This is a genomic window from Butyrivibrio sp. LB2008, assembly GCF_000621565.1.
In the GTDB taxonomy this organism is placed as follows: domain Bacteria; phylum Bacillota; class Clostridia; order Lachnospirales; family Lachnospiraceae; genus Butyrivibrio.
Map to the genome: position 1 here is coordinate 1 of NZ_KK211305.1, position 57,671 is coordinate 57,671.

The window sequence follows — 57,671 nt, forward strand, 5'->3', positions numbered from 1 at the left end:
CTGATGTGTACTAATAGGTCGAGGGCTTATCCATAAAGTGGTATAGAAGAATCTGGAGAAAGATAGTTCAGTGTTCGGTTTTGAAGGTACAAAAGAGAGTCGTAAAACGGCTCTTTATTTTTAGAAGTACCGATAATCCTCCTTAGCTCAGTCGGTAGAGCATTCGGCTGTTAACCGAAGTGTCGTTGGTTCGAGTCCGACAGGGGGAGCTAAGATACTAAGTGAGATCTTAGTATGAATGAAGACTGTAGCTACGGTCTGTAATATGGCTCCGTGGTCAAGCGGTCAAGACATCGCCCTTTCACGGCGGTAACACGAGTTCGATTCTCGTCGGAGTCACTTGTAATATCTTCTTTAAATTAGTTTAACTACATTATTTGGTGACATAGCCAAGCGGTAAGGCATAGGTCTGCAACACCTTGAGCGGCGGTTCAAATCCGCCTGTCACCTCTAAAAGTCTGTGAATATTGAATATTCACAGACTTTTTTGTGCTATAATCATAGAGACTAATTTATTGGGAGGTCGTGATATGGCAGAAGAAACAATGAAAGATTATACTCAGGAGATTGAGAATTCTTTTAGAAAGATTAAGGAAGGAGATATTATAGACGGAACTGTTATCGGTGTGACCGATACAGAAGTTATTTTGGATATAAAATATTACACTCAGGGAATCATAAGGATTGAAGAGCTTAGTGATGATTCGAAGTTTTCGATTCACAGAGATATAAATGTCGGTGATGAAGTGTCGGCTACTGTTATTTCAACAGATGACGGAGAGGGAAATATTCTTTTGTCCAAGAGAAAAGCAAATGAAGTTCTTGCTTGGGATAAATTAAAGGCACTTCTTGAATCGGGAGAATATGTTGATGTTACAATTTCTGAGGCAGTAAAGGGGGGAGCGGTTGCTTTCCTTGAAGGAATAAGAGGGTTTATTCCTGCATCCAAGCTTGACCTTTCATATGTTGAAGAAGATAACATAAAGGATTATGTTGGAAAAACAGTAAAAGCAAAAGTTATTACTTCTGATGAAGAGAATGGAAAACTTGTACTTTCTGCGAAGGATTACCTTAAAGAGCAGGCTGATATTAAGAGAAAAGAGATGATCTCAAATGTTGAAGTAGGTCTTGTTACGGAAGGAACAGTTGAAAGCTTGCAGAACTACGGAGCTTTTGTTGATCTTGGAAAAGGAATGAGCGGACTTGTACATATTTCTCAGATTTGTAACAACAAGATTGCCCATCCTTCAGCGGTTCTTAAAGTAGGCCAGAAGGTAAAAGTTAAAGTTATTTCAATCAAAGACGGAAAGCTAAGTCTTAGTATGAAGGCTCTTGAAGATGTAGCAGCAACAGAGATTACTGAAGAAAAGATTGATTATAAGAGCGACGGTGATGCAACAACATCACTTGCTGATCTTCTTAAAAAAGCAGGTTTTTGATAACCGTACACAAATTATAAGGGGGATAATATGGACGAGGCTGTAAAAGAATTAAAGGAATTGATTGACGGTTCTAATAATATTGTCTTTTTTGGCGGTGCAGGAGTATCGACAGAGAGCGGTGTTCCTGATTTCAGGAGTGAAGACGGTCTTTATCATCAGCAATATAAATATCCTCCTGAACAGATTTTAAGCCATACCTTTTATATGAGAATGCCGGAGGAGTTCTTCAGATTTTATAAGGATAAACTTCTTATCACCGGCGTTAAGCCGAATAAGGCTCATTTAAAACTTGCCGAACTTGAGAAAAAAGGTAAGTTAAAAGCCGTAATAACTCAAAATATTGATGGCCTTCACCAGGCTGCCGGAAGCAAAGAGGTTCTTGAGCTTCATGGAAGTGTTCATAGGAATTACTGTGAAGAATGTGGCAAATTCTATGATTTTGATTTCATGGCTCAGGCAGATGGTGTTCCCAGATGCAGCTGCGGCGGAAGAATAAAGCCCGATGTGGTTTTGTATGAAGAAGGCCTGGATATGGGAATTATGCAGAAAGCTGTGGATTATATAAGTAATGCGGATGTTCTGATAATAGGCGGAACATCGCTTGCAGTATATCCGGCTGCGGGTCTTATTGATTATTATAGAGGAAATAAGCTTGTACTTATCAATAAATCAGCCACTCCGAGGGACAGACAGGCTGATTTGGTTGTACAGGGCGCTATAGGAGAGATTTTAGATCAGGTTTAATGGATATTCAGGTTGGCAATATAATAAAACTTAAGAAACAACATCCTTGCGGAAGCTATGAATGGGAAGTTTTGCGTGTTGGCGCGGACTTTCGAATCAAATGCCTTGGCTGTGGTCATCAGATAATGATTTCCAGGAAAAATGTAGAAAAGAGCATCAAAGGGATACGATAAAATGCTTGCATTTGACACATATATATGTTAGCATATTATTCTGTGATAAATTCCTTGCTGCTTGACTGATACAAGTAGCCAGAGACCAAAAGGAGGTAACAAATAGCATGAACAAATACGAATTAGCCGTTGTTGTTAGTGCAAAGATCGAAGACGATGCCAGAACAGCAGTCATCGAGAAGGTTAAGAAGACTATCGAGAAGCATGGTGGTCAGATTACCAACATTGATGAGTGGGGAAAGAAGAAGCTTGCTTATGAAATCGAGAAGATGACAGAAGGCTTCTACTATTTCATCCAGTTCGATGGCGAAGCAACAACTCCTGCAGAGATTGAAGCTCGCATGCGTATTATGGACGGCGTCATCAGATATTTATGCGTTAAGAACGAGGCTTAAATAGAAGAGGACGAAAATATGAACAAAGTTATACTAATGGGACGTTTAACAAGGGACCCCGATGTAAGATATTCACAGGGGAATGAACCTATGGCTGTGGCAAGATACACTCTTGCTGTTGACAGAAGATTTGCAAGAAGAGATCAACAGGATTCTCAGACTGCAGACTTTATCGGAATTGTAGCTTTTGGTAAAGCCGGAGAATTCGCTGAAAAGTATTTTAAGAAGGGCACCAAGGTTATCGTAACAGGACGTATCCAGACCGGTAGTTACACCAATAAGGATGGCGTTAAGGTATACACAACTGATGTAGTTGCAGAGGATCAGGAATTCGCTGAGTCCAAGAATGCAGCATCCTCCAACGGAGGATCATTTGGAGGCGTTGCTCCCCAAGGAGAGCCCGCACCTTCTGCAGCCGGCGACGGCTTCATGAATATTCCCGATGGAATTGACGAGGAGCTGCCGTTCAATTAATTGAAGGAGGAATATTATAATGGCTTTCACAAAGTCTGATAAATCCGATGCTCCTATGAGGAGAAAGGGCGGAATGCACAGAAGAAAGAAAGTTTGTGTATTTTGCGGAAAAGATAATGTAATTGATTATAAGGATACAGCTAAGCTTAAGAAGTTCGTTTCTGAGAGCGGAAAGATTCTTCCCAGAAGAATCACAGGAAACTGCGCTAAGCACCAGAGAGAGCTTACTTCTGCTATCAAGAGAGCAAGACACCTTGCACTTATGCCTTACGTAGCTGAGTAATCAGTTTATAAGTAAATTATTGAAGACACTTTTTAGAAGAGATTCTAAGAAGTGTCTTTTTTAAAGAAGTATTCAACCTTGAAAATTATCCATATACAGGAAAAAGACATTATTACACCAAAGAACTGAATCAGTGAGGCTATGTTGAAACTATGAATAAAATCATTTTTCTAGACGTAGACGGCGTTCTCAATTCCAAATTCTGGGATAATGATCATCAGCGCGAAATCAGTGAAGGCAAACATGTAGACCTTGAAGCTGTAAAGCTCCTTGGAACCTTAGTTAAAAGAACTAATGCAAAGCTTATTCTCCATTCAGGATGGAGGTTTTGGTTTGATGAATCTATTAAACCCCTTAGACCAGAAGCAGAGCTTTTTGCAAATGCGCTAGCAAAAGAAGGAATGAGCATTTACGGAGTTACGCCAGATCTTACTACAGAAGAAATAAGAAAAAACAAGAAATTTAGTCTTGTTAAGGCTGATGAGATACTTAAGTGGCTGGATGACAACAGCTCTTTTACCAAGTGGGTGGTACTAGATGACCTAGATCTACATAACGAGGAAGTGGCAAGACATCAGGTGAAGACTGATCCAGAGATAGGACTTACAGAAAAAGACGTAGAAAAGGCAATAGAGATACTTAAATAATGAGACCTCTATCTCGAAAAAGGATAGAGGTCTCGTTTTATGATCATCCAAAAATTGTTTTTTCATCATATATACTAACCTCATTATATCTTTATATATCTTACTCGAAAAAAATCTTCTTACAATAGGGACATAAGTAAAAATATCCTTTTATAATTACGAATGGGTGAATGAGTATTTAAAAGAATAGAGTTGCCTCGAGTTGATTAAAGCAATGATGACTAAATAAAAATTTAATACATATTCATTAAAACGTTTATAGTTGCATGCTACCATATTACTGAAGCTTGGATGGAAATAAGCCTTATATGTATTTATTGAGTTAATGTTTTAAGTGAAGTCAGTGAGGCATAGATTTATGAAATATCTGGCAAAGCTTTTATATGTAATATTGGGAATAATAATAGCTGTGTGCGTTTTCATTCTTATCTGCGGACTTAATCCAAACATTAGCCTTAGCTTAAAGGGTGTGGTGGATGATGTTGCAGAGAAGAAGAGAATTATGGCGGAACAGAAAGCTATTGAGAATAGTTCGACGGATGCTCAGGCAGAGATACCTTTGGAAGTTGAATCCGTAGAAAAGGATGGAGAAGATGCAGCGTTAGTGGCAGAGCCTGAGTATAATAATGACCTTACATATCAGGATTATGTGGATATGTGGGATGATAGTGTTGTGAACCGGAATTATATTAATAATCCGGATTATCAGGAGTTTATTGATGCGTTTGTAAGTCCTTACGAAGACAGTGATGATGATTATCCTGCCGATAGATCCGATATGCAGTTACCTCAGCCTCAGATAATAGATATTGAAGATGAGGAAAAAGCTAAGGAGATAATAGACGAACTTGACTATGGTAATACGGGTGAAGGACTGGAGTTTGATCAGCTTTTTTACCCATATTATCATATGCTGAATAATAGAGGACAGGCTTTATACAGGCAGATCTATGCCAATGCATTGGCACAGAAACAGAGGTTTGCTCCTGTACTGGCCGATGCCAAAAATAATGAGATCAAAAGTGCATTTTGTTGTGTCCTTGATGATCATCCGGAGATCTTCTGGGTAGATATTTCTTTTTACACACAATATGATTATCAGGGAAATGTAATAGAATTTGATTTTAGATTCTATAGGAATTTTAATGACATACAATTTGCCAGGGTTCGTTTTGACAAGATGGCGAACAATCTGATTGAAGGTGCTAAGGACTTAAAAACAGATTATGAAAAAGAACTGTATGTTCATGATGTGATCGTGGATAAACTCAGTTATCAGCATAATTCCCTGGATCAGAGTGCATATAGTTCGGTTGTTGAAGACTATACGGTATGTGCAGGATATGCAAGATGTTTCCAGTATCTTATGCAACTTCTTGGGGTACCGGCGTATAATTGCTGCGGCTGGGGCGGTGGTGAACCGCATGCATGGAATATAGTGAAATTGGAAGATGGATTTCATAACGTCGATTGTACTTGGGATGATTCCAATTCAAACTACAATTATTTTAATTTAAGCGATGCGGAAAATAAGAATCACAGAAGAATGGATTTTTCCGTATATCTTCCCAAATGTGTATCGTCAAAGCATAAGCCTTCATTTAAAACGGAAGAGGCAGGTGTTCCGGGAATAGATGATGGTACAGGTCCGGAAGCTAAGTATTATGTAACAATTACAGAGTCAGATGTCAGGCCATATTATTATATTATTGATTTTGATGGAAATGTAACCAAAGCGAACAATTAGTGTTACAAATTTATTAAATAAAGGAATATGCCTTAAAAGACACTTTTTTATGAGAGTTTTCATCTCATTTAAGAAGTGTCTTTTTCATATACAATTAAATAAAAAGAGAGTTTATCGATAAAGAGTTCAGAAAAATACTAATATATAATCCTTTCAAAATTGTAAATAAGATGTTACAATGTATGTAATGTTTCATAAGCTATAAGATGAATCTATTTGATCAGTCATATCCCAATGCGGGGGAGTATGGGGGATTACTCGGATGATTGTAATTATGAAACAAAATGAAGGAGGTTAAGATAGATGAAAAACGTTTTTAAAATGGCGCTGCTCTCTGTTGCGTTGTGTGCACAACTTTTGGCCCCTGCACTTAAAGTTAATGCTGCATCAACGATCTATGATAATAAAACAGGCACGCAGGACGGTTATGACTATGAGCTGTGGAAAGATAGCGGCAATACTAGCATGACGCTAAACGAAGGGGGAGCATTTAACTGCCAGTGGAGCAATATTGGAAATGCACTTTTCAGGAAAGGAAAGAAGTTCGACAGCACAAAGACATATCAGCAGATAGGCAATATTTCTTTTGACTATGGTTGTGACTACAAGCCGAACGGTAATTCATATCTTTGTGTATATGGATGGACAAAAGACCCTATGATCGAGTATTACATCGTAGACAGTTGGGGCTCATGGCGTCCACCCGGAGGATCACCTAAGGGACAGATTCAGGTAGATGGCGGAACATATGATGTATATGAGGCAACTCGTGTAAATCAGCCGTCAATCGAAGGTAACAAGACATTCAAACAGTATTTCAGCGTGCGTACCGAGAAGAGAACAAGCGGAACCATCAGCGTTACTGAGCATTTCAAGGCTTGGGAAAAGATGGGAATGAAACTCGGAAAGATTTACGAGGCTGCACTTAATGTTGAAGGCTATCAGAGTAGCGGTTCTGCTAATGTTTATAAGAACAACATGACTGTTGGAGGATCTTCTTCCAATAATAACAACGGCAACACCGGCAATAACAATGGTGGCAACAAGAACAACGGAAATAATAGCGGAAATAACAACGCTAATAACAATAATAACAATAGCAATAACAACAATAACAATAACAACAACAATAACAACAATAACAATGGCTGGAACTGGGGTAACTGGTGGGGCAATTGGAATAACAACAATAATAACAATAGCAATAATAACAATGGCAATAACGGCGGCGGAAGCGCTCAGAGTTCAGCAACAGTTCAGTGCGAGTCTATGAGCAAGAGCGGCCAGTACGCAGGCAACATTTCATCACCGTTTAACGGAGTTGCATTGTATGCAAACAATGATAAAGTAAGCTTTACACAGAATTTCTCAAGTGACACAAGTGATTTTACTCTTCGCGGATGCTCAAATAACAGCCAGATGGCAAGAGTTGACCTTAAGATCGGTGGACAGACTAAGGGAACATTCTATTATGGCGGATCTTATCCTGCAGAATATACAATCAAGAATGTAAAGCACGGAACAGGTAATCAGACAGTAGAACTTGTTTTGACAGCAGATAATGGTCAGTGGGATGCTTACATTGATTATCTTAAGTTTAATGGTGGAAGCGGAAACGCAAGTGCCAACAACGTTGAAAAGAAGAACACAAATAACAACAATAACGCAAACAACAATAACAAGAATAACAACGCAAATAATAACCAGGCTAACAATGCAAGTCAGCCAAAGAATAACAATAATACAGCAAATCAGAAGATTATCGCTCTGACATTTGATGATGGACCGACAAGCACAACAAACGAAGTTCTTGATGTGCTTCAGAAGTACAATGTTAAGGCTACATTCTTCCTTATCGGTCAGAATATTAACCAGAACACTATCAATACAATGAAGAGACAGGTGAACATGGGATGTGAGCTTGCAAGCCATTCTTATACACATGAAGATATGTCAAGAATGAATGCACAGCAGGTTAAGGATCAGCAGCAGCGTACTGCAAAAGCTATCAAAGATGCAGTAGGAGTTGATGTAAAGTTCTTTAGACCTCCTTATATCTCAATCAGTAACACAATGTACCAGAATATTGATGTTCCTTTCATTCAGGGAACTATGCACAATGACTGGATGGACAACACATCTGCTTCTCAGCGCGCTCAGTCAGTATTGAACGGAGCAAGAGACGGACAGATCGTCCTTCTTCATGACTTCCAGGGCAATTCCAAGACAGTCCAGGCTCTTCCTCAGATCATCGAGGGACTTCAGAAGCAGGGCTACACTTTCGTTACAGTAAGTGAATTGTTCCAGATGAAGGGCGTTAATCCTAACGTAGAATACAAGATCTGGTCAGCAACATATTAATTAACTGAATTTTTAAAGACACTTTTCGGTAAAAACTGAAAAGTGTCTTTTACTTGCATATCATTAGCATAAGAGATAATAATTAATCTTATAGAGAGGGAAATTGAGATGAAATATATAGATAGTAGAATAGAGGGTAACTGGATCAGACTCAGATATCATACTACGTGGCATTTGTCGTGGAATGTATTGATGGATATCATGCAGGTTTTTCTTGATGATATAAGTGAAAATGTTCAGCTGGCAGATTATATTTATATTGCGGGAGAGGAATCTACACCTATAGGAACTATTCCTATGGGATATTTACATAAAGCGGAAAATCTTAAGGATGAAAAAGGTGGGATTTCACTGGCGGGCATTTCCAGGGTTATGGATATGCCTATAAGGCTAACATTATATAATCAGTTGAATATTGCAGATTTGCAAGTTCGGCTGGAGAATGAAAAAATCTCAAAAGAATTTGCGGATAATCCGAGAGTTTTGGATACGTACTTGGACTCTATTGAAATTAATGGATATGGAAGAAATTCAAAAAGATTGGGAATGAAACTTGTTCAGCAGTTTGCCGGAAGTGTTGAAAACAGAAATGCAGAAAATCATGGACAGATTGCGTTTGAGTATTTTGATACCTGCGAATCGCTTAATATCGAACCGAACTTTTATGAAGCAAAGTGATGATGCTTGGATAAAAAAGATGTTGGGATAAATCTCTTTTTTCCCAACATCTTTTTTATATCAAGTAATACTAAAATTTATGCAAGATCGCCGGCGATATCGATGTTCTCGCCTGTGATTCCAACCCATGCGCCGTTTGCAGCTTCAGAAGCTTCTGCGTGAGCAAGGAGCCACTTGTTTGTTGCAGTGAGCATGCGGTCTTCCTGGTTGCGAGCCTCGAACTCGGGCTTGCCAACGTTGGTTCCCTTAGGAAGTCCTACAAGAACCTGGAATCCTGAATCTTTGCTTGCCTGGCAGGGAGCATAGTGAAGCGCTGTAGCGTAAACTTCGATCATTGTGCCTGCGGGGCAAAGGAATGCTTTAACTTTGCTTGAGTCAATCTTGTAGTCAACAATCTCTTCTCTTTTTGCAAGTAAAAGAATGAAGTCTGTTGAGCCAAGGTTGATCTCTGATGAACGGTGATACTCAAGGCAGTTGAGCTTGGTGTTGTGTCCGTTGCACCAACCGAACTGCATATCTGATCCTCCAAAGAGGCTGTTTGTGATTGATGTTGCGGCAGCAAGAGACTGAAGTGCCGGCTCCTCAGCAACATAATCTGTTCCTTCGGGAACGGGAGTGCTTGATTTAAGAGCCTCTACAATTGCCTTCTTTTCCTCTTCATAACCCTCGATGATCCTACCGTAATTTGTGAATTCAGGATCGTTTACATTATATATTTTCATAACCTTCTCCTTTCAAGATGATTAATTGATAATAATAATCATATTGCTATTTTACAGAGAAATCTTATCATTTGGTAGCGATTTCTTTTCAAAAGTTGCTTTTGGTGTCAGATAAGTGATAAATCTTTACTTTCGAAGCGGCTGTGTGCTAAAGTGTGAAAAAGATTTGTGGCAGAGGAGGAAAAAGATGAAGTACAAAAATCTATTATTCGATCTTGACGGAACGCTGACTGATTCATCGGAAGGAATCATAAAAAGCGCATTATATACATTTGACAAAATGCAGCTGACACCACCGGAGGAGAGTTCTCTTTATACATTTATAGGTCCTCCGCTCGGTGACAGCTTCCTGAAACACGGAGTTGAGGAAAAAGATAAGGATAGGGCGGTAGCAATATATAGAGAGCGATATACCAAAATCGGAAAGTTTGAGAATGCACCGTATCCCGGAATGATAGATCTTTTGAAGAAGCTTAAATCCGAAGACTTCAAGCTATATGTTGCGACATCGAAGCTTGAGCCGATAGCGGTAGAAGTACTTGAACATTTTAACATGACAGAATATTTCGATGAGATCGCAGGAGCCACAGCAGACGGCAGCAGGGAAAAGAAGGAAGATGTCATTAAGTATCTTCTTGATAAAATAGGCGAAAATGAGACTGATACGGTAATGGTCGGCGATACAAATTTTGATGTTCTTGGGGCTGCAGAACTTGGAATCCCTTGCATTGCAGTGACATGGGGATTTGGCAATCCGGATGAGATGAAAAAAGCCGGTGCTGCCGCAATTGTCAGTAGCATGGATGAGCTGTACGATGCGGTGAACAAATGATGGCAATCATTGCACATTGATATAAAAAAGCATTTGAGGATATGATTAAAAAAGGAGATGAGCAAAGTGGAAACATGGTTTTATGTTGTGGAAAGTATTGACGGCGATTACGCCAATCTTAGAAGAACGGATATCGAGTCGAGTGATCTTAAACTTGTTGCAAGAGCTCTTTTACCCGATGCAATTTCAGAGGGAACGAAACTTAAGTATGAACTTATGCAGTATTCAATAGTAGAATAAGGGCATGTAAAACATTTTTGACATTCAAAAATATTAATGTAAAAGCTTTTTGATGGCACCAAAATCAATATCTCGATATTCTATGGTGGAAAGAGAGACAACGACGTATGGAACTTGGAAACAGGATAAAGGAATTGAGGAAAGCACAAAATATTAATCAGGACGATCTTGCAGAGAAACTTTTTGTATCAAGACAGACTATATCGAACTGGGAAAATGATAAAAGCTATCCGGACATTCAAAGTGTTTTGTTACTAAGTGAAATATTCAGTGTCTCGATTGACAATCTGTTGAAAGGAGATGTTGAAAAGATGGAAGAGGTTATTACGGAAGATACGGAGATGGACATCAGGAAGATGAATTTCTATTCCGGATTAATGCTGATTTTTTATGCGGGATTGATTGTAATGACTCCAATCCTGGCTTATTTCATCGGATGGTGGTTCTTGATTCCATGTGGAATATGGAGTGCGATTGGAATGTATTTTGCTATGAAGATTGAAGGAATCAAGAAAAAACATGATGTACAGACCTATAAAGAAATCATCGCATTTACAAAGGGAGATACGCTTTCGACCGATGAAAAAATGATGGAAGGAGCAAAACGTCCCTATCAGAAAGTTTTGATGATGATCGCATCGGCTGTTGTGGCAATTGTTGTAGCCGGTGGAGTGATAGTTATCTTAAAAATATATGCGTAGGCGTTACTATTTTTGCATTTCGAAGTAAAGAAAAAAACAATGACTGATAGATAAAACTGGGGTGCTGGTATTTTTATTGGACATATCAAAGAGCATACTGTATGCATAAAGATAATTTAGAATTTTGAAATGTGATTGGACTGACAATAGTGTTTGGGATAATATTATTCCTGATATTATTTTAGACGGGAGGATTAGGGCAATGCTTAGGGCAATAATTATCATATCCTTTTTTCTGAATAAAGGATTTGATGCGCTTATCAGACATCTTAATGACAGGCATATGAGGGAGGAACTTCCTGAGAATGTAAGAGATGTTTATGATGAAGAAGAGTACGCGAATTGGAAAAATTATAAAGCGGAGAGCAGGAAATTATATACCGTATGGAATTTGGCTGACATGTTATTTTTGGCGCTTTTGCTAATATCAAATGCGTATGCATGGGGATTTAAATTGCTTGAAGGATGTAATGTTTACGTTCAGTATTTCATCTTTACACTGGTACTTACTGCATTGACTGAATTGGTCAATGAACCGTTTAAGTATTATGATACTTTTGTTATAGAAGAAAAATATGGACTTAATAAGTCTACGAAGAAGACGTTTTTTATGGATAACATAAAGAATATAATTCTTGGAAGTGTAATATCATTTCTGCTTATAGCATTGATAATGTTTGTTTTTGAGACTTTTGGTAATATGGCAATTCTGATAGGAACTGTTGCGATGATGGTTATCATGCTTGTTCTAAATCTGATAATAGTTCCGATCATGAGAATATATAACAAATTTACTCCGCTTGAAGAGGGTGAATTAAAGAATAAACTTCTTGCGCTTTGTGGAAAATATGGAATAAGAGTCAGAAAAATTGTAGTGAGAGATGCGAGCAGACGTACTACAACATCAAATGCTTTTTGTGCAGGATTTGGAAAATTAAAAACAATATCTTTGGATGACAACCTTGTCAATAACTTTACCGATGATGAGATTGTGGCTGTGTTTGCACATGAATTTGCGCATGCGAAATATAAGCATGCCCTGAAGTCACTTCCGTTCTCTATGGTAAGGGTGCTGCTTATCTTTGTCACCATGTGGATTGTGCTTAATGTTCCGGAATTCTATACAGCTTTTGGCTTTGACGGAATTAATTATTTCTTTGCACAGATGTTGATAACGCTTGTAACATGGCCTGTTTCATACGGGCTTGATACTGTATCAGCCTATATTTCAAGGAAGCATGAATATCAGGCAGACGCTTTTGCGGCTAAAGAGGGGTATGGGCAGAATCTTATTGCTTCGCTTAAGAGACTTCATAAAGAGGCGCTGTCGGATATTAATCCGCATCCTTTAAAGGTGCTTCTGCAGTATTCGCATCCGACGTTGTCTCAGAGGATTACAGCAATCGAAAGCGTAGAAAAAGGAGGGTGACGCTTATGCTTTTTGGAAAGAGTGATAAAGATGTGAGACTTACGGACAGACAATACAAGGATCTTGTGGGAAACATGAGTAAGCGGGAGCGAAAAGAGTTTGACCGCAAGCAAAAACAGCTTCAAAGAGAGAAGGATGATGATTGGCTTTTAGGGATGCTGTTTATGACAGATGAGCTTGATGATATGTAATTTTATATGAGTTTCAGTCTGAGTAAACGTGGTTGTGATATTCGCAATCACGTTTATTAAATATCTATAAAATAACGAAAAGCCCTCTGAAAATATGGTAAAATAAGGCGAATTCCGTATGAGGAGGTATACGTTGTGCCGAAGGGAGCCAAACAGAAACTTAAGCTGTATTATCTTGGCAAGATTATGATTGAGAAGACTGATGATGAACATTTTCTCACGATGCCGGAGATACAGAAAGCTCTTGAAGGATATGGCGTTACTGCTGATAGGAAAAGTCTTTATGATGATCTCGAGACTCTTGAACATCTCGGAATAGAGGTGATAGGTGAGAAGAGTGGGCGCAGTTATAATTATCATGTTGGAAAGAAGCAATTTGAGATAGCTGAGCTTAAGCTCTTGGTAGATGCAATCCAGTCCTCGAAGTTTATTACTGAGAAGAAGTCAAATGCCCTGATAAAGAAATTGACGGGATTTGCCAGCGAATATGAGGCTGCGCAGCTGAAAAGACAGGTGGTGGTTCAGGGACGGATCAAGACGATGAATGAGAGTATTTATTACATCGTCGATGATATCTATAATGCCATCAGTAAAAACAAGAAGATTCGTTTTGAATATTATAAGTGGAATATAAATAAAGAGATGGAGCGCAGACGCGATAAGGTCTATGAGGTAAGCCCGTGGGCGCTCACATGGGATGATGAGAATTATTATCTTATCGCTTTTGATGCGAAAGACGAAAAGATCAAGCACTATCGCGTTGATAAGATGCGCAACATCGAAATGTCCGATGAAAAACGTGAAGGAAAGGCGTTTTTCGGGAAGTTTGACATGGCATCGTATTCCCGAATGAATTTTAGTATGTTTGGCGGAAAAGAGGTCAGGGTCAAAATCCTTTTTGAGAATGAACTTGTAGGCGTAATGCTGGACCGCTTCGGAAAAGAGATTCCTATACACGATTCTGATAAGGTCGGATGGTCTGAGACAAGTGTTGATGTGGCATTAAGCGATCAGTTTCTCGGATGGGTTTTTTCGCTTGGAACGCATGTGAAGATTATTGAACCGAAGGATGTGGTTAACAGATTTCGCGATGAGATCAAAAACTTAGACAGGTTATATGATTGAAAAATGCAAGAAGCATTATTTGCGTTTTCACGATTGCTATTTTATTAACGGAGCGCACAACCATGCGGGTTTCAAGAGACAACAATACGACATTTTTTTCACAATAGCAATAATTGATAAAGATTTAGCAATAATAATATAGTAAATGTTGCTCAAATAGCTTATCTTACAATAGAAATATCAACGACCACGAGATTTTATAAAGAGATATACAGAGGTTGGATATGGCAAACTGTATCGGTGCTTTTTGCAGCCGATATGTAATCAATAAAAAGGGAGAGGAATAATATGAATCACATGGAAATTACTGATGAGTATTTAGGAAAAATGGACGCCTACTGGCGTGCAACTAATTACCTCGCAGCAGCACAGTTGTACCTTCTTGAGAACCCACTTCTTCGTGAACCACTTAAGAAGGAGCATATCAAAAAGAAGATCGTAGGACACTGGGGAACAGTTCCCGGACAGAACTTCATCTACGTTCATCTTAACAGAGTAATCAACAAGTACGATCAGGATATGATCCTTATCTCAGGTCCCGGCCACGGCGGAAACTTCTTCGTAGCCAACACATACCTTGAGGGATCATACAGTGAAGTATATCCTAACGTAAGCCGCGATATGGATGGTTTACAGAAGCTTTGCAAGCAGTTCTCATTCCCCGGCGGTATCTCAAGCCACGTTGCTCCTGAGACTCCCGGTTCTATCCATGAGGGTGGTGAGCTTGGTTATTCAATCGCACACGCATTTGGTGCTGTATTTGATAACCCGGATCTTATCGCTGCTTGTGTAGTTGGTGACGGTGAAGCTGAGACAGGACCTCTCGCTACATCATGGCAGTCAAATAAATTCCTTAACCCCGTTTCTGATGGAGCAGTTCTTCCTATCCTTCATCTTAACGGATTTAAGATTTCTAATCCTACAATTCTCTCTCGTCTTTCACACGAGGAACTTGAGGCATTCTTCAAGGGTAACGGCTGGAAGCCTTACTTCGTTGAAGGAACAGATCCTAAGGAAATGCATCGCAAGATGGCTGAGACTCTCGATGTTGTTATGGATGAGATCAAGGCTATTCAGAAGAATGCAAGAACAACAGGCGATACAACAAGACCTGTATGGCCTATGATCGTTCTTCGTACTCCTAAGGGATGGACAGGACCTAAGTTCGTAGACGGAAACAAGATTGAGGGATCATTCCAGGCACACCAGGTACCTGTTATGATGGATAAGCCTGAGCATCTTGATATCCTCAAGGAATGGCTTGAGAGCTATCATGCTGAGGAACTCTTCGATGAGAACGGACGCCTTATCCCTGAGCTTGAGGAGCTTGCTCCTAAGGGAGACAGACGTATCGGTGCTAACCCTCATGCTAACGGCGGTAAGCTTCTTCACGACCTCAGACTTCCTGATTTCCGTGATTATGCTATCGATGTTCCCGCTCCCGGTTCTGTTGAGAAGCAGGATATGATCGAGCTTGGCGGATACATCAGAGACGTATTCAAGCTTAATGACGAGCACAAGAACTTCCGTATCTTTGGACCTGACGAGACAATGTCTAACCGTCTTAACAAGGTATTCGAAGTTACTAACCGTGATTGGAACAACCCTATCGACAACGATACAGACCAGTTCCTTGCATCAGACGGACGTGTAATGGATTCAATGCTTTCAGAGCATATGTGTGAAGGATGGCTCGAGGGATACCTTCTTACAGGTAGACACGGATTCTTCGCAAGTTACGAAGCATTCATCCGTATTATAGATTCAATGGCAGCTCAGCACGCTAAGTGGCTTAAGGTTTGCAACGGTCTTTCATGGAGACAGCCTATTGCATCTCTTAACCTCCTTCTTACATCAAACGTATGGCAGCAGGATCACAACGGATTCACACATCAGGATCCCGGATTCCTTGACCATATTTCTAATAAGAAGGCAGACGTTGTAAGACTTTATCTTCCACCCGACGCTAACTGCTTGCTCTCAACAATGGATCACTGCTTGAAGAGCAAGAATTATGTAAATGCTATTGTAGCAAGTAAGCATCCCAGACCACAGTGGCTCACAATGGAGCAGGCTGTTAAGCACTGCACACAGGGTATCGGCATTTGGGATTGGGCTTCGACAGATACAGGTGAAGAGCCTGATATCGTACTTGCATGCTGCGGTGATACACCTACACTCGAGGCTCTTGCTGCAGTTGACATTCTCCACAGAGAGATGCCTGAAGTTAAGGTTCGTTTCGTAAACGTTGTCGATCTTATGAAGATGGAGCCTAAGAACAAGCATCCTCACGGACTTTCAGACGTTGAGTACGATACAATCTTTACAAAGGATAAGCCTATTGTATTTGCATTCCATGGATATCCGACTCTTATCCATGAGCTTACATATACAAGAACAAACAGAAACATCCACGTATACGGATATCATGAGGAAGGAACAATCACAACTCCTTTCGATATGAGAGTACAGAACAAGATTGACCGTTTCGACCTTGTTATCGCTATGCTTAACAACATGCCTCAGTTTGGCAATAAGGGTGCATTCCTCATCCAGAAGATGAAGGATAAGCTCGTTGAGCATAAGACATACATTCACGACATCGGCGTTGATATGCCTGAAGTTGCTGAATGGAAGTGGACAGGTGTGAAGTAATCACATTCTTCTTTATATTCAAATAATAGCAGAGGCGTCTGCGACGTATTGTCGCAGATGCCTTTTATGTTATAATAAAGATTGGAATGTCCAAAGAATTCCGGAAGAGGACCAAAAATATGGCTACTAAAAACAGAATTAAACTAAAAGGCAAATTGGTGACATATCTTAAAGTTTTAGCATACTTGGGAATTATGTTGCTTCTTGTAAATCTTGCGATATTTACCGTGGACTTTTCTTCAGGTCTTATTCTTTTGGTATTTACAGGTTTCTATTTTGTTGCGGTCATGTACCTTAATTTCTACAACAAGCCTATCATAATGAACGAACTTATAAGTTTTGCCACTCAGTATGGGCAGATTCAGAAGAGACTGTTAAAAGATCTCGATCTTGCACATGCAATCCTTGATGATTCGGGAAGAGTTATCTGGGCAAATACGGCTTTTGAAAAAGCGGTTCATATGGAGAAGGGGCTTAGTAAAAAGACGATTTTTTCTCTTTTCCCCGGGATAGCTGCAGATAAGTTTCCTGTTGATAATGAGGAAGTTTCATACAAGATAGATTTTGAGAACAGCAATTATACAATAAAGCTTAAGAGAATCTCTCTTCATGAGATGGCTGTAAACAGTGACATTATTGATGCTGAAGGATATGAAGGAAGTCTTTTGGCTGTATATCTGTATGATGAGACGGCATTAAGACTTGCCATTCAGGAAGTTGATAACCAGTCACTTGCAGCAGGACTTATTTACATAGATAACTATGAAGAGGCTTTGAACAGTGTAGAAGAGGTAAGAAGATCTCTTTTGACCGCTCTTATAGACAGAAAGATCAATAAGTACATAGCATCAAGCAACGGTATTTCCAAAAAGATAGAAAAAGACAAGTACTTTGTCGTTATGCCCAAAAAGTCATGTGAGACGCTTATCAAGCAGAGATTCGATATTCTTGAGGACGTTAAGACGGTTAATATCGGAAATGAGATGGCGGTAACTCTCAGTATAGGACTTGGACTGGACGGCCTTTCTTATGCTCAGAATTATGAGTTTGCCCGCAATGCCATCGATCTGGCACTTGGACGAGGCGGAGACCAGGCGGTAGTTAAGAGCGCAGACAGTACATCCTACTATGGTGGAAAGAGCCAGACTATTGAGAAGAGTACTCGAGTAAAGGCGCGTGTAAAAGCGCATGCTCTTCGTGAGATTATTTCGGGAAAAGATACTGTTATCGTTATGGGACACAGAATGGGCGATGTAGACAGCTTTGGCGCATCTGTAGGTATCTATAGGATAGCAAGAACTTTGGAAAAGAAATGCCACATCGTTCTGAATGATATAACATCATCCATGCAGCCGTTGGTAGATCTTTTTAAGAGCAATCCCGACTATGAAGATGATATGATAATCAACAATCAGCAGGCTATTGATATTGCGGGAAATAACGCGGTAATAGTCGTGGTTGATGTTAATAAGCCGAGTATTACGGAATGTCCCGAGCTTTTGAAATTCTGTAAATCAATTGTTGTTCTCGATCATCACAGAGCGGGAACGGAAGTTATTGAGAATGCAACGCTGTATTATGTTGAACCTTATGCTTCATCAGCATGCGAAATGGTTTCGGAGATTCTTCAGTATATCGGCGAAAACGTCAAGATACACAATGAAGAGGCTGACAGCTTGTATTCCGGAATGATGGTAGATACTAATAACTTTATGAACAAGACAGGTGTCAGAACCTTTGAAGCAGCAGCTTTCCTTAGAAGAAACGGAGCTGATGTCACACGCGTAAGAAAATTGTTCCGTGAAGATGCGAACGAGTACAAGGCAAAAGCTGATGCAGTCAGTCAGGCTGAGATTTATCGCGACAGATATGCGATTTCTGTCATGAAGAGTGATGATATACAGAGCCCTACTATCGTAGGCGCACAGGCAGCAAATGAACTCCTAAATATTAAAGGTGTCAGAGCAAGTTTTGTCTGCACGGATTATCAGAACAAGATATATGTAAGCGCCAGATCCATAGATGAAGTTAATGTTCAGGTCATAATGGAGAGACTTGGCGGCGGTGGTCACATGAGTTCTGCGGGATGCCAGATGGATGATATTCCGGTCGAAGAGGCTGTGGATGCAGTAAAAGATGTGATTGATAAAATGATTGAAGAAGGAGAATTATCATAAATGCAGGTTATATTACTTGAAGATGTAAAGAGTTTAGGAAAAAAAGGCGAGATTGTTAAGGTCAGTGACGGATACGCCAAAAACTTTGTTATTCCCAAAAAGCTTGGAGTAGAAGCAACACAGAAGAACCTCAATGAGCTCAAGAATCAGCAGAAAAGAGATTCAATCCTGGCGCAGCAGCGTCTTGATGAAGCTAAAGCATATGGCGAGAAAATAAGCAAAGAGACAGTGCAGCTTACTATGAAAGCGGGAGAAGGCGGACGAGTATTCGGCTCGGTTTCGACCAAGGAAATAGTTACAGCAGCAAAAGCTCAGTTCGGATTTGATATTGATAAAAAGAAGCTTCAGATGCCGGAACCTATAAAGTCTTTCGGAACTTATGAAATTCCGGTCAAGCTTCATCCTCAGGTTACATCGGTATTGAAAGTGTGCGTAAAGGAACAGTAAGAAATGGCAGAGGAAACTCTATTAAAGCGTGTCGCTCCCAACAGTCTGGAAGCAGAACAATCTGTTGTGGGTGCGATGTTAATGGATAAAGAAGCGATAGAGATAGCGTCTGAGATAGTTAATCCCGACGATTTCTATAACAGACAGCTTGGAACGGTTTTTGAGACTATGGTTGAACTTAACCGCGAAGGAAGTGCTGTCGATTTTGTTACGCTCCAAAACAGATTGAGGGAAAAGAATGTTCCGCCGCAGGTCAGCAGTGCCGAGTTTATCGGAGAACTTGTTTCCGCAGTGCCGACATCTGCAAATGTAAAGTACTATGCTAAGATAGTTGCAGATAAATCTACACTCAGAAAACTTATTCGCGTAAGCGAAGAGACAATAAATACATGTTATTCAAATTCTGAGAATATGGAAGGCATACTCAATGATGTTGAAAAGAGTGTTTTTCAGATTACACAGAAGAGAAATACGGGAGAATTTGTTTCAATCGATCAGGTTGTAATGAATGCCCTTAACCGAATAGAGCAGGCAAGTAAGATGAAAGGAAATGTTACCGGACTTTCTACCGGCTTCCTTGATCTTGATTACAGTACGGCCGGATTTCAGCCTTCAGATCTGATACTTATCGCGGCAAGACCTTCAATGGGAAAAACTGCGTTTGTTCTTAATATAGCAGAGCATATGGCTTTTCATGATAATAAATGCGTTGCGATATTCTCGCTGGAAATGTCAAAGGAGCAGCTTGTAAACAGACTACTTGCAATGGAATCTCATGTTGACTCACAACATATCAGAACCGGTAATATGTCTGATATGGATTGGGAGAATCTTATTGAAAGTGCTGATGTTGTAGGCTCCTCCAAACTTATCATAGATGACACTCCTGGTATCTCTATTCAGGAGTTAAGGTCTAAGTGCAGAAAATATAAGATGGATCATGGCCTTAATATAATAATGATCGACTATTTGCAGCTTATGACCGGTGGTTCGGGACGTGGTTCAGAGTCGCGTCAGCAGGAAATTTCAGATATTTCAAGATCGCTTAAGGCCCTTGCCAGAGAGCTTAATGTGCCTGTTGTTGCACTTTCACAGCTTTCCCGTGCGGTTGAGCAAAGACCGGATCACAGACCCATGCTTTCCGACCTGCGTGAATCAGGAGCTATCGAGCAGGACGCGGATATGGTAATGTTCATATACAGAGATGATTATTATAATAAAGATACCGAGAAAAAGGGCGTTGCGGATATTATTATCGCTAAACAGAGAAACGGCCCGATCGGAACGGTAGATCTTTTGTGGCTTCCTGAATTTACGAAATTTGCGAATTTGGAGAAAGGGCACTGAGACAGATAAAAAGAGTATTGATCTCACAGGGGTAAAGCCAAGCGCGCACTCGGAAATGCGTAGCATTTCCTCGTTCATTTGGCAGCACCAAATAAAGAAAAAAAGAGCGTTTTTCTCAAGAAAACTTGAAAAAACGCTCTTTTTATTATCTTTGCTTGGCTTTAGCCCTGTGTGATCGCACCTACAGGACACTGAGCAGCACAAGATCCGCAGTCGATGCATGTGTTTGCGTCGATAACGAACTGTGAGTCACCCTGTGAAATTGCAGAAACAGGACACTGAGCAGCGCATGAGCCGCAGCTGATGCAGCCATCACTAATAACGTATGCCATAATAATCTCCTTCCATAATCAAATGTCATTGGATTGTTGTAACAAAAAACGACTGGTATTTGCCATTACCAATCTCTATTACGTTTATATAATATAATAAGAACGATGTTTAAGCAATATAGTAAACGAAAACTTTTATCAGTCTATGACGGTAAATGATAAAAAATTAACAGAATATATCGCATAAAAATAAAAATGTAAGCGTTTTCACAAAAATGCGCTGAAGCCTTGTGTTAATTGACATTCATATTGATTTGGTGATATTATATTGTTTGGCAGATAATTAGTGAAAAAAGATTCGTCTCTTTATTTTTAAGAATATTGGTTTGTTGACGGAAAATTTACACTAGTTCTTTTTTTTTAACGCAAATTAATAAACGTGCCAAAAATAATCCAAAATAAAGGTAGGAGGAAACAAAATGGCAAGAAACATGAAAACCATGGACGGCAACGAAGCAGCAGCATATGCTTCATATGCATTTACTGAAGTTGCAGCCATGTACCCTATCACACCTTCATCTGTTATGCCTGAGCATGTAGATGAGTGGGCAACCGCCGGAAAGAAAAACATTTTCGGTCGTACTGTTCAGATTACAGAAATGCAGTCTGAGGCAGGTGCAGCTGGTGCTGTGCACGGATCATTGGTAGTAGGTGCACTTACATCTACATATACCGCTTCACAGGGACTTCTTCTTATGATTCCCGACATCTACAAAGTTGCCGGTGAGAGACTTCCCGGAGTATTCAATGTATCAGCTCGTTGTGTGGCTTCACACGCGCTTAACATCTTTGGCGATCACTCTGACGTATATGCTTGCCGCCAGACAGGTGCCGCAATGCTCTGCGATTCAAGTGTACAGGAAGTTATGGACTTAACACCTGTTGCTTATTGCTCAGCTATCGAAGGACGTATTCCTTTCATCAACTTCTTTGACGGATTCCGTACATCACATGAGATTCAGAAGATTGAAGTGTGGGATTACAAGGATCTCGATGAGATGGTAAATCATGAGGCAATTGATGCATTCAAGGCAAACGCTTTGAATCCTAATCATCCATGCCAGATGGGTTCAGCTCAGAATCCTGACATTTTCTTCCAGACAAGAGAAGCTTGTAACACAGGCTATAATGAACTTCCTGACATCGTTCAGAAGTATATGGACAAAGTTAATGCAAAGATCGGTACAGATTATAAGCTGTTCAACTATTACGGCGATCCTAACGCTGAGGTAGTTATCGTAGCTATGGGTTCTGTAAACGATACTATCGAAGAGACAATCGATTACCTTGAGAAACAGGGCAAAAAAGTCGGCGTAGTAAAAGTAAGACTTTACAGACCTTTCTCAGCAAAAGCTCTTGTAGCTGCTATTCCTGATTCTGTTAAGAGAATCCAGGTTCTCGACAGAACAAAAGAGCCAGGATCATATCGTGAGCCTCTTGCTCTTGATGTTATCGCAGCTCTTAAAGGAACAAAGTTTGAGAGCGTTCCTGTTTTCTGTGGACGTTACGGACTTGGTTCAAAAGATACAACACCTGCACAGATTGTTGCAGTATTCGAGAATACAGAAAAAGAAGAGTTCACTATCGGTATCGAAGATGACGTAACAAACCTTTCACTTAAGGTTGGTGCTCCTCTTGTTACAACTCCCGAGGGAACAACAAACTGTAAGTTCTGGGGACTTGGTGCTGACGGTACTGTTGGTGCAAACAAGAACTCTATCAAGATTATCGGTGACAACACTGACATGTATGCTCAGGCATACTTTGATTATGACTCTAAGAAGTCAGGTGGTGTTACAATGTCTCACCTCAGATTTGGTAAGACTCCCATCAAGTCTACATACCTTATCAAGAAGGCAGACTTCGTAGCATGCCACAATCCTTCATATATCCGCAAGTTCAACATGGTTCAGGAAATTGTGGACGGAGGATCATTCCTTCTTAACTGCCCTTGGAGCGTAGAACAGCTTGAGACTGAGATTCCCGGACAGGTTAAGAAATTCATGTACGATCATAAGATCAACTTCTATATCATGAACGGTTCTAAGATCGGTGTTGAAGTTGGAATGGGACCTACAAGAATCAATACAATCCTTCAGTCAGCATTCTTCAACATTACAAAGATCATTCCTGAAGATGATGCAATTAAGTTCATGAAAGATGCAGCTCAGAAGACATACGGCCGTAAGGGTGAGGATGTCGTTAAGAAGAACTGGGCAGCTATTGATGCCGGAGCAGATCCGAAGAACCTTATCAAGGTTGAGATTCCCGAGTCTTGGAAAGATGCCAAGGATGAAGGTCTTGACTTCAAGAAGGCTGAGGGAAGCAGAAAGGATGTTATCGACTTCGTTAATAATATCCAGACTAAGGTTAATGCTCAGGAAGGTAACAACCTTAAGGTTTCAGATTGTCTTCCTTATGTTGACGGTGCTACACCTTCAGGATCGGCTGCTTACGAGAAGCGTGGTATCGCAGTAAACGTTCCTAAGTGGGATGCAACAAAGTGCGTAGAGTGTGGATTCTGTTCACTTGTATGTCCTCACGCAGCAATCCGTACAGTTGCTCTTACAGACGACGAAGTTGCAAAGGCGCCTGAAGGACTTCAGACTAAGGACGTTAACGGTGTACCCGGATACAAGTTCTCAATCGTTATTTCAGCGCTTGACTGTACAGGATGCGGATCTTGCGCAAATGTATGTCTTGGAAACAAGGCAGGCGAGACACTTAAGATGGGTGCAATCGCAGAGAATAAAGATGAGCAGAAGTACTTCGACTATGCTGTAACTCTTCCTGAGAAGACAGATGTGGTTGAGAAGCTCAAAGCTACAACAATCAGAGGATCTCAGTTCAAGCAGCCTCTCCTTGAGTTCTCGGGAGCATGCGCAGGTTGTGGTGAGACACCTTACGTTAAGCTTGTAACTCAGCTCTTTGGTGACAGAATGTATGTTGCAAACGCAACAGGATGTACTTCAATTTGGGGTAACTCTTCACCTTCAACACCTTATACTGTAAATGCGGAAGGACACGGACCTGCATGGGATAACTCATTGTTCGAGGACAACGCAGAGTTTGGTATGGGTATGGTACTTGCTCAGAACGCACTTCGTGATGCGATAAAAGAGCAGGTTGAGACAATCGTGGCCGATGGCGGAAAAGCTAAGGCTGCAGCTCAGAAGTGGCTTGATACATTCAGCAACGGCGCTGAGAATACAGCAGCTACAAATGAACTTATCGCAGCACTTGACGGTGATAATTCAGATGCAGCTAAATATATTAAGAAGAATAAAGACTTTGCAGCTAAGAAGTCACAGTGGATCTTCGGTGGTGACGGATGGGCATTCGATATCGGATTCGGTGGTCTCGATCACGTACTTGCTTCCGGTAAGGATGTAAACGTTCTCGTTGTTAACACTGAGGTTTACTCAAATACAGGCGGACAGTCATCTAAGGCTACACCTACAGGTGCTGTTGCACAGTTCGCTGCAGGCGGAAAAGAGATCAAGCAGAAGGATCTTGCTTCTATCGCAATGAGCTACGGTTACGTATACGTTGCACAGATTGCTATGGGTGCTGATATGAATCAGACAATCAAGGCAATCTCAGAGGCTGAGGCTTATCCCGGACCTTCACTTATCATTGCATATGCTCCTTGTATCAACCAGGGTCTTAAGGCCGGCATGAACAAGGTTATGGATGAAGAGAAGAAGGCTGTTGCTACAGGATATTGGGATATGTTCAGATTCAATCCTCAGGCAGATAAGAAGTTCACTCTTGATAGCAAGCCTGCTACAGAAGACTTCCAGAGCTTCCTTGACGGAGAGGTCAGATACCTTTCACTTAAGCTCAAGAATCCTGAGAGAGCAGCAGAGCTCAATGCAAAAGCAGCTGAGCATGCTAAGGAGCACAGAGCTTATCTTGAGAAACTGGTTTCTCTGTACGGAGATGAGTAATTCATAAGATAAGATAAAAAGAACGCCGGAGAAAATGATAATTCATTTTCTCCGGCGATTTTTATTAAGTAAGAAAACCGTATTGATATAACAAATCAATTAAATTCTTGCAAGGGTCTGAATTGCGTTACCCTTTAAAACAACGGTGTAGTGTTCGGATAAATACTGTTCTCCGGCACTGCTACCGAATTCTGCTGTTCCGTATTCTGTTAATAAGGAACATATATTGTTGAAGAGATTATCTTCTAGATCACCCTGATGAAGGAGCAGGTAATACTTACCTTTTGCTTCATTTTTATATAATGTATTCTCACCATTAAATTTTTTGCTTACTATAACCGCGAATTTGCTTGCTTCATGCAAAGAATCAAAGGAAAAAATCTGTATGCCTCTTCTTGTAGTCTGACCTTTTTTTCTGATACTTGAAGTCTTTTCCTTAAGTATTTTGGCATCTGATGAAGTGTTTCCTGCAGTAAAGCCCTGATAGTCATCTGAACTGCATTGCTGCAGTCTTTTAAATAGGGACGAAAACTCGGCATCCTCATTCATGTCGTAATCGGCTTCGTCATAATCCTCATAATCTTCATCCTCGCTGTCTTCCTCATGAACAGAAGGGGCAAAATTAGAGAAACGGGTATCCAGTTCCTCGGGATCATCTACTTTAGTGATAACAAGAACGATACATTCGGAATTGATAGGAATAGCTTCTATCATGAGAGGAGTATCCTCTGCGTCAAAACCGAATGCTATATTTGCTTGCTGCATCATATCTTGGAAAAGTTCTTTTGCTTTGTCGGTACCATACGCAAGTTCTGTTATCTTAAGGTCGCGTTTCGCAAGGTCATCTCTGGTAAGCGTGCATCTAATCTGGTGATCGTTGACTTTTTCTATCTTCATGATGCGTTACCTCCTGACTTTGGAATACATAGATACTAATTTATTGAGTTTTCTATGTCAATATATGTATCGACATATTTTAGAAATAAATTCGCATCTACATAAAATCTTAAGAAATTTCGACGGTAAATCTTAAGATTTATCTGTTATGATATTTTTTGTGAGATGCCTTTCGAGGATATAAATCCGGAAAGGAGGCGATCGAGGAATTATTTATCTACTATTCTTTTGTTCTGCGTTTCTTCGCAGAATGTCTTACAGATAGTTTCGAAAATAAATCCCTAAATTTATTACATCACAACAGATTGAGCATAAACAACAGGTATTGTTTACAATATCATTATACCATATAATGACGCAGTATTTGTGCGTACAGACAAGGATTTGTGAAGTGGTATCTCATACAGATTAATATACGTCAAATTATAATCGAAACATAAAAATGGTTTAGCAAGGAATTGTCACATACTTAAGACCTTTTGGTTTGTGTTTCGAGGGAATGTCCCTTAAAACTGCAATAAAAACATCAAATGAATTTTTTATAAAGAGGCACCCCGCCATAACATATACAATAAATAGTTAAATATATTGCTTTAGGGGACATTCATAATGACGTAAAGTTAATAGTCTGTTATAATAGAGGGCGATTGTAAAGGAGCTAGTTTATGACAAAGAGAAGGACAAGACGAAGACCCAGCCCCGGTTCCAGAGGAAGATCAAGATCGGGCTCCAGAGGCAGATCTAGGAGAAGGTCCGGAAGAAGGGCAAGAAGACGGTTCAATCCGGCGATTTTCATAATCGCCCTTATTTTAATTTTAGGAGCAGTATACGCGGTTCAGAGTGGTGAAGATTTAGAATCACTTACGCATTTATTTACATATAGTAATAACAAAGCAGATCTTCAAAGTTATTTTGATATAAAAGGCAAAGATGATGTTGCAATTGTACTTGGTGATAAGTATATAGAACAAAGAGCAAAGCTCTGGGACGGTGAGTATTACGCTGATATTGAAGTTGTTCGTAATAACCTGAATTCAAAGTTTTACTATAGTAAGGAAGACGGAACGTTACAATATACAACGCCTGATACTATTATTACTGCTAATATAGGCGAGAAGGCTTGGACTGATTCACAAGGCGGAGCCGGAGAAGAGAAGTATGTCATTGCTAAAGAAGCAGATGATACTCTTTATGTTGCGCTTGATTATGTAAAGAAATACAGTAATTTTTCATATGAAGGATATACAGAGCCTAATCATATACAGCTTACAGCAAGCTGGGATGAGCAGAATGTTGCTACGATTGCCAGAAAAACTGAGCTGCGAATAAAGGGCGGACCTAAGAGTGACGTACTCAGAAAACTTGATAAAGGCGAGAATGTAGTACTTCTTGAGGAATATGAAAACTGGGTCAAAGTTAAGAGCGAAGATTCATTAATAGGTTATATTGAGAAAAAGAAATTAAAGGATGAAAGAAAAGAAACTCCCGAACCTGTTACGGATTATAAGGAGCCTGAGTATACAAGAATCAAGAAAGATCAGCTGATCAACCTTGGATTCCATAGTATAGGAAGTGAAGCCGGAAACGCTACACTTACAGAATATCTTGCAAATACTAAGGGGCTTAATGTAATAGCACCTCAGTGGCTTTATATAGAAGATGCAGAAGGAACTGTCGGAAGTGTCGGATCGACAGATTATGTAAAAGAAGCACATGCAGCCGGATTGGATGTATGGGTTGTCTTTGACGACAACAGGAATAAAGAAAACTTTAAGCTTATGGATCTCCTTCCGCACGCCGAGAGCAGAGCAAAGATAATAAAAGAGGCATTGGCACAGGTAACTCTTTTGGGAGCGGACGGACTTAATCTCGACTTTGAGAGTATCGATAAACCTGAAAAATCACAGCCGTTCATTGAGTTTGTAAGAGAAATGTCGATTGCCTGCAGAGCACAGGGAATTGTATTCTCTATAGATAACTACTATCCGATTTACAACAAACTTATGAACATAAAGGAACAGGGCGTGGTTGCAGATTACATCATACTTATGGGATATGATGAGCATACAAACAGCAGTCCTGAGCCCGGACCTGTAGCATCTATAGGCTTTGTTGAGCAGGGAATTGATCTGGTACTTAATGACGTCGATCCGTCTAAAGTAATTAATGCGGTTCCTTTCTATTCGAGAGCGTGGTATCCGAATGATGAAGGAAATACGACGTGTGAAGTAGTACATATGAAGAATATAGATAAGTACCTTTCGGATAAAGGAATAACTGTTTCATGGGATGAAGAAACAGGCCAGAATTATGGTTCAAATACAACATCAGACGGCACACAGTATGAAATTTGGGTTGAAGATCCGCAGTCTCTTGCAAAGAAGATTGAGGTAATGAAATCCAAGAATCTTGCGGGTATCGCAGAGTGGGCAATCGGCCAGGAAACAAGTGAAGCCTGGGATGTTATAACTAGTTATATAGAGGGACAATAAATTGGAAACTGAGCTGGTAGTAATAGACGAGAAACATATTAATGCCGAGGCTGAGGAAGCAATAAAACATGCGGGAGAAATAATAAAACAAGGCGGACTAGTCGCTTTTCCCACAGAGACGGTTTATGGTCTGGGCGGAGATGCCCTGAACCCCGAATCATCAAAAAAAATATACGCGGCTAAGGGAAGACCTTCGGACAATCCACTTATAGTGCATATCGCAGATATAGAGGATATTGAGTATATAACGGATGGTGTTTCTGAAGCAGCAAGAAAACTTGCCAAGGCATATTGGCCGGGACCTCTTACAATGATAATGAATAAGAGTGATAAGGTTCCTTTTGAGACGACCGGCGGACTTGGTACAGTTGCTATAAGAATGCCGAATAACAAGATCGCGCTTGAACTTATTAAGGCTTCGGGCGGATATATCGCAGCACCCAGCGCAAATACTTCGGGACGTCCAAGTCCTACGGTTGCAAGATACTGCGTGGAAGATCTTGATGGCAAAATAAATATGATAATAGACGGCGGACAGGTCGGCATAGGACTTGAATCTACGATTGTCGATCTTACGTCCGATGTTCCCATGATCTTAAGACCGGGATATATTACCGCTGATATGATTAAGAAAGTGCTTGGAGAAGTCAGCATAGATAAGACTATCATTGACAGTTCTTCAACACTTAAGCCAAAGGCACCCGGAATGAAGTACAAACACTACGCACCAAAGGGAACGCTCACAATTGTAAGCGGGGCACAGGAAGATGTAGTCAGGTATATCAATTCGGAAACCGAAAAGGCAAGGCTCGAAGGTAAGAGAACGGGAGTAATAGGAACCGATTCTACAGTTTCGCTTTATAAAGCCGACACGGTTAAGAATCTCGGAAAAAGAGATGATGAGAATACAATTGCGCATGAACTGTTCAAAGCGCTTAGAGAATTTGATGATGAAGGCGTTGATATAATGTTTTCCGAATCATTTGATGACAGCGGAATAGGGCAGGCAATCATGAACAGGCTTTTAAAGGCTGCAGGCCACAATGTGGTATTCTTATAATTAGAATTGTTATACAGCAATTTATCAATATGAAAAGAGGAACCTAGCATGATAGCACTTGGAAGTGATCACGGTGGATTCGACCTCAAAGAGGTCGTTAAAGAGCATTTACAGAAAAGAGGATTCGAGGTAAAAGACTTTGGTACCTATGATAAAGAATCCTGCGATTATCCCGATTTTGGCAGAGCCGCTGCTGAAGCTGTAGCAAGCGGTGAATGTGAAAAGGGAATAGTTATCTGTACAACAGGAATAGGTATTTCCATTGTTGCAAATAAAGTTAAAGGAATAAGATGTGCTCTTTGTTCTGAGACAACATCAGCAAGACTTACACGAGAGCACAATGATGCAAATATGCTCGCAATGGGTGGCGGACTCGTTGGAGAACTGCTTGCCCTTGAGATAGTAGATACATTTCTTGATACTGAGTTCTCAGGTCTTGAGAAGCACAGCCGCAGGATTTCCAAGTTAGAACAATAAAAGGGGATATACGTCAAGGAGGAAAGTATGGGAAAAGTAGTTATTATGGATCATCCGTTGATCCAGCATAAGATTGGCTATATCAGAAGAATCGATACAGGAACCAAAGACTTCAGACAGACAATAAGCGAGATAGCAATGCTTATATGTTATGAAGCCACACGTGATCTCCAGTTGCATGATGTTGAGATTGAAACTCCTATTTGTAAGACGACGGTAAAGGAACTTAAGGGTAGAAAGCTCTGTGTAGTTCCTATTTTGCGTGCCGGTCTTGGAATGGTTGACGGAATGCTTGCACTTATACCCGCTGCAAAAGTAGGACATATCGGGCTTTACAGAGATCCCGAGACACTTAAGCCTGTAGAGTATTATTGCAAGATGCCTGCAGATGTTTCAGAGAGAGAAATCTTTGTAGTAGACCCTATGCTTGCTACAGGTGGATCTTCTGTAGCGGCTATAAATATGCTTAAAGAAAAAGGATGCAAAAATATCCATTTCATGTGCATAATTGCAGCACCCGAGGGACTTAAAGCGATGGAAGAAGCGCATCCCGATGTTGATATATATGTAGGATCTTTAGATGAGAAGCTCAACGAACATGGATATATTGTTCCGGGACTTGGAGATGCCGGTGACAGGATCTTCGGAACCAAGTAAGGAGCAGAGATGAAAAGAGACGACTATATATCATGGGATGAGTATTTCATGGGAGTTGCCAAGCTTGCGGCTATGAGATCGAAAGATCCGAATACACAGGTTGGCAGTTGCATAGTCAGCGAAGATAACAATATTCTTTCCATGGGATACAACGGTTTTCCGAAGGGATGCTCGGATGAGGAATTTCCTTGGGAACGTGACGGAGAAGACGAACTATCCACCAAGTATCCTTTTGTTACGCACAGCGAGCTCAACGCCATTTTGAATTACAGAGGCGGAAGTCTTGTAGGTGCAAAGCTTTATGTATCTCTTTTTCCGTGTAATGAATGTGCGAAAGCCATTATTCAGGCGGGAATAAAAACAGTTGTATATGACAGCGATAAATACGAATCTTCCGCAACGACACGAGCATCTAAAAAGATGTTTGACGCAGCAGGCGTAAGATATTACAAGTATGAGCGCAGCGGAAGAAATATAAATATTACTATTTGATCAAGAATGGTATATGAAAAAAGCAGGGGTTAGGGGTAAAGTAACTAAAAAGTTCGGAATGCTCTTTTCTCTTATGACATCATTGATTGCAGCAATCGTGCTGGCTTTTATGATGTCTGTTATTTCGTATGCCACCGAGTCTACAAAGAAACAGCTTCAGGATGCAAAGGACAGAAAAGCCCAAACACAAAATGAATTAGATAATACCAAAGAAAACATTGCGGAGATGAATGAGGAAAAGTCGTCTTTGCAAGGACAGCTTGATACGCTCAACACGCAGCTTGGCGAGGTGAGTAATAATCTCGAACAGATTGAAGAGCAGATTGGAAGTAAGGAAAACGAGATTGAAAATACACTTGCTGAACTTGAAAACGCCAGGCAGACAGAGGAGAAGCAATATGCTTCCATGAAAAAACGCGTGCAGTTTATCTATGAGAATCAGAACGCAATTCTTATGGACATTCTTTTCAGCTCCGGAAGTTTTGCGGATTTTCTGAATAGAAATCAGTATATAGAGCAGATTTCCGCCTATGATAGAAAGAAACTTCTGGAATATATTCAGACAAAAGAGACTATCAGGGAAAAAGAGGAAGCGCTTGAGGCAGAGAAAGCACAGCTCGATGATTATCATACCAAACAACAGGCTGAACAGAGCAGAGTTGCCGGGCTTGTAAGCCAGACATCGGGAACTATCAAACAGTATTCCAATGATATTTTAGATGCGCAGGCAAGAGCGGAAGAAATAGAAGCTCAGATAAAAGCGCAGGATGAAGATATAAAGAAACTTGAAGCAAAGCTTGCTGAAGAGATGAGACTTTCAAAGCTTGCTGCAGCATCGGCATGGCGTGATATTTCAGAAGTGTCTTTTGCGGATGGCGACAGATACCTGCTTGCAAATCTGATATATTGTGAAGCGGGAGCCGAGCCTTACGAGGGTAAGGTTGCGGTCGGCGCAGTTGTTATAAACAGAGTACTCAGTTCTGTTTACCCTGATACGGTTGTTGGTGTAATCTATCAGAATCGGCAGTTTTCGCCGGTGACAAGCGGAAGACTTGCGATTGCACTTGCGGAAGGAAGAGCAACTGCAGCATGTTTCCAGGCAGCGGATGAGGCCATGAAGGGCTACTCAAATGTTGGAAATTGTGTATATTTCAGAACTCCTATCCCCGGTCTTTCGGGTAAGAATATCGGAGGACATGTATTTTACTGATCTTGCTCGGAGATGATTTTTTCAAGGGGCGCAGTCAGGGATGAGATACCGTTTTCGTAAATTTCGGTAAGGAGTCTGTTCAGTGAGAGCAGGCTCTTTTTGAGCAAAGATTCATCAATGAGTCTTTTTTCAAAAGCTTCGGATAACTCGTCGAGATCGTCAATCTTCATTTTGCCGTCGGGATATATTATCACATCTGCAAGAAGGTCGATCACGGTAATTGAATTAGAGTCGGTATCGCGGTCAAAGGTGATAATATCAAGATACCAGCACAGAAGAGAATTGTCGGCTTTGAGAAATTTACTGAGTTTATAGCCCTCATTAAGAAAATAGCAGGAGTAACCGCTATTTATATCGCATCTCTTTTTGAGAGCTTTCCATTTTGTAATTATGACAGAATCATCAATCTTAAGGATCACGTCATCCTTAAGTTCAATACATTCATTTGGTATGAAACGTTTTCGATATAGAACAGGATAAGTCATAGTTTTCCTTTCCATATTGATGATTATATTATGAAAATATTACTATTATTAAAATTGAAAGTCAATTATGCGTGATAATACTATCAAAAAAACAATTATTAAAATTGCATATTTTATTGTTTTGCTTATTACATCAATCTTCGTTATAAGCAAATTGTCCAATGTCGATAATGCGGATATGACTGCTAAGATGCCCTCTGCGACTTTACCGGTAATAACCATGCAAAGCGGAGATATTGAAGTTAACCCGCTTCACGGGTATTTGTCCAAGGTTGATGTCAATTATATAAGAGGGACTGTATGGCCTGTGAATGAAGATCTTACCATGGCTTTCAAGATCAAAACTTATGGGACAAAAATTTCCGATGTCGGATTCGAAGTAAGAAGTATAGACGGAAAGAGACTTATTCAGGACGAGAAACTTGAGGATCTTTCTGAGCACGACGAGAATATTGATTGTAAGATCAGGCTCAAAAATTTTGATATTATTTCCGGCAGAGAATATATGCTGGTTATCAAGATGGAAACTCCCAGCGGAACAGCAAAGTATTATACAAGAGTTGTTTGGACCGAAGACAGTGAAAGATACAATATTGATAAAGAAATTGCTTTTGTTACGGGCTTCTCAGAGGCAACTTTTGATAAGAAAAAGGCAAGCAGTGAGTACCGCAAGTATCTTGAAGTAGACAGAGACAGGGAAGACAATGATACTTTTGCAAAAGTAAATATACACAGTACTCTCGATCAGATTACATGGGGAAATCTCATCGATAAAGAAGATGAGGAAGGCGATGATAATAAAAAGGACGAGAATGCTGTAAAGATTACAAAGCACACCAAGCCTCAGGTCTACGTGACAGATATCCAGCAGCAGTCGGGAAGCTACAAGTTGCAGTACAGAATGACTACCGAAGATGAAACCGGAAGCAAGCTGTATAATGTCACGGAAGTATTCCGAGTTAAGTATAATTCTGAAAGACCGAGTCTTTTGAATTATGAAAGAACAGTTAATTGCATATTTGACACAACTTCTTATTCAGTGGGAAAAAATACCATCACTCTCGGAATTTGCGATCCGAAATTTGACTTTAAGGAGAGCGGCGGAGTAAGTGAAGGCGGAACTGTATTTGCATTTGTAAATGAAAACAGACTTTTTTCTTATAATAATGCAGATGGAAGGCTTGCGCATATATTTGGATTTTACGATCATGAAAATGACGATGTAAGAACAAATTGGGATAACAACATAATTAGAATACTTGATGTCGAAGAGACAGGCGATGTGAAATTTGCTGTTTCGGGATATATGAACAGGGGAATCCATGAGGGAAGAACCGGAATTGCCGTATATGACTACAGCTCAGCTTTAAATTCTGTGGAAGAGCAAGCTTTTATCGAGTGCGGACAATCTGCGGAAATAATAGATAATTATGTGGATACCCTTGCGTACGTAAATGACAATAATACCTTTTTTGTGATGATCGATCAAAGTGTCTATGAGATTGATCTGGCATCAAGAGTCGGAAAGGCTGTAGTTGAGGGCGTTGGATCGGAAGCATATAAAATTTCCGAATCGCAAAGTACTATAGCTTGGCAAGGAGAAGATCTGACAGGTTTTGATGTCATGAATCTTGATACCAAGGAAACGATGCAGGTCAAAGCGGAGAGCGGAGAGTATGTCGTTCTTCTTGGATACATGGGAGATGCCCTTATATATGGTGTGGGACGCTCTTCCGATGTCAGCAGGGATCAGATGGGAAATCCGATTTATCCTATGTATAGAATAGTATTTCAGAATAAAAACGGAGATGTCGTAAAAGATAAGCTGGTTACTGATGACAGATATATAACCAGAGTTATAAGCATAGACAAGCAGATAAACTTCAAATGCGTGAAGAAGAGTGAGAGCGGCGAGTATGTAGACGCTGATGATTACTCTATGCTTGATTCTGTTGAAAAAGATAATGGAAGAAATATAGTAACGGAGGTTCCTGTTGATAATTATGAAAAGATTGTCCAGATAACCACCAAGAATGAAATAAAAGCTAAACAGATACGAGTTCTTACTCCCGATCAGACACTGTTTGAGGAAAGCAGAAATGTAAGCGGTGTGGAGCTTAAGAGAAACGCAGAAAAGAATCCTTTTTACTATGCATATAATCTGAATGGCAATGTGAAAGTGTATGCAGATTCCGCTAAGGCGGTTACTTATGCGGATCAGGGATCGGGCGTGGTTGTCGGTGACAGCAATAATTATGTATGGAGAAAAGACAACAGGCTTAACTTTACAAGTATTGCATCACTTAAACAGAAGATAGCCGCATATGAGAATATCACATCCAAGAAATCTGCAGCTGTTTGTATCGATCTTATTTTGGATCACTACAGAGGCGTAAATGTTAATGTTGAATCTGCGCTTACAAACGGAGACGGTGTAGAAGATATCCTCAGAGCAAATATGATCGAAGCGGATGTTATAGAGCTTGACGGATGTACACTTAAATCCGTGTTGTACTATGTAAGCAAAGGATGGCCTGTAATGGCGCTTATGAATAACGATGAAGCGGTATTGATACTTGGCTTTGAAAATCAAAAGAGTGTTGAAATTTTAGAGCCGAGAATAGGAAGCGTTCATGGCCTTGGAATGGCTGAAGCGGAAGAATGGTTTAAACAAAACGGAAATCATTTCATAACGTATATACCATATGAAAAATAAGTAAAGTTTTCTGAAAAAACATAATTCTGACACAGGATTTTCACTTTAGTGTTGCAGAATGCATAATATGGCTAAAAGAAAGAAAAAAAGTACCAAAAAGACTGCACACTACAAAAAGATTTTTCTTTTGCTTGCGTTAATTTGCTCAGTATATTTATCTGTTACACATCCGGAGTTATTATCTGACGCAAATGTAGCAAGTGTTGAAGAAACTGATTTTTCAGGAGACGCTTCAGTAGAAGTAAACGGCAATAAACCGACATTTACTGAAGATGAGATTGTTGATCAATCATTTGAAAGATATGGAGAGCAGGATTCTCTCGGAAGGTGTACAGCGGCAGTCGCCTGTGTTGGACAGGATATTATGCCTACCGAGAAAAGAGAATCTATAGCGAGGATCAAGCCCACAGGCTGGGTGCAAAATAAGTATCCGGGAGTGGTAAAATCCAGGCCTCCGTATTTGTATAACAGATGTCATCTCATTGGTTTTCAGTTGACCGGAGAGAATGATAATGACAAAAACTTCGTGACAGGAACAAGATACTTAAACGTGGATGGAATGCTTCCATATGAGAATATGGTCGCTTCATATGTAAAGGAGAGTGGCAATCACGTAATGTATCGAGTTACACCGGTATTTCAAGGAGATAACCTGTTATGTGACGGAGTTAATATAGAGGCGTTGTCTGTTGAGGATGGAGGCGAAGGTATATGCTTCAATGTCTTTTGCTACAACGTTCAACCGGGTGTGGTATTAAATTATGCTGACGGAACTAATTGGCTTGAAAAAGATTCATAAAAAATAGAAATAATATAGAAAGAGTAAAAAGTTGGAGATAAGTTCTTTTGATTTGGAACTTATCTCCATTTGTTTTTTCATATAAATCAGAATCCGAGATTGTCATTTACAAGGATGACATGGATTCGTTCCTTGTGCTTGGAAAAACGTGTTATGAGGAACTGGCAACAAATTGTGTCCGGAGACTTGCAGTTCATGCATGAACCTGTACTTGAACAAGGCGTGCTAAGGCCAAAGCGCTGTGCATTGATGGGAGCAGCGACATTTCTGACTCTTTTAAGGGCACTGTCTACGTCGGCACATACTTTATTCATTCCGACGATGAATACAACTTTTTTTGGCCCCTGAGCGATTGCAGATACACGATTGGCATTGCCGTCGATGTTGACCAGGATACCATCTTCTGTAATGGCATTGGCACTTGAAAGGAATACATCTGCATCATAAGCCGCAAGCATTGCTGCGCGCTTATCTTCGTACTCATCTCTGTCTATGAAATTGTAGTTGCCTTCTTTAAGAGCTTTTACAAGACCGATCTCGTGTGCACTCATGGCTCCGCCCATTGTTACGCTTGCACCTGTAGGGATCAGGACCATAGCAAGTTTAAGAGCTTCTTCTTTTGTGGATGCGAAATAACCGCTCATGTTTCGTGATTCAAGACCTTTGATCACTTTCTGCGCTAGCAGGGTATTTCTCTTCGTGATATTTTCGTTTATTGCCATAGAAACCTCCTTATTTACGAATAAAACTCACAAGTAATTATATTACATATTGCGCGATAGTAGGAAAATATCTGAACATTCATGGTATTATAAAGTGGTGAATGTGAAACATGGATAAAGTGAGGATATAGATTTGGACAGTAAAGTAAAAGCAGTAATCTTTGATCTTGACGGTACGCTTACGGATACAGAGAAATATTACCAGACAGCCTGGCCCAAGGCACTGGAACACTTCGGATATACCATGGAAAAAGAAAAAGCACTTGAGCTTCGTTCTCTTGGAAGACCGTTTGCACCTGCTAAATTCAAGGAGTGGTATGGTGAAGATTTTGACTATCTGAAAGTCAGAGAGTACAGAAAAGGCATTGTTGAGGAAATGATAAGTAGGACCGGTATAGAACTTAAACCCGGGGCAAAAGAGATACTTACCTGGCTTAGAGAGAATAGTATACTGACAAGTCTTGCGACCGCCAATGACTATGAGAGAACTGAACGTTACCTTAAGAAAATTGGACTGTTTGAATACTTCGATAAGATAATATGCGCAAATATGGTGGAGCAAGGTAAGCCTGCGCCTGACATATATGCTTATGCATGCAAGCAGCTTGGGCTTTCTCCCGACAGAACATTTGCGGTTGAAGATTCACCAAATGGTGTGACAAGTGCATACAGAGCGGGGTGCAAAGTTATAATGATACCGGATCTGACGCAACCGGATGAAGAACTTAAGAAGATGCTATATAAGAAGCTGGATTCTTTGAGCAATATAAAAGAACTGTTTAGTTGAATGGGATTCCCGTTCAATTAAACAGTTCTGTTTCTATATAGATATATTCAATAGCAATTCTTTATCAGTTCTTTTTCTCTGCTTCGAGAGAAGCTCTGAGCTCGCCACTGTTGTATCTCTCGATTATGCTGTTGATTCTCTCAACAGGATTGAGAAGATCGCTGATAGAAGCGTCGTGGTTAAGTGTATCGATAAGATATGCGATATACTTGCTCATATCACAACTTATGTACCATTCACGAGAAAGAAGCTCGGGCGTCTGGTAAATAAGGTTTGTTGTGAATACTCTGTCGATAATACCGCTCTTATAGGCTTCATCAAATACATCAAGTCCGCCAGTAAAGAGACCAAATGTTGAGAATGCATAGATTCTTGCAGCTTTGCGCTCTTTAAGAGCTTTGGCAACATCGAGTAAGCTTTCACCTGAGGAAATCATATCATCAACAATGATAACAGATTTGCCTTCTACACTTGTTCCTAAGAACTCATGTGAAACGATAGGATTTCTTCCGTCTACAACCTGAGTATAGTCACGGCGTTTATAGAACATTCCCACATCGAGACCGAGCACACTTGCAAGATAAATTGCACGGCTCATTCCGCCTTCATCGGGGCTTATTACCATCATATTGTCTGAATCAATCTTGAGATCCCAGACGTTTTTGAGTAATGCCTTAATAAACTGATATGTTGTTCTTACGGTTTCAAAACCGTTAAGAGGAATAGCGTTTGAAACTCTTGGGTCGTGTGCATCAAATGTAATGATGTTATCAACGCCCATGTTTACAAGTTCCTGAAGTGCGATAGCACAATCAAGAGACTCTCTGGAATTTCTCTTATGCTGTCTTGATTCATAGAGGAAAGGCATGATAACAGTGATTCTTCTTGCTTTTCCGCCTACGGCAGCAATAATTCTCTTAAGATCCTGATAGTGATCATCAGGAGACATGTGATTTTCTCTGCCAAACATTGAGTAGGTCTGTGAATGGTTACAAACATCTACGAGAAGAAAAAGGTCGTCTCCACGAACGGAAGTTTTAATGACACCTTTGGCTTCACCTGTTCCGAATCTCGGTACTTCTGCTTCAAGGATATAAGATGGTCTTTCATAACCTGTAAAGGCCAGGCTTCCTTTGTGTTCGTTTTCTCTTTCGGCTCTCCATTTTACGAGATAGTAATCAACTTTTTCAGCCAGAGACTTAACGCCTTTCAATGGAATTATCCCTAATGAACCGACGGGAATTGTTTCCAGATTACGTTTCTCTTCTTTTTTAGGCATTACTGAAAATCCTCACTTTCTTTTATGGCAATCTTTATGATTTTCCTGATGTTATGACCGGATCCTGATATCGGGACCGGATAATTTGAGCAGCTTATAGTTGCTGGCAATTCTGGAAAAAATACGGTCTGAATAAATAATCTGCACTTCTTCCAGAGACAGATTCGTGTTAATGATAGTTGACTTCTTGCGAAGATCTCTTTCATTTAAACATGCAAAAAGCTCGGAAGATACGAAACTGTTTGTTCGCTCCGTACCAAGGTCATCTATAATAAGAAGCTCACAGTTATAGATATCATCATAAATCCCGCGAAGCTCTTGCTTGTTCTTGTAGTCAAATGAATTTTCTGCCAGAAGTTCAAACAAGCCTGATGAGCTGAAATATATCACTGAGTGACCTTTCTTTAGCAGCTCATTGGCAACACAAGTAGACAGGAATGATTTGCCAACACCAACTGTACCATAAATGAATAGATTTTGGTAGTCAGAGTTAAAAGAGTTTACAAAAAGTTCAGCAGCCTTTAAAGCGCCACGGAACCGCTGAAGATCCTCGCCCTGATAATATTTTTCATTTACAAGATTAAAATTGGCTGTTTTGGCCATTTCTTTGAGATTTGATCTGTCATAGAGTTTTTCGATGATCTTCTGTTTGAAGCAGTGACATTTTTCGTTTCCGATGTACCCCGTATCTTTGCAGTCAGGGCAGGAGTAGCCCATATCAAGGTAATCATCTGAAAATCCGGATTCGGTAAGAAGTAATTTTTTTTGACGGGCGAGTTCGGCCAGTTCGTGTCTTAGCACCGAACGGTCAAGTCTTTCGCCTGAAAGAAGCCTTTTTCCAAATTCAACGCTGATGGTAGAGGCTTTATCTTCAAGTTCCCTGTAACCGGGAATGGTTTCATAAACAGAGCGCTTTCGCTCTTCAAGTTCTTGCCTGTGAAGAGAGCGCATCTCCTCGTAAGTGTGCATAATTTCGTCGAATTGCGCGTTGGTCAATGCCATATGTTCATACCTTTCAAAATGCAAATCGCTACACTACCGGTCTATTTACATACTTATGCCCTGTACGTGCTTCGGGGAAGGCTTGTGCCGCCACCGAACCAAAGTACAGGGCCGAGTATGTATGTACTCGTATCTGATTCCCCAATCAAATATGAGTATCAGTTATCCAGAAGCTGCTTCTCAAGCTCGGCAAAATTATATGTATTTTGCTGAAACTGATTAAAGCGGTTCTGGACTCCGCCTGGGCGAATATATGATTCGTCGGAGCGGATCTTTGTATTAATGGATGCCACGGAAGCCTTCGATCTCTTTTTGCGGAGATCTTCAGTGAAGTCAGCATCAAGTCTGGCAATGTCCTCCCTTGAAGAGACGTTGTTAGTATGCCAGTTTCGAAGAATTGAGTCACAATACTTGAGACGATTCTTCTGTGTCGCCATAACAGTGCGGTCGCAGGCTTCCATAATGATATCCATTGAAAAACCCAACTCCCTACGCCACGATTTAATGAAGTTTCCTTCTTTTTCCGTGGGACTATTTTCCATACCGAGTGCCTTCATGATCTCGATTATCTCGGGATCATGCTTGAAATTCTCCACGCGAGCCTGTTTTGGCGTTTTGATGCCTTGCTGAGTCCAGTTTAATGCAACTTTTTCCACATATCTGAAATCAGCCTTATGATTATCGACGCAATATTGCATCAGATAGTCCAAAAGATCATCAGAAAACTTTAGTTCATCCTTTATATAGAACAGAGTCATAAGCTCTGTCGATGTTAGAGGTCTCTTAAAATACTGCTCTGCAGGAAATACGATATTTGCTGCAGAAGACTGTTTGAAAGCACTGAGCTCAGCGGCAGAGTAGTTAGGCTTTGCCTTAATGGTGTTCTCAGGCTTGGCAGCAACAACAGATCTCATAACCGGTTCGGACTTATGAGGAACTGCGGGCTTCTGAGAAGTTATGTCTTCCATGTGTATACCTATAAGAGTATCTGAATCATCGTATTCAAGACTGATGAGAGCCTTTTTTTCCCAGTACTTGAGAGCGCGGACTACGTCCTTCTCAGTATGGTTGAATTTATCTGCCAACGCAGAAACGCTTGTAGGCAGATTAGCCTTCATCATGCGCAACAAATAAAGGTAGATCTTTATCTGCGCGTCATTAGCATCCTGCATATATTCATCAATAAAGATATTTGAAACACTGGTAGAATCCTCCCCCACCTTAGTACTGATAGTTACACGCCCCATCATATCAATAATCACCTGCTTTACTTTTTCATCACACGTAGGATTATAGCATGGTAATTTTTAATATGATATGGGAAAAGTGACGAAGAGAAGCGGCATCGAAGAGTTTGTTTGATGGTGGAAATCTTTGTGGATAATGTGGATAACGTGGATTATTATTAAAAAAATCTAAAAAAACAGCCAAACTCTCATAAAGACCGGAAAATTAAGTCTTGTTGAAAAGTCTGACTGTTATCCACGAAGCTATTATTTTTCAAATTGAACGAAAAAAGTGGAAAAGTGGAAAAGTATTACTTACCAAGTAGCTCGTTGCCGATTTTTACTACATCTCCGGCTCCCATGGTTATCAACAAATCTCCTTTAGTGCAATTTTGCAAAAGAAATTTCTCGACTTCTGAAAAGCCGTCATAAGTAGGAAAATACGTGCAATCATGCCCGAGTTCCTTGATCTTGTCGCAGAGAGTGCGAGAACTGATACCTAAAGTATCGGTCTCTCTTGCTGCGTAAATATCAACGAGAACCACTTTATCGGCAAGTGACAGAGCCTCGGCGAATTCATCAAGAAGAGCCTTGGTTCTTGTGTATGTGTGTGGCTGGAATACGCACCATATCTTGCCGTGTGGATAATTCTGAGCTGCTGTAAGTGTTGCCTTTATTTCTGTCGGATGATGTGCATAATCGTCAATAATGGTAACACCGTGTATTTCGCCTTTGTGCTCAAAACGACGGCTTGTGCCTCCGAATAATGAGAGTGCTCTTGTAGCAACCTCTGAATCTATGCCGAGAATATTGCTTACAGCGATTGAAGCAAGTGCGTTATATACATTGTGAAGTCCGGGTACGGCAAGCTTTACGTCAAGCACTTTTCCGCCGGGGATATGTGCTTTAAATGAAGGATTTCCGTGCTCATCGTAACTTATATCTGAAGGATAGTAGTCAAAATCCTCTTTTGAACCGTATGTTATTATTTCACATCCCAATCCGTCTGTGATTGTGGATAACTTCTCGATGTCTCCGTTGATAACAAGAGTTCCGTCATCGGGAAGAAGATGTGCAAATTTGGTAAAAGAGTTTCTTATATCATCAAGATCTTTGAAGAAATCAAGATGATCCGCATCTATATTGGAAATAACACTGATCTTTGGAAAGAAGCTAAGGAAGCTGTTTGTATACTCGCAAGCTTCTGTAACAAAATAATCAGATCTGCCTACACGGATGTTTCCGCCGATGTCGCTGAAAACACCACCTATTGAAAGTGTGGGATCCGTATCTGCTTCAAGAAGAATCTTTGAAAGCATTGAAGTAGTTGTAGTCTTCCCATGAGTTCCGCTGATAGCGATGGGAATCTTGTACTCCTTCATTATCTGGCCGAGAAGTTCGGCTCTTGTCAAAATGGGAATATTTGCTGCTTTTGCAGCCATGAATTCCGGATTGTCAGGGTGTATTGCGGCTGTATGAACCACAACATCAATAGGGCTCGCATCTGTAATGTTCTGAGCACACTGGCCGTACATTACGTTTACGCCAAGATCTGAAAGTGCCTTGGTCATCGGAGATTCTTTTGAATCAGAACCTGAAACCCTGAATCCTTTCTCTATTAATATATGGGCAAGTCCGCTCATCGAAATGCCGCCTATCCCCATAAAATATACGTGAGAAGGTTTGTTAAAATCAATCGTATACATAAAAATCCCTCATTTCATAGAATACGTAGTACAACGTAATCTATATTGTAACACTATTTTTTACAAAGTCAAAAAAAGAAACCTGATAAAGTGAAAATATATTCTATATTTAGCGTATTTATGTTTTTTAAATAATATGTTTATGATATACTCTTATATAGGTAATAACATTTTTTCTGTAATACGGACAGTGAGTTTGGTGTATCAAAACCGGCACATAGCCGGAATAGCAACGAGGTGGGAACATGATAAAGAAAGAGATGATCGCCATGCTGCTGGCGGGGGGCCAGGGAAGCAGATTAGGAGTGTTGACAGCGAAGATGGCAAAGCCGGCTGTCTCTTTTGGTGGAAAATATCGAATCATCGATTTTCCGCTTAGTAACTGTATTAATTCTGGAGTGGACACTGTGGGCGTCCTTACACAGTATCGTCCGCTTAGGCTTAATTCTCACATTGGAATAGGTATACCGTGGGATCTTGATCGTAATTTTGGAGGAGTCACGGTTCTTCCTCCTTATGAAAAGAGCTCAAACAGTGAATGGTATACCGGTACTGCCAATGCAATTTACCAAAATTTTGAGTATATGGAAAATTATAATCCGGATTATGTATTGATCCTTTCGGGAGATCATATATATAAGATGGATTACGAAACTATGCTTGACTTCCACAAGTCGAGTGGAGCGGACGTTACAATTGCCGTAATGCCTGTTCCGATGGAGGAAGCAAACAGGTTCGGTATCATGATCACGGATGAGAATAAGAAGATCGTGGACTTTGAAGAGAAACCGGATCATCCAAGGAGCAATCTTGCATCTATGGGTATCTACATCTTTTCATGGGAAGCACTTAAGGATTCTCTTATTACCAATAAAGATCAGTCGGGACTTGATTTTGGAAAGCATATTATTCCTTATTGTAAGGAACAGGGACTGTCACTGTATGCATACGAGTTTGACGGCTATTGGAAGGATGTCGGAACGCTTACATCATACTGGCAGGCAAACATGGAGCTTATAGATATTGTTCCGGAGTTCAATCTCTATGAGGAATATTGGAAGATATATACTTCAAGCGGGGTACAGCCTCCTCAGTATCTTGGACCTGAAAGCGCTGTGGAGAGAAGCATCATAGGCGAAGGCTGTGAGATCTACGGAAAGGTTTACAGTTCGGTAATAAGTCCGGGAGTTAAGATCGGAAAAGGAACTGTGGTCAGCAATTCAATAATAATGAATGAAACCGTTATCGGTGAAGGATGCAACATAGAAAAAGGAATCATCGCCGAGAAGGTTACCATAGGAAACAACGTAAAGATCGGAGCTTTTGAGGAAAAAGAAAACGATTCAAAACCGAACATTTATTGCGAAGGCCTCTGCACTATCGGAGAGAAGTCGGTTATTCCCGACAATGTGACGATTGGAAAGAATACGGTTATCTCGGGTGTGACTGCTGAAAAAGATTACAAAGACGGTGTACTTGACAGCGGAAAAACACTAGATAAGGCAGGTGATTGATATGAGGGCGATTGGCATAATTTTAGCGGGCGGCAGCAGTAGCAGGATGCAGGAACTATCACAGAAAAGAGCGGTTTGCGCGATGCCCGTGGCAGGTTTTTACAGAAGTATTGATTTTGCCCTGAGTAATATGACGAACTCTCATATTCAGACGGTTGCCGTGTTTACTCAGTATAACGCCGGAAGTCTGAATGCACACTTGAGTTCATCCAAGTGGTGGGACTTTGGCAGAAAGCAGGGCGGCCTGTACGTATTCACTCCGGCAGTGAAGGCATCGGGAAATTTGTGGTATAGGGGAACGGCAGATGCGATTGCCCAGAACCTCGATTTCCTGAGAGCGTGTCACGAACCGTATGTAGTCATTACATCCGGAGATTGCGTATACAAGATGGATTACGGAAAACTTCTTGAATATCACATTCAGAAGCAGGCTGACATAACGGTTGTATGTAAGGATATGCCGGCCAACACCGATACCGAGAGATTCGGAACCGTCAGGATGAATGAAGAGAGTCGCATAGAGGAATTTGAGGAAAAACCCGTGGTATCACGGTCGAATACAATTTCCTGCGGCATATACGTAGTCAGACGAAGGCAACTCATTGAGCTCATCGAAAAAGCAGATAAAGAAGGGCGATATGATTTTGTGCGTGACATCCTTGTCAGATACAAGGATATGAAGCGTATCTACGGATACAAGATAAAAGAGTACTGGAACAATATAGCTTCTGTTGAAGATTACTTCCGTACCAACATGGATTTCTTAAAAGCTGAGATAAGGCAGTATTTCTTTAGAGAATATCCGGGAATCTACACGAAGGTCGTAGACCTTCCGCCGGCCAAGTACAACGTGGGAGTAAATGTAAAAAACAGCATTATATCCAGCGGATGTATCATAAACGGTACGATAGAAGATTCCGTGATATTTAAAGGAGCTTTTATAGGAAACAATTGTTATATCAAAAATGCTATCATCTTAAATGATGTTTACATCGGAGACAATACACATATTGAGAACTGCATCGTTGAAAGTCACGGCACGATTCAGGCGAACTCATACTACAAGGAAGATGACGGCATTAAGATAGTTATAGAAAATAACGAAAGATACATGATCTAATTACTGCAGACTTCATGAAATTTTTTGACCAAGAGGGGGTTATATGATGAAGATAACAGACGTCAGAGTAAGAAAAGTTACAAAACAAGGAAAAATGCGTGCAATCGTATCAGTTACATTTGAAAATGAATTTGTTGTTCATGACATCAAGGTAATTGAAGGCGAGAGAGGCTTGTTTATTGCAATGCCCAGCAAGAAGTCTACGGACGGCGAGTATCGTGACATCGCACATCCAATCAACTCAGATATGAGAAAGGTACTTCAGGATACTATCCTGGAGGCTTATGATAAAGCAGCCGCAGAAGACAGCGAGGGGGAAGCGTGACATAACGGGCTGAATAGAATAATGCAAAATAAGGGCTGTTGCACTGGTTTGGTGTGGCAGCCTTTTGTTACGCCCGGCTGCAAAGGGAGACATTCGGAAATTCGCTGTGTACGGCTGCGCAGTGATTTTCATGAATTTCTAAAAGCAGGAACCGCCGACTTTCACGTTGTTCAGAGCAGCCGGCGGTTCCTGCTTTTAGAAATTTTGAAAATCATCTTGCTCGTCCGAAGACAGCGAATTTTCGAATGTCTCCCTTTACGGCCGGGCTGTCTTTGAAAAGGGCGGTAAACACAAAACGAGTTTTGCCAAGCTCCTTGTTCTATTTTGCAATAAACATAGGGGTGCAATGGTAAGATGTTTTGCCGCGATGTATCATTTAATTCGTGCGTTTTGTGTGATAACTCGCTGATAATATGTTGAATTATCGAAGATGTGTGTTATTCTTAACATATTGTGCTTACAATAACGAAAAAATGTACATCGGAGGAAAAGTATGAAAAAGAGTTATTCATTATTAATTTGTTTTGCACTGTTTTTATTGGCATTGGTATTGTGTTGCAAATCGGTAAAGGCTGCGGAGCCGACGGTTATTAATTTGAGTGATCTCGAAGAAAGGTGTTATTTTACACCCGAAGAGGATTGTGTTTTAAACCTTGATACTGATAAAGCGCTTTTTTTGATTTATGTGGGAAATAACGAACTAACTTTTACCGGAAACGGAAAGGTTACATGTAATATGGTAGGGACAAGTGAGTCCGGAAAACTGATTATGGATAGTGGTTCATTAGTTAGTTTAAACGATATATATGGACATGGTAGTCTTATTGTAAATAATGGTTCTATTGAAACAAACTCATTAAAAATAGCGCATATTACCGTTAACGATGGATATGTATCTGCAGGTTGTATTAGCTCTTATTCAAATTTTGATACAGATTTCAGCATATATGGCGGACATTTGGAAGTCAAAAACGATATTATATGTACTAAAATATATATAGATGACAAGATGTTTGTTACAGAACCTTGGAATAAAGCGCCGGAACCATACTATGGTGGCGATATGGTTCTTGGTAGAGATGAACATGGACAACAATGTGGTGTAAAATTGATGCCTAAATCCGAAGTCGTTTCTTTGGAGGAGATGTCATTAAATGAAACATCATGTTCGCTTGAACCCGGTGAGAAAATACAGCTTTCAGTGAGTATTTTACCTGAGAATGCTTCTAATAAGAAAGTTACATGGAGTAGCAGTGACTCTACTATAGCATTTGTTGGTAAAGATACCGGTTTAGTTGAGACTTACAGACCCGGTAAAGTTACAATTACAGCAACAGCTCAAAACGGAGAAATTACTAAGACTTGTGAAATTACTGTTGTGGATACAAGGGTTAGTCCGGATGGATTGGTAATAGAGGCTTCAAGTCTTGTTTGGGATGCAAATGCAGAACAACCATATATCAAGGTAAAATATAATGGTGTTGAATTAAAAGAAGGTTCTGATTATGTCATAAATAAAGAAACTAATTGGGACACCGGTTTATCAACGACTACAATCACCGGACTTGACGAGTACATTCGCAATATTGATAAAAAGTAAGATGCCTGATTGGAACATAGGTTGCGTCGGAGAAATAAATCTCTGATGCAGCCTTCTTTTCTGCTCTCATAATTGGACTATAAGCAACTTTCAAAGTATACTTTGAATAGGCTTTATACATTGTATTATCAAGGGAGATGTAGTAGTGTTAGGATTAATAAAGAAATTTTTTTCAAAACAAGAAGAGGACTTTGGCAATATGTATGTGATCGCGGGACTTGGAAATCCCGAAAAGAAATATTTCGGAACAAGACACAATGTGGGATTTGAGACAATAGACGCATTGTCGGATAAATATAATATAGGACTTACGGAGACGAAGTTTAAGGCGGTTTACGGGAAAGGCAGGATCGGCGATCAGAAGGTCATTCTCGTAAAGCCGCTTACATATATGAATTTGAGCGGAGAGGCGATAAGACCTATCTGCGATTATTTCAAGGTTGACACTAAAGCGGAGCTCATTGTGATCTCGGACGACGTTGAGCTTGATGTGGGCAAGATCAGGGTTAGACCTAAGGGAAGCGCCGGCGGACACAATGGGCTTAAGAATATCATTGCGCAGCTTGGACACGACGAGTTTAGCAGAGTTCGCGTCGGGGTTGGCAAGAAGCCCAAGGAATATGACATGGTGAACTGGGTTCTCGGTCATTTCGAGGGCGAGGACGCTGCAGGGATCAAGGACGGAATAGGACGAGCTGTCGATGCGGTCTGCGAGATAATGGAGAGCGGCGTTGACAGTGCCATGAACAAATTTAACGGTAAAAAATAAATGAGAGCGATAACAACTCCTTTAAACGAATTAAAAGAATTCGAAGAACTTAATAAATATCTTGAAAAGCCCTTTGCCTGTGCGGAAGTGACGGGATGTGTAGATTCCCAGAAACTTCATTTTATAAGCAGTCTTGGGGCTGACTTTAAGTACAGAATTATCGTAACTTACAGTGACCTTAGGGCAAAAGAAATCTATGAGGACTACAAGTTTTATGACAAGAATGTCACTGTATATCCCGCAAAAGACCTCATCTTTTACCAGGCCGATGTGCACAGTAACGAGATAGTCAGGCAGAGAATCCGCTGCATGAGAAGACTTCTTGAGGGAAGACCCGTTACAGTCATTACGACATTTGCAGCGCTCATGGCACCTCAGATAAAACCAGAAGTTATAAAAGAAAATATCCTTTCGATCGACAGACACGTTCCGATCGATGAGACCGAGATCGCAAAGCGCCTTGTCACGATGGGATATGTCAGAAACTATCAGGTAGAGGGACCCGGCGAGTTTTCTGTAAGAGGAGATATCGTCGATGTTTTTGACCTTACGGAAGAGAATCCTTTCAGAATAGAACTTTGGGGCGATGAAATCCAGTCGATCAGAAGCTTTGATATCATGTCGCAGAGGTCGCTTGAAAAGCTTGAATCCATCGACATCTATCCCGCATCCGAGATCATCCTCGATGAGAAAAAACTCAGAGAAGGAATGGACAAGGTTAACGAAGATACCGAGAAAATCTGCAAAGCACTTCGCGCTGAATTCAAGACGGAAGAAGCTCACAGGATAAAAAAGCAGACGGAAGAACTTAACGAGCAGCTCTTTGAACTCCACTCGGTAGTCAATCTCGAGAGTTACATCCGTTATTTTTACGACGACACCGTCACTATTCAGGAGATGTTCCCGAAGGGAAAGAGTTGTATCTTTATTGACGAGCCGCAGAGAGTTCTGGAGCATGCGATGGCTGTCGAGGCTGAGTTTAAAGAGAGCATGACGCACAGAGCCGAGAAGGGCTACGTCCTTCCGGGGCAGATGGATCTTTTGTATTCAATAGATAACTGTATATCGAGAATGGGGAACGGGCGAAGAGTGCTTGTTTCCGCACTTGCCATGCCCAAATCACAGAATCTCTTTTCACCGGAAAAGAGCTGGGACATTAACACAAGAAGCGTCGCGCCGTATAATAACAGCTTCGATTCGCTCGTGAGTGACCTTAAGAGTTATGTGAAAAAAGGCTACAGAGTGCTTATCCTCTCGGGTTCCAGAACGAGGGCAAAAAGAATTGTCGAGGACCTTAGGGATAATCTCGTTACTGCGTTTTACAGCGAAGATCCGGGAAGAGTGCTGCGGCCGGGCGAGATAATGACTTATTACGGAAGGATTCTCAAGGGATTTGAGTATCCGGGGATTAAGTTTGCTGTGATCGCGGAGAGCGACATTTTTACCGAGCATACAAGGAAAAAGAGAAAGAAAAAGGCCAAGTATACAGGTGAAAAGATATCAAACTTTGCGGACCTTAAGATCGGAGATTATGTAGTCCATGAAGAACATGGGCTTGGTATATACAAGGGTATAGAGAAAGTTGAGACTGACAACGTTGTTAGGGATTACATCAAGATCGAATACGGAGACGGCGGCAATCTCTACGTTCTTGCGACGGGACTTGGCGTTATCCAGAAGTATGCTTCGGGCGGCGAAGACGGACACGGACATAAGCCCAAGCTCAACAAACTTGGTACCTTGGAGTGGACGCATACTAAGAACAAGGTAAAGGCAGCGGTAGAAGAAGTTGCGCAGGACCTTGTCGAGCTTTATGCGAAGAGGCAGGAAACTAAAGGCTATGAATTCAGTAAAGACACGGTTTGGCAGCAGGAATTTGAAGATGCATTTCCTTTTCATGAGACGGAAGATCAGCTGAATGCGATAGAAGAGACCAAGCGCGATATGGAATCATCTGTTATCATGGACAGACTTGTTTGCGGCGACGTTGGTTTCGGAAAGACAGAGATTGCGATACGAGCTGCGTTCAAGGCAGTGCAGGACGGAAAACAGGTTGCGGTTCTTGTGCCCACGACAATCCTTGCACAGCAGCACTACAACACTTTCAGCGAGAGAATGAGAGATTTCCCCGTAAGAGTCGACCTGATGTCCAGATTCAGAACTGCAAAAGAGCAGGCAAAGACTGTGACTGACCTTAAGAAAGGTCTTGTTGATATAGTTATCGGAACGCACAGACTTCTTTCAAAAGACGTTCAGTATAAGGATCTGGGGCTTCTTATCGTCGACGAGGAGCAGCGCTTTGGTGTTACACACAAGGAAAAGATAAAGACTATAAAAGAGAGCGTTGACGTTTTGACACTTACGGCAACGCCTATTCCGCGAACGCTTCACATGTCACTTGTCGGAATAAGAGAGATGTCTGTCCTTGAAGAAGCGCCTAACGACAGACTCCCAATCCAAACTTATGTTATGGAATACAACGACGAGCTTGTGCGAGAGGCGATAGTAAGAGAACTTGGAAGAAACGGCCAGGTTTATTACGTGTACAACAGAGTCAATGACATAGCGGATGTTGCGGCAAGAATCCAGAAACTTGTGCCCGAAGCGAACGTTGCTTTTGCTCACGGACAAATGAAAGAGTCTGAGCTTGAGCGTATCATGTACGACTTTATCGATGGAACTGTCGACGTTCTTGTTTCTACGACCATCATCGAGACGGGCCTTGATATCTCCAATGTAAATACCATGATCATCCACGACTCAGACAAAATGGGACTTTCCCAGCTCTATCAGCTGAGGGGAAGAGTCGGACGCTCGAACCGCACAGCTTACGCCTTCCTTATGTACAAGAGAGATAAGGTGTTAAAAGAGGTTGCGGAAAAGAGACTTTCTGCGATCAGAGAATTCACCGACCTCGGAAGCGGATTTAAGATCGCCATGCGTGACCTTGAGATAAGAGGCGCGGGAAGTCTTTTGGGCAAAAAACAAAGCGGCCACATGCAGTCTGTTGGATATGACCTTTACTGCAAGATGCTCGAAGAAGCTGTCCGTCACAAGAAGAACCCCGGCGAAAAAGATACAAGAGAAGACATCAACACCGTCATCGACCTTGACGTCAGTGCCTATATTCCCGACAGCTATATCCTTAACGAAGAGCAGAAGCTTGAGATATACAAGAGAATCGCGAGCATAGAGAACCAGACGGAGAGCGACGATATGAGAGATGAGCTCGTCGACAGATTCGGCGAAGTTCCAAAGACCGCTCTTAATCTCCTCAGGATCTCGCTTATAAGAACCGCCGCGCACAAGCTCTTTGTTCCCGAAATAAAAGGTGGCGACGGCAAGATAGAGATAAAGGTAACTCCAAATGCCAAGATAAAAGGAGAGAAGATTCCCGAACTCCTTGCAAGATACGAGGGCAAGATGAGTTTTCACGCTGCCGGAAATCCTGTGTTTATCTATAAGTACAAGAAGGATAAGAACAGCGAGAAGGCGGAGGATATGTTGCTGAAGGATACGGAAGAGATATTGGCGGCGATGGAAGAGTTGTTGTAGTGTTTTATCGTGTATACACGATAAAAATACTATAAAATTATCGTGCACACACGATAAAATATGGTTTAAATACTATAGACATCTAAAGGAAAGACGACATGAATAACAAGACTAATTATATTTCTTTCTGGTTAAGCCAAGCTGTTTCAGAGCTTGGAAGTATGATGACAAGCTATGCGCTTATCATATGGGTTTATCAGCAGAGCAGATCTGTTATGCAGGTCTCTCTGCTCACTTTTTTCACATTTGCACCGAAGGCGGTGACGAGTTTCTTTGTTGGCGGATTTGTGGATCGTCATGATAAGAAAAAGATTATTATGCTTACGGATACCGCTTCTGCACTTTGTTCCGCAATAGTATGTGTGCTGCTCTATACTCAGAGTATGAGATTGTTCTATATATACATAATTAACTTTGTGCTTGGCATTATGGAAGCTATACAATCTCCGGCATCTTCTGTGGCATTAGGGTTGATTGTACCTGAGGATAAATACGAGAAGATCAGTGGATTAAGCTCTATTTCAGAGAATGTAAGTACCATTTTGTATCCTATGCTGGCCAGCGCCATGATGGGATTTTTCGGAATTGCATCTGTGCTTATGTTTGATATTGCAACCTTCCTTTTTGCGATTGCTGTGATGTTCTTCATTATACGGATTCCCCGGGGAAGCGAGCCGGAGGAAGAAGATGGAATGTTTGACGGCTTCTTTGGCGGAGTGAAGTTTTTGAAGGAAAATAAAGGAATTCTGTACATCATCATTTGCATGACCTTGATGAATTTCCTTTCCCGTCTTTCTTATGAAAATATTTTGTCGCCTATGATTCTTGCCAGAAGTAATGACAACGAGTTGATTCTGGGTGTTGTGACTTCGGTTATTGGAGCAGGAGGAATTGTTGGCGGAATTTTGGTAAGCACGTTGAAGATGCCGAAGAACAAAGTGAAGATGCTCTTTTATTCCGCAGCGTTTTCGTTTGCATTTGGAGATTTGCTAATGGCATTTGGGCAGAATGTATATGTATGGAGTATAGCAGGAATTGCGGCTAGTTTGCCGATTCCGTTTACTATGGCAGCGCAGTCGGTACTAATATATAACAATGTGCGCGAAGATATGCAGGGCAGAGTGTTTGCGGTCAAGAATGCAATGAAGTTTGCTGTGATCCCTATGGGGATCTTACTTGGCGGCGCGCTTTCTGAGTATCTCTTTGAACCATTTGTAAATAGCGGAACTAAGTTTTCTTCAGCGATTGTCCGTTTGCTCGGAAATACCGCCGGAACCGGAATGGCAATCATGTTCCTGTGCACCGGAATTACCGGATTTGCAAGCTGTATGCTTCTTTCAAGAAGCAAGCGGGTAAAAGAACTTTCTATTCCTGCGGAGAAAGATGAGAGTCAGGCTGCATAAGATGACTTGATGTTGAGCGAAATATAGTGGAGTAGTTTTTTATTCTTCATCCCTTATCTTTTCCAGCGCATCGCTTATAATTTTCTCTTCATGTTTGAATATGAGTATCGTGCCAAGCCATGTGCCCAGATAAATAATTACATAAATGACGGAAGTCATGATAAAGCCAAGTGTCCCTCTGTACCAGCGAAACAGATATCCGCAGCCCATGATAAGTAAATACAGAAGGATAAAATGGATGACCTTTCTAAGGCGGAAATTAAGCCTTGACTGGTCCTCCGAATCCTGATGTTCAAACAAAAAGAAAACCGTTATGAGGCTGCATAGAAAGCTTGTGATCACAATGGATCCCGGTATAAACCAATCAAAATAATCGTTGTCTTTTCGGAGTATAAAGAGGCCGTAAATGCTCACGTAGCAAAGCACCATGAAGCTCACCATCAGAGTTTGTTCGGCTACCATTTTCATTTTTTTCATAATCACAACCCCAATCTTTTCTTCATATCTTTTACATAGCTTCTGGAAATAATGACAATTTCTCCGTTTAGCAGAACGGCCCTCATTCTGGCATTGCTTTCTGCTTTAACGCTTTTGATCTTCCTGATATTGCAAAGCATGGATTTGGAGCATCTGAAAAATCTGTAATCAAGATTTCCTTCTACCTCATAAAGCCTGCTTCTGATCTCGATGCAACTATCCTTGGTGTAGGCAAAACATTTATCGTCCACTGTCTCTATGTAATAGATTTGGGAAATGGGACAAGGCACACTTTCTCCGTCCCTGTATCCGATTATTACCTGTTCGCCGTTTTCAAGCAGTTCCAATGCGGCGCATATTGCATTAGTGCGCTCGTGTGCATTGATCACGGCATATTCATTTTCGTTTTTCTCAATCTTATTAAAAGTGACCTTCAAAACGATTCCCCTTTAGCGTTTATTGTAAATTTTGGGATAAATGATACTGATTGCACCAACAGAAATAACTGTAATAATTATTATGTATAATAAGGTCTGTTTCAACTCCCAATTTCTTCCGAATACATACGAATTGAATGTAAAAATCTCTTTCATGGAATCCGCAAACATCCCGTTATCCAATCCTCCGATGTTTTCGTTCATATGATTCAGAGTTCCGCCTGTAAGACGGTTTCTTATGAGTATTGTCACGCATGTGGCAGGGATTAGGTTGCATACATTTTGAATCTTTTCGCCAAACTCCGACAGAGGAATGTACGCGCCAACCACGAATCCGGATACCGCTGACAATATTCCCATAAGTGCACTGCTGGTGCTCATGCTTTTTATAAACATCATGAGCAGCATGAATATTGCAGTAGAAGAAACCGTTCCCAGGAAAACAAGTCCGCTGAGCATGAGAATATCTGTTATCTCAAGGTATACTTTTCCGTTAATTGCAAGCATTCCCAAGCCGCACGCCATCACTAACATTACCTGAATGAATGCTGTCATAACAGCCGCGATGAAATATGACATAATGACCTCGGCTCTGCTCACGGGTGTTGAGATCATATCATAATAAGTAGTGTCCTCTCTGTCTTTGACCATCACTTCGAGCGCGTTATACGGAATCGTAAGAAGAGCGGTGCTTATTATTCCTGTCAGCAAAAGCCCGTTCACGAATTGATCCATATCACCGGATGAAATGAGATTTCCAAGTTCCGCTGTCGCATTTTCAAGCGGTGTCAGAAAAGTTTTTTTCAAAAAAAGAATATACAACACCAGCAGGATCAAAGGTGTCAGCATCGAGAAAAAAATTGATCCCTTATTTGTAATAAACACCAGCATATTTCTTTTTATAAGTCCTGATAATCCTCTTAATTTAGCCATTTGCTCCCACCATTTCCTTTCCTGTAAGTGCTAAGAACACGTCGTCCATTGTTCCTTTTATGATTTCAAAATCTTTTATAATATCCCTGTTATTCCAGACAAATTCTGTTATTCCGCTGTCCATGGATATGTTGTAGTGATCCGCTTCATATTTGTATTTGCTCACATTTGCCTGTTCAATGATCTGTCTGTGCCTGTCGCATGCATCCGTGTACCAGATGAGTTTCTTTGCTGTGTATCTGCTCTTTAATTCCGCAGGCGAGCCCTCAGCGATTATGCTTCCCTTATCCATGATCACCACATTGTCAGCTTCAGCGGTTTCTTCCATATAATGAGTGGTCAGGAAGATTGTAAGCTTTTCCTCTTTTCGCAGATGATTAATGTAATCCCAAACCATCTTGCGTGACATCGGATCGAGTCCTGTTGTGGGCTCATCCAGAAAGAGAATGCTCGGTTTATGTAAAAGAGCTCTCGCTATGTCCACGCGCCTTCGCTGTCCTCCGGAAAGGTTCTCGTATTTCCTGTTCCATATTTCTTTTAAATTAAATTCTTCCCAGAAATCATCGAGCCTTTCGGTTATATCTTTTTTACCGAAGCCGTAATAGGCGCCTCTTGTAAGTAGATTCTGCTTTACGGTCAGCTTTTTATCCAATACTGAATTCTGAAAAACAATTCCGATCTCTTTCCTTATCGCATCATCCTCTTTTCCGAGCTCTTTTCCCATTATCAGGGCTTCGCCCGATGTCTTTGTGAGGATGGTACTTAGCATGTTGATCGTAGTCGATTTGCCTGCGCCGTTCTCGCCAAGGAAGGCAAAAAGCTCACCGCGCTTCACATCAAATGTGATCTTGTTTACGGCAGTCATGTCACCATACATTTTTTTTAGATTATTCACTTCGATCGCTTTGATCATACTGAACCTCTTTTCTATAAATTTGTGCCCTTAGGCGTTTTGCTGTTTTCTGCCTTAGATATTAACTTATTTTTCAGGTAAAAAAAGAGTTTCTAAGGTGAGTTGCACTTTTATAAAGGTGAAATGCATTTTCTGTTAAGATGAGGTTGTTTCCAATGATGAAGCTCCTTTTTTGTGGTATACTGAGATACAAAGTTTTTACTTAATACTTAAGGAGACGAGGTTATGATTAACGAGACATATAAATCAATGCTTGGCGCAAAGTCAGTAATTAGAGAGCTTTCGGAGTACGCTACCGCGAGGGGAAAAGAAATTGGATACGAGAATGTTTTTGATTTCAGCTTGGGAAATCCTTCGGTTGCGGTTCCTCAGGAATTTACAGATGAGATGATTAGGCTTCTTCAGACGGAAGATACCATGACACTTCATGGATATACTCCAAGTCTCGGTAATCCTTTGTATAAAGAAAAGATTGCGCAGTCTTTGAATAAAAGATTTGGAATGAACTACGGACCTGAGCACATCTTCCCTACAACAGGGGCAGCAGGTGCAATCTCACATGCAATCAGAGCAATCACAAAGCCGGGAGACAAGGCGCTTGCATTTGCACCATTTTTCCCCGAGTACAATCCGTACATAACAGGTGCGGGAGTTGAGCTTGAGGTTGTTCCCGCAGACACTGAGACTTTCCAGATCAACTTCGATAAATTTGAAGATATGTTTACAGCTGATGTTGCGGCAGTTCTCGTGAACACACCGAACAACCCTTCAGGTGTTGCATATTCAACAGAGACACTTACAAGACTTGCCGAGATTCTTACAGCTAAGTCAAAAGAGTTCGGACATACGGTATATCTTTTGTCCGATGAACCATACAGAGAGATCGTGTTCAAGGGCGCTGACGCTCCGTATGTATCAAAGTTCTACGATCACACTTTGAGCTGCTACTCATTCTCCAAATCTCTTTCTCTTCCGGGAGAAAGAATCGGATACGTTGCGGTTAATCCTAAGTGCGAAGGCGCAGAATTTATCGTTCCCATGTGCGGACAGATCTCAAGAGGTACAGGACATAACTGTCCTCCTTCAATCATCCAGCAGGCTGTTGCAAAGGTATGCGACATGACTGCAGATCTTTCCGTTTATGAGACAAACATGAATATCATCTATGATACTTTGGTTGAGCTTGGATTTACGGTTGTAAAACCCGGAGGAACTTTCTATATAATGCCTAAGGCGCTTGAAGAGAGCTCTATCGAATTCTGCAAAAAAGCTAAAGAGTACGATCTTATCTTCGTACCCACAGACGGTTTTGGGGCACCGGGCTTTTTCAGAATGGCTTACTGCATAGAGACTGAGAAGGTTGAGAGAGCAATGGAGAGACTTCGCAAGTTCGTGAACGAAGTGTACAAGAAATAAAGTTTTGGCTACACGGAGGAAGTGCTATGAAAAGAAAAAGTTATTACGGGAAGACTATACTTTTGTTGATCATTTCTATTGTATATACAGTGCTTGTATCTGTAGTCGAT

At 40.8% G+C, this 57,671-nt stretch carries 52 protein-coding genes and 3 tRNA genes (1 of these 55 running past the window's edge); 42 read left to right on the top strand and 13 right to left on the bottom strand.

The genetic code is table 11. The annotated features are described in order from the left end of the window. The first annotated feature begins 136 nt into the window (after positions 1-136). The 13 genes from T356_RS0109945 (at position 137) to T356_RS0110005 (ending at position 8,944) form a co-directional block, all read left to right on the top strand. Positions 137-209 (top strand) — tRNA-Asn (locus tag T356_RS0109945). 58 nt (positions 210-267) lie between these two features. Beyond that, positions 268-339, top strand: a tRNA-Glu gene (locus T356_RS0109950). 40 nt (positions 340-379) lie between these two features. Continuing rightward, positions 380-450, top strand: a tRNA-Cys gene (locus tag T356_RS0109955). An 80-nt stretch (positions 451-530) separates the two neighbouring features. Next, the gene (locus T356_RS0109960) at positions 531-1,439 is read left to right on the top strand and encodes a S1 RNA-binding domain-containing protein (protein ID WP_035780946.1); all 909 of its coding nucleotides are present in this window, start codon (positions 531-533) and stop codon (positions 1,437-1,439) included. Between the two features lie 30 nt (positions 1,440-1,469). Beyond that, complete coding sequence (locus T356_RS0109965; RefSeq protein ID WP_026514350.1) at positions 1,470-2,186, top strand: NAD-dependent protein deacylase; 717 nt, start codon at positions 1,470-1,472, stop codon at positions 2,184-2,186. After that, positions 2,186-2,359 (top strand): DUF951 domain-containing protein, encoded by a 174-nt coding sequence (locus T356_RS20845; RefSeq protein ID WP_081777810.1) that lies wholly within the window; start codon positions 2,186-2,188, stop codon positions 2,357-2,359. Before T356_RS0109965 ends, T356_RS20845 begins: the two co-directional genes overlap by 1 nt. Positions 2,360-2,466: 107 nt before the next feature. Beyond that, positions 2,467-2,754: a 30S ribosomal protein S6 gene (gene rpsF / locus T356_RS0109975; protein WP_026514351.1), complete on the top strand. Its 288-nt coding sequence runs from the start codon at positions 2,467-2,469 to the stop codon at positions 2,752-2,754. Between the two features lie 18 nt (positions 2,755-2,772). After that, positions 2,773-3,228, top strand: coding sequence for a single-stranded DNA-binding protein (locus T356_RS0109980; protein ID WP_026514352.1), 456 nt, complete (start codon positions 2,773-2,775; stop codon positions 3,226-3,228). Positions 3,229-3,247: 19 nt separating this feature from the next. Beyond that, positions 3,248-3,511 (top strand): 30S ribosomal protein S18, encoded by a 264-nt coding sequence (rpsR, locus tag T356_RS0109985; RefSeq protein ID WP_026489979.1) that lies wholly within the window; start codon positions 3,248-3,250, stop codon positions 3,509-3,511. Positions 3,512-3,663: 152 nt separating this feature from the next. After that, a complete protein-coding gene (locus T356_RS0109990) occupies positions 3,664-4,158 on the top strand; it encodes an HAD domain-containing protein (protein WP_026514353.1) in 495 nt (164 codons plus the stop codon). A 358-nt stretch (positions 4,159-4,516) separates the two neighbouring features. Then, the gene (locus T356_RS0109995; protein WP_026514354.1) at positions 4,517-5,905 is read left to right on the top strand and encodes a transglutaminase domain-containing protein; all 1,389 of its coding nucleotides are present in this window, start codon (positions 4,517-4,519) and stop codon (positions 5,903-5,905) included. Positions 5,906-6,208: 303 nt separating this feature from the next. After that, complete coding sequence (locus tag T356_RS21310; protein WP_197020903.1) at positions 6,209-8,266, top strand: glycoside hydrolase family 11 protein; 2,058 nt, start codon at positions 6,209-6,211, stop codon at positions 8,264-8,266. A gap of 108 nt (positions 8,267-8,374) precedes the next feature. Further along, positions 8,375-8,944, top strand: coding sequence for a hypothetical protein (locus T356_RS0110005; RefSeq protein WP_026514355.1), 570 nt, complete (start codon positions 8,375-8,377; stop codon positions 8,942-8,944). Positions 8,945-9,021: 77 nt separating this feature from the next. Here T356_RS0110005 and T356_RS0110010 read toward each other — a convergent pair whose 3' ends face one another. Next, complete coding sequence (locus T356_RS0110010; protein ID WP_026514356.1) at positions 9,022-9,666, bottom strand: DUF4867 family protein; 645 nt, start codon at positions 9,664-9,666, stop codon at positions 9,022-9,024. Between the two features lie 187 nt (positions 9,667-9,853). On the opposite strand from T356_RS0110010, the gene T356_RS0110015 reads away from it, so the two are divergent. From T356_RS0110015 to dnaB, 10 genes are all read left to right on the top strand, one after another. After that, positions 9,854-10,498, top strand: a complete 645-nt coding sequence (locus T356_RS0110015; protein WP_026514357.1) for an HAD-IA family hydrolase — start codon at positions 9,854-9,856, stop codon at positions 10,496-10,498. A gap of 66 nt (positions 10,499-10,564) precedes the next feature. Beyond that, positions 10,565-10,738: a hypothetical protein gene (locus T356_RS0110020; protein ID WP_026514358.1), complete on the top strand. Its 174-nt coding sequence runs from the start codon at positions 10,565-10,567 to the stop codon at positions 10,736-10,738. A 107-nt stretch (positions 10,739-10,845) separates the two neighbouring features. Then, positions 10,846-11,439 (top strand): helix-turn-helix domain-containing protein, encoded by a 594-nt coding sequence (locus T356_RS0110025; RefSeq protein ID WP_035780953.1) that lies wholly within the window; start codon positions 10,846-10,848, stop codon positions 11,437-11,439. Positions 11,440-11,641: 202 nt separating this feature from the next. Then, complete coding sequence (locus T356_RS19085; protein WP_051563343.1) at positions 11,642-12,868, top strand: M48 family metallopeptidase; 1,227 nt, start codon at positions 11,642-11,644, stop codon at positions 12,866-12,868. Positions 12,869-12,873: 5 nt separating this feature from the next. Further along, positions 12,874-13,059 (top strand): hypothetical protein, encoded by a 186-nt coding sequence (locus tag T356_RS0110035; RefSeq protein WP_026514360.1) that lies wholly within the window; start codon positions 12,874-12,876, stop codon positions 13,057-13,059. Positions 13,060-13,194: 135 nt separating this feature from the next. Then, positions 13,195-14,184, top strand: a complete 990-nt coding sequence (locus T356_RS0110040; protein ID WP_026514361.1) for a helix-turn-helix transcriptional regulator — start codon at positions 13,195-13,197, stop codon at positions 14,182-14,184. A gap of 267 nt (positions 14,185-14,451) precedes the next feature. Next, positions 14,452-16,839, top strand: coding sequence for a phosphoketolase family protein (locus T356_RS0110045; protein WP_304412648.1), 2,388 nt, complete (start codon positions 14,452-14,454; stop codon positions 16,837-16,839). A 119-nt stretch (positions 16,840-16,958) separates the two neighbouring features. Continuing rightward, positions 16,959-19,016 (top strand): DHH family phosphoesterase, encoded by a 2,058-nt coding sequence (locus T356_RS0110050; protein ID WP_026514363.1) that lies wholly within the window; start codon positions 16,959-16,961, stop codon positions 19,014-19,016. After that, positions 19,017-19,463 (top strand): 50S ribosomal protein L9, encoded by a 447-nt coding sequence (rplI, locus tag T356_RS0110055; protein WP_026514364.1) that lies wholly within the window; start codon positions 19,017-19,019, stop codon positions 19,461-19,463. It abuts the gene before it with no gap. A gap of 3 nt (positions 19,464-19,466) precedes the next feature. Continuing rightward, on the top strand, positions 19,467-20,810 hold the full coding sequence (gene dnaB / locus T356_RS0110060; RefSeq protein WP_026514365.1) for a replicative DNA helicase: 1,344 nt from the start codon (positions 19,467-19,469) through the stop codon (positions 20,808-20,810). Positions 20,811-20,971: 161 nt separating this feature from the next. On the opposite strand, the gene T356_RS0110065 is transcribed toward dnaB, so the two are convergent. Further along, positions 20,972-21,142, bottom strand: a complete 171-nt coding sequence (locus T356_RS0110065) for a DUF362 domain-containing protein (RefSeq protein WP_026514366.1) — start codon at positions 21,140-21,142, stop codon at positions 20,972-20,974. Between the two features lie 419 nt (positions 21,143-21,561). Between T356_RS0110065 and nifJ the strand changes: the two genes are divergently transcribed. Beyond that, on the top strand, positions 21,562-25,092 hold the full coding sequence (nifJ, locus tag T356_RS0110070; protein WP_026514367.1) for a pyruvate:ferredoxin (flavodoxin) oxidoreductase: 3,531 nt from the start codon (positions 21,562-21,564) through the stop codon (positions 25,090-25,092). A gap of 99 nt (positions 25,093-25,191) precedes the next feature. Here the strand turns inward: nifJ and T356_RS0110075 are convergent, their stop codons facing one another. Further along, positions 25,192-25,989, bottom strand: a complete 798-nt coding sequence (locus T356_RS0110075) for an adaptor protein MecA (protein ID WP_026514368.1) — start codon at positions 25,987-25,989, stop codon at positions 25,192-25,194. Between the two features lie 665 nt (positions 25,990-26,654). Between T356_RS0110075 and T356_RS0110080 the strand changes: the two genes are divergently transcribed. The 6 genes from T356_RS0110080 to T356_RS0110105 are packed head-to-tail and all read left to right on the top strand — an operon-like array spanning position 26,655 to position 32,377. Next, entirely contained in the window at positions 26,655-28,481 is a 1,827-nt protein-coding gene (locus tag T356_RS0110080) for a glycosyl hydrolase family 18 protein (protein ID WP_081777811.1), read from the top strand. Position 28,482: 1 nt separating this feature from the next. Further along, complete coding sequence (locus T356_RS0110085) at positions 28,483-29,541, top strand: L-threonylcarbamoyladenylate synthase (RefSeq protein WP_026514370.1); 1,059 nt, start codon at positions 28,483-28,485, stop codon at positions 29,539-29,541. A gap of 48 nt (positions 29,542-29,589) precedes the next feature. Then, a complete protein-coding gene (gene rpiB, locus T356_RS0110090; protein WP_026514371.1) occupies positions 29,590-30,018 on the top strand; it encodes a ribose 5-phosphate isomerase B in 429 nt (142 codons plus the stop codon). A 27-nt stretch (positions 30,019-30,045) separates the two neighbouring features. Next, a complete protein-coding gene (gene upp, locus T356_RS0110095) occupies positions 30,046-30,675 on the top strand; it encodes a uracil phosphoribosyltransferase (protein ID WP_026514372.1) in 630 nt (209 codons plus the stop codon). Between the two features lie 9 nt (positions 30,676-30,684). Next, positions 30,685-31,167, top strand: a complete 483-nt coding sequence (locus T356_RS0110100) for a deoxycytidylate deaminase (RefSeq protein WP_026514373.1) — start codon at positions 30,685-30,687, stop codon at positions 31,165-31,167. A 13-nt stretch (positions 31,168-31,180) separates the two neighbouring features. Further along, the gene (locus T356_RS0110105) at positions 31,181-32,377 is read left to right on the top strand and encodes a cell wall hydrolase (RefSeq protein WP_242846589.1); all 1,197 of its coding nucleotides are present in this window, start codon (positions 31,181-31,183) and stop codon (positions 32,375-32,377) included. On the opposite strand, the gene T356_RS0110110 is transcribed toward T356_RS0110105, so the two are convergent. Then, positions 32,371-32,862: a DUF402 domain-containing protein gene (locus tag T356_RS0110110; RefSeq protein WP_026514375.1), complete on the bottom strand. Its 492-nt coding sequence runs from the start codon at positions 32,860-32,862 to the stop codon at positions 32,371-32,373. The genes T356_RS0110105 and T356_RS0110110 overlap by 7 nt on opposite strands. A 67-nt stretch (positions 32,863-32,929) precedes the next feature. Here T356_RS0110110 and T356_RS0110115 point away from each other — a divergent pair, with 67 nt between their 5' ends. Together T356_RS0110115 and T356_RS19090 are read left to right on the top strand one after the other, a co-directional pair. Then, the gene (locus T356_RS0110115; RefSeq protein WP_026514376.1) at positions 32,930-35,578 is read left to right on the top strand and encodes a hypothetical protein; all 2,649 of its coding nucleotides are present in this window, start codon (positions 32,930-32,932) and stop codon (positions 35,576-35,578) included. A 67-nt stretch (positions 35,579-35,645) separates the two neighbouring features. Further along, positions 35,646-36,377, top strand: coding sequence for a DNA/RNA non-specific endonuclease (locus tag T356_RS19090; protein ID WP_051563344.1), 732 nt, complete (start codon positions 35,646-35,648; stop codon positions 36,375-36,377). Between the two features lie 86 nt (positions 36,378-36,463). On the opposite strand, the gene T356_RS0110125 is transcribed toward T356_RS19090, so the two are convergent. Beyond that, a complete protein-coding gene (locus tag T356_RS0110125; protein WP_026514377.1) occupies positions 36,464-37,093 on the bottom strand; it encodes a lactate utilization protein in 630 nt (209 codons plus the stop codon). Positions 37,094-37,232: 139 nt separating this feature from the next. On the opposite strand from T356_RS0110125, the gene T356_RS0110130 reads away from it, so the two are divergent. Further along, positions 37,233-37,886, top strand: coding sequence for an HAD family hydrolase (locus T356_RS0110130; protein WP_026514378.1), 654 nt, complete (start codon positions 37,233-37,235; stop codon positions 37,884-37,886). Between the two features lie 64 nt (positions 37,887-37,950). Here T356_RS0110130 and T356_RS0110135 read toward each other — a convergent pair whose 3' ends face one another. The 4 genes from T356_RS0110135 to murC form a co-directional block, all read right to left on the bottom strand. Beyond that, complete coding sequence (locus T356_RS0110135; RefSeq protein WP_026514379.1) at positions 37,951-39,165, bottom strand: ribose-phosphate pyrophosphokinase; 1,215 nt, start codon at positions 39,163-39,165, stop codon at positions 37,951-37,953. 51 nt (positions 39,166-39,216) lie between these two features. Beyond that, positions 39,217-40,167, bottom strand: coding sequence for an ATP-binding protein (locus T356_RS0110140; protein ID WP_026514380.1), 951 nt, complete (start codon positions 40,165-40,167; stop codon positions 39,217-39,219). Between the two features lie 158 nt (positions 40,168-40,325). Continuing rightward, complete coding sequence (locus T356_RS0110145; protein ID WP_051563346.1) at positions 40,326-41,417, bottom strand: DnaD domain protein; 1,092 nt, start codon at positions 41,415-41,417, stop codon at positions 40,326-40,328. A 287-nt stretch (positions 41,418-41,704) separates the two neighbouring features. Continuing rightward, on the bottom strand, positions 41,705-43,099 hold the full coding sequence (murC, locus tag T356_RS0110150; RefSeq protein ID WP_026514382.1) for a UDP-N-acetylmuramate--L-alanine ligase: 1,395 nt from the start codon (positions 43,097-43,099) through the stop codon (positions 41,705-41,707). Between the two features lie 245 nt (positions 43,100-43,344). Between murC and T356_RS0110155 the strand changes: the two genes are divergently transcribed. From T356_RS0110155 to T356_RS0110185, 7 genes are all read left to right on the top strand, one after another. After that, entirely contained in the window at positions 43,345-44,613 is a 1,269-nt protein-coding gene (locus tag T356_RS0110155) for a glucose-1-phosphate adenylyltransferase (protein WP_026514383.1), read from the top strand. Between the two features lies 1 nt (position 44,614). After that, positions 44,615-45,733, top strand: a complete 1,119-nt coding sequence (gene glgD, locus T356_RS0110160) for a glucose-1-phosphate adenylyltransferase subunit GlgD (RefSeq protein WP_026514384.1) — start codon at positions 44,615-44,617, stop codon at positions 45,731-45,733. A gap of 46 nt (positions 45,734-45,779) precedes the next feature. Next, entirely contained in the window at positions 45,780-46,058 is a 279-nt protein-coding gene (gene spoVG, locus T356_RS0110165) for a septation regulator SpoVG (RefSeq protein ID WP_026514385.1), read from the top strand. Between the two features lie 493 nt (positions 46,059-46,551). Continuing rightward, positions 46,552-47,658 carry an Ig-like domain-containing protein gene (locus T356_RS20395; protein WP_026514386.1) on the top strand — a complete coding sequence of 369 codons (1,107 nt, stop codon included), beginning with the start codon at positions 46,552-46,554 and terminating at the stop codon, positions 47,656-47,658. A 199-nt stretch (positions 47,659-47,857) separates the two neighbouring features. Then, positions 47,858-48,427: an aminoacyl-tRNA hydrolase gene (gene pth, locus T356_RS0110175; RefSeq protein ID WP_026514387.1), complete on the top strand. Its 570-nt coding sequence runs from the start codon at positions 47,858-47,860 to the stop codon at positions 48,425-48,427. After that, positions 48,428-51,982: a transcription-repair coupling factor gene (gene mfd / locus T356_RS0110180; RefSeq protein ID WP_026514388.1), complete on the top strand. Its 3,555-nt coding sequence runs from the start codon at positions 48,428-48,430 to the stop codon at positions 51,980-51,982. 98 nt (positions 51,983-52,080) lie between these two features. Then, positions 52,081-53,385 carry an MFS transporter gene (locus T356_RS0110185; RefSeq protein ID WP_026514389.1) on the top strand — a complete coding sequence of 435 codons (1,305 nt, stop codon included), beginning with the start codon at positions 52,081-52,083 and terminating at the stop codon, positions 53,383-53,385. Positions 53,386-53,424: 39 nt separating this feature from the next. Here the strand turns inward: T356_RS0110185 and T356_RS0110190 are convergent, their stop codons facing one another. From T356_RS0110190 to T356_RS0110205, 4 genes are read right to left on the bottom strand one after another with little or no spacing between them, the layout of a single operon-like run. Beyond that, positions 53,425-53,862, bottom strand: a complete 438-nt coding sequence (locus T356_RS0110190; RefSeq protein ID WP_035780956.1) for a DUF3021 family protein — start codon at positions 53,860-53,862, stop codon at positions 53,425-53,427. 2 nt (positions 53,863-53,864) lie between these two features. After that, positions 53,865-54,299, bottom strand: coding sequence for a LytTR family DNA-binding domain-containing protein (locus tag T356_RS0110195; protein ID WP_026514391.1), 435 nt, complete (start codon positions 54,297-54,299; stop codon positions 53,865-53,867). A 12-nt stretch (positions 54,300-54,311) separates the two neighbouring features. Beyond that, complete coding sequence (locus tag T356_RS0110200; RefSeq protein ID WP_026514392.1) at positions 54,312-55,232, bottom strand: ABC transporter permease; 921 nt, start codon at positions 55,230-55,232, stop codon at positions 54,312-54,314. Further along, positions 55,225-56,145: an ABC transporter ATP-binding protein gene (locus tag T356_RS0110205; protein WP_242846590.1), complete on the bottom strand. Its 921-nt coding sequence runs from the start codon at positions 56,143-56,145 to the stop codon at positions 55,225-55,227. Before T356_RS0110205 ends, T356_RS0110200 begins: the two co-directional genes overlap by 8 nt. A 225-nt stretch (positions 56,146-56,370) precedes the next feature. Here T356_RS0110205 and T356_RS0110210 point away from each other — a divergent pair, with 225 nt between their 5' ends. Further along, entirely contained in the window at positions 56,371-57,561 is a 1,191-nt protein-coding gene (locus tag T356_RS0110210; RefSeq protein WP_026514394.1) for a pyridoxal phosphate-dependent aminotransferase, read from the top strand. A gap of 26 nt (positions 57,562-57,587) precedes the next feature. After that, positions 57,588-57,671: the start of a phosphatase PAP2 family protein gene (locus tag T356_RS19100; RefSeq protein ID WP_051563349.1), read on the top strand. The gene runs 573 nt beyond the window's last position; 84 of the gene's 657 nt are visible here — the first part of the coding sequence; it begins with the start codon at positions 57,588-57,590; its stop codon lies off the right edge, out of view.

What these genes read in the sequence shown, in the direction of transcription:
- T356_RS0109960 (WP_035780946.1), top strand. Translation starts at nt 531, where the DNA reads ATGGCAGAAGAAACAATGAAAGATTATACTCAGGAGATTGAGAATTCT.
- T356_RS0109965 (WP_026514350.1), top strand. Translation starts at nt 1,470, where the DNA reads ATGGACGAGGCTGTAAAAGAATTAAAGGAATTGATTGACGGTTCTAAT.
- T356_RS20845 (WP_081777810.1), top strand. Translation starts at nt 2,186, where the DNA reads ATGGATATTCAGGTTGGCAATATAATAAAACTTAAGAAACAACATCCT.
- rpsF (WP_026514351.1), top strand. Translation starts at nt 2,467, where the DNA reads ATGAACAAATACGAATTAGCCGTTGTTGTTAGTGCAAAGATCGAAGAC.
- T356_RS0109980 (WP_026514352.1), top strand. Translation starts at nt 2,773, where the DNA reads ATGAACAAAGTTATACTAATGGGACGTTTAACAAGGGACCCCGATGTA.
- rpsR (WP_026489979.1), top strand. Translation starts at nt 3,248, where the DNA reads ATGGCTTTCACAAAGTCTGATAAATCCGATGCTCCTATGAGGAGAAAG.
- T356_RS0109990 (WP_026514353.1), top strand. Translation starts at nt 3,664, where the DNA reads ATGAATAAAATCATTTTTCTAGACGTAGACGGCGTTCTCAATTCCAAA.
- T356_RS0109995 (WP_026514354.1), top strand. Translation starts at nt 4,517, where the DNA reads ATGAAATATCTGGCAAAGCTTTTATATGTAATATTGGGAATAATAATA.
- T356_RS21310 (WP_197020903.1), top strand. Translation starts at nt 6,209, where the DNA reads ATGAAAAACGTTTTTAAAATGGCGCTGCTCTCTGTTGCGTTGTGTGCA.
- T356_RS0110005 (WP_026514355.1), top strand. Translation starts at nt 8,375, where the DNA reads ATGAAATATATAGATAGTAGAATAGAGGGTAACTGGATCAGACTCAGA.
- T356_RS0110010 (WP_026514356.1), bottom strand. Translation starts at nt 9,666, where the DNA reads ATGAAAATATATAATGTAAACGATCCTGAATTCACAAATTACGGTAGG.
- T356_RS0110015 (WP_026514357.1), top strand. Translation starts at nt 9,854, where the DNA reads ATGAAGTACAAAAATCTATTATTCGATCTTGACGGAACGCTGACTGAT.
- T356_RS0110025 (WP_035780953.1), top strand. Translation starts at nt 10,846, where the DNA reads ATGGAACTTGGAAACAGGATAAAGGAATTGAGGAAAGCACAAAATATT.
- T356_RS19085 (WP_051563343.1), top strand. Translation starts at nt 11,642, where the DNA reads ATGCTTAGGGCAATAATTATCATATCCTTTTTTCTGAATAAAGGATTT.
- T356_RS0110035 (WP_026514360.1), top strand. Translation starts at nt 12,874, where the DNA reads ATGCTTTTTGGAAAGAGTGATAAAGATGTGAGACTTACGGACAGACAA.
- T356_RS0110050 (WP_026514363.1), top strand. Translation starts at nt 16,959, where the DNA reads ATGGCTACTAAAAACAGAATTAAACTAAAAGGCAAATTGGTGACATAT.
- rplI (WP_026514364.1), top strand. Translation starts at nt 19,017, where the DNA reads ATGCAGGTTATATTACTTGAAGATGTAAAGAGTTTAGGAAAAAAAGGC.
- dnaB (WP_026514365.1), top strand. Translation starts at nt 19,467, where the DNA reads ATGGCAGAGGAAACTCTATTAAAGCGTGTCGCTCCCAACAGTCTGGAA.
- T356_RS0110065 (WP_026514366.1), bottom strand. Translation starts at nt 21,142, where the DNA reads ATGGCATACGTTATTAGTGATGGCTGCATCAGCTGCGGCTCATGCGCT.
- nifJ (WP_026514367.1), top strand. Translation starts at nt 21,562, where the DNA reads ATGGCAAGAAACATGAAAACCATGGACGGCAACGAAGCAGCAGCATAT.
- T356_RS0110075 (WP_026514368.1), bottom strand. Translation starts at nt 25,989, where the DNA reads ATGAAGATAGAAAAAGTCAACGATCACCAGATTAGATGCACGCTTACC.
- T356_RS0110080 (WP_081777811.1), top strand. Translation starts at nt 26,655, where the DNA reads ATGACAAAGAGAAGGACAAGACGAAGACCCAGCCCCGGTTCCAGAGGA.
- rpiB (WP_026514371.1), top strand. Translation starts at nt 29,590, where the DNA reads ATGATAGCACTTGGAAGTGATCACGGTGGATTCGACCTCAAAGAGGTC.
- upp (WP_026514372.1), top strand. Translation starts at nt 30,046, where the DNA reads ATGGGAAAAGTAGTTATTATGGATCATCCGTTGATCCAGCATAAGATT.
- T356_RS0110100 (WP_026514373.1), top strand. Translation starts at nt 30,685, where the DNA reads ATGAAAAGAGACGACTATATATCATGGGATGAGTATTTCATGGGAGTT.
- T356_RS0110105 (WP_242846589.1), top strand. Translation starts at nt 31,181, where the DNA reads ATGAAAAAAGCAGGGGTTAGGGGTAAAGTAACTAAAAAGTTCGGAATG.
- T356_RS0110110 (WP_026514375.1), bottom strand. Translation starts at nt 32,862, where the DNA reads ATGACTTATCCTGTTCTATATCGAAAACGTTTCATACCAAATGAATGT.
- T356_RS0110115 (WP_026514376.1), top strand. Translation starts at nt 32,930, where the DNA reads ATGCGTGATAATACTATCAAAAAAACAATTATTAAAATTGCATATTTT.
- T356_RS19090 (WP_051563344.1), top strand. Translation starts at nt 35,646, where the DNA reads ATGGCTAAAAGAAAGAAAAAAAGTACCAAAAAGACTGCACACTACAAA.
- T356_RS0110135 (WP_026514379.1), bottom strand. Translation starts at nt 39,165, where the DNA reads ATGCCTAAAAAAGAAGAGAAACGTAATCTGGAAACAATTCCCGTCGGT.
- T356_RS0110140 (WP_026514380.1), bottom strand. Translation starts at nt 40,167, where the DNA reads ATGGCATTGACCAACGCGCAATTCGACGAAATTATGCACACTTACGAG.
- T356_RS0110145 (WP_051563346.1), bottom strand. Translation starts at nt 41,417, where the DNA reads ATGATGGGGCGTGTAACTATCAGTACTAAGGTGGGGGAGGATTCTACC.
- murC (WP_026514382.1), bottom strand. Translation starts at nt 43,099, where the DNA reads ATGTATACGATTGATTTTAACAAACCTTCTCACGTATATTTTATGGGG.
- T356_RS0110155 (WP_026514383.1), top strand. Translation starts at nt 43,345, where the DNA reads ATGATAAAGAAAGAGATGATCGCCATGCTGCTGGCGGGGGGCCAGGGA.
- glgD (WP_026514384.1), top strand. Translation starts at nt 44,615, where the DNA reads ATGAGGGCGATTGGCATAATTTTAGCGGGCGGCAGCAGTAGCAGGATG.
- spoVG (WP_026514385.1), top strand. Translation starts at nt 45,780, where the DNA reads ATGAAGATAACAGACGTCAGAGTAAGAAAAGTTACAAAACAAGGAAAA.
- T356_RS20395 (WP_026514386.1), top strand. Translation starts at nt 46,552, where the DNA reads ATGAAAAAGAGTTATTCATTATTAATTTGTTTTGCACTGTTTTTATTG.
- pth (WP_026514387.1), top strand. Translation starts at nt 47,858, where the DNA reads ATGTATGTGATCGCGGGACTTGGAAATCCCGAAAAGAAATATTTCGGA.
- mfd (WP_026514388.1), top strand. Translation starts at nt 48,428, where the DNA reads ATGAGAGCGATAACAACTCCTTTAAACGAATTAAAAGAATTCGAAGAA.
- T356_RS0110185 (WP_026514389.1), top strand. Translation starts at nt 52,081, where the DNA reads ATGAATAACAAGACTAATTATATTTCTTTCTGGTTAAGCCAAGCTGTT.
- T356_RS0110190 (WP_035780956.1), bottom strand. Translation starts at nt 53,862, where the DNA reads ATGAAAAAAATGAAAATGGTAGCCGAACAAACTCTGATGGTGAGCTTC.
- T356_RS0110200 (WP_026514392.1), bottom strand. Translation starts at nt 55,232, where the DNA reads ATGGCTAAATTAAGAGGATTATCAGGACTTATAAAAAGAAATATGCTG.
- T356_RS0110205 (WP_242846590.1), bottom strand. Translation starts at nt 56,145, where the DNA reads ATGATCAAAGCGATCGAAGTGAATAATCTAAAAAAAATGTATGGTGAC.
- T356_RS0110210 (WP_026514394.1), top strand. Translation starts at nt 56,371, where the DNA reads ATGATTAACGAGACATATAAATCAATGCTTGGCGCAAAGTCAGTAATT.